At 65.2% G+C, this 57,345-nt stretch carries 49 protein-coding genes and 1 pseudogene (1 of these 50 only partly in view); 25 read left to right on the top strand and 25 right to left on the bottom strand.

Annotation, left to right across the window (positions count from 1 at the left end; genetic code table 11):
• The 3 genes from ppc to Q2M23_RS29090 form a co-directional block, all read right to left on the bottom strand.
• Positions 1-1,760 carry the 5' portion of a phosphoenolpyruvate carboxylase gene (gene ppc / locus Q2M23_RS29100; RefSeq protein WP_316397877.1) on the bottom strand. 1,048 nt of this gene lie to the left of the window's left edge, so 1,760 of the gene's 2,808 nt are visible here — the first part of the coding sequence; it begins with the start codon at positions 1,758-1,760; its stop codon lies beyond the left edge, outside the window.
• Positions 1,761-2,052: 292 nt separating this feature from the next.
• Positions 2,053-3,597 (bottom strand): acyl-CoA synthetase, encoded by a 1,545-nt coding sequence (locus Q2M23_RS29095; protein ID WP_316397854.1) that lies wholly within the window; start codon positions 3,595-3,597, stop codon positions 2,053-2,055.
• Positions 3,598-3,735: 138 nt separating this feature from the next.
• Positions 3,736-4,548 (bottom strand): crotonase/enoyl-CoA hydratase family protein, encoded by an 813-nt coding sequence (locus Q2M23_RS29090; protein WP_253640322.1) that lies wholly within the window; start codon positions 4,546-4,548, stop codon positions 3,736-3,738.
• Between the two features lie 100 nt (positions 4,549-4,648).
• Here Q2M23_RS29090 and Q2M23_RS29085 point away from each other — a divergent pair, with 100 nt between their 5' ends.
• Complete coding sequence (locus tag Q2M23_RS29085; protein ID WP_225641612.1) at positions 4,649-5,524, top strand: SDR family oxidoreductase; 876 nt, start codon at positions 4,649-4,651, stop codon at positions 5,522-5,524.
• Positions 5,525-5,765: 241 nt separating this feature from the next.
• A complete protein-coding gene (locus Q2M23_RS29080) occupies positions 5,766-7,346 on the top strand; it encodes a fatty acid--CoA ligase (RefSeq protein WP_316397852.1) in 1,581 nt (526 codons plus the stop codon).
• A 149-nt stretch (positions 7,347-7,495) separates the two neighbouring features.
• On the opposite strand, the gene Q2M23_RS29075 is transcribed toward Q2M23_RS29080, so the two are convergent.
• Positions 7,496-7,975 carry a GFA family protein gene (locus tag Q2M23_RS29075; RefSeq protein WP_316397851.1) on the bottom strand — a complete coding sequence of 160 codons (480 nt, stop codon included), beginning with the start codon at positions 7,973-7,975 and terminating at the stop codon, positions 7,496-7,498.
• 15 nt (positions 7,976-7,990) lie between these two features.
• Positions 7,991-9,265 (bottom strand): acyl-CoA dehydrogenase family protein, encoded by a 1,275-nt coding sequence (locus Q2M23_RS29070; RefSeq protein ID WP_316397850.1) that lies wholly within the window; start codon positions 9,263-9,265, stop codon positions 7,991-7,993.
• Between the two features lie 220 nt (positions 9,266-9,485).
• Here Q2M23_RS29070 and Q2M23_RS29065 point away from each other — a divergent pair, with 220 nt between their 5' ends.
• Positions 9,486-10,265: an enoyl-CoA hydratase-related protein gene (locus Q2M23_RS29065; protein ID WP_076827202.1), complete on the top strand. Its 780-nt coding sequence runs from the start codon at positions 9,486-9,488 to the stop codon at positions 10,263-10,265.
• 191 nt (positions 10,266-10,456) lie between these two features.
• Here Q2M23_RS29065 and Q2M23_RS29060 read toward each other — a convergent pair whose 3' ends face one another.
• The 3 genes from Q2M23_RS29060 to Q2M23_RS29050 are packed head-to-tail and all read right to left on the bottom strand — an operon-like array spanning position 10,457 to position 12,660.
• Entirely contained in the window at positions 10,457-10,828 is a 372-nt protein-coding gene (locus Q2M23_RS29060) for a DUF6285 domain-containing protein (protein ID WP_316397849.1), read from the bottom strand.
• 60 nt (positions 10,829-10,888) lie between these two features.
• Positions 10,889-11,872, bottom strand: a complete 984-nt coding sequence (locus tag Q2M23_RS29055; protein WP_057015739.1) for a phosphotransferase family protein — start codon at positions 11,870-11,872, stop codon at positions 10,889-10,891.
• Positions 11,869-12,660, bottom strand: a complete 792-nt coding sequence (locus Q2M23_RS29050) for an enoyl-CoA hydratase/isomerase (protein WP_018270541.1) — start codon at positions 12,658-12,660, stop codon at positions 11,869-11,871. The genes Q2M23_RS29055 and Q2M23_RS29050 overlap by 4 nt, the downstream gene beginning before the upstream one ends.
• 151 nt (positions 12,661-12,811) lie before the next feature.
• On the opposite strand from Q2M23_RS29050, the gene Q2M23_RS29045 reads away from it, so the two are divergent.
• From Q2M23_RS29045 to Q2M23_RS29025, 5 genes are all read left to right on the top strand, one after another.
• Entirely contained in the window at positions 12,812-13,594 is a 783-nt protein-coding gene (locus Q2M23_RS29045; RefSeq protein ID WP_316397847.1) for an SDR family oxidoreductase, read from the top strand.
• Between the two features lie 345 nt (positions 13,595-13,939).
• Positions 13,940-14,317, top strand: coding sequence for a VOC family protein (locus tag Q2M23_RS29040; protein ID WP_057015741.1), 378 nt, complete (start codon positions 13,940-13,942; stop codon positions 14,315-14,317).
• 175 nt (positions 14,318-14,492) lie between these two features.
• Positions 14,493-15,767 carry an acyl-CoA dehydrogenase family protein gene (locus tag Q2M23_RS29035; RefSeq protein WP_057015742.1) on the top strand — a complete coding sequence of 425 codons (1,275 nt, stop codon included), beginning with the start codon at positions 14,493-14,495 and terminating at the stop codon, positions 15,765-15,767.
• A gap of 292 nt (positions 15,768-16,059) precedes the next feature.
• Complete coding sequence (locus tag Q2M23_RS29030) at positions 16,060-16,674, top strand: flavin reductase family protein (RefSeq protein ID WP_316397845.1); 615 nt, start codon at positions 16,060-16,062, stop codon at positions 16,672-16,674.
• An 11-nt stretch (positions 16,675-16,685) separates the two neighbouring features.
• Positions 16,686-16,961 carry a GNAT family N-acetyltransferase gene (locus tag Q2M23_RS29025; protein WP_050386047.1) on the top strand — a complete coding sequence of 92 codons (276 nt, stop codon included), beginning with the start codon at positions 16,686-16,688 and terminating at the stop codon, positions 16,959-16,961.
• Positions 16,962-17,029: 68 nt separating this feature from the next.
• Here the strand turns inward: Q2M23_RS29025 and yghU are convergent, their stop codons facing one another.
• Positions 17,030-17,908, bottom strand: a complete 879-nt coding sequence (gene yghU / locus Q2M23_RS29020) for a glutathione-dependent disulfide-bond oxidoreductase (protein WP_076827192.1) — start codon at positions 17,906-17,908, stop codon at positions 17,030-17,032.
• 277 nt (positions 17,909-18,185) lie between these two features.
• On the opposite strand from yghU, the gene Q2M23_RS29015 reads away from it, so the two are divergent.
• Positions 18,186-19,319, top strand: a complete 1,134-nt coding sequence (locus tag Q2M23_RS29015) for a nitronate monooxygenase (RefSeq protein ID WP_057015745.1) — start codon at positions 18,186-18,188, stop codon at positions 19,317-19,319.
• Positions 19,320-19,463: 144 nt separating this feature from the next.
• Complete coding sequence (locus tag Q2M23_RS29010) at positions 19,464-20,975, top strand: acetyl-CoA acetyltransferase (protein ID WP_316397843.1); 1,512 nt, start codon at positions 19,464-19,466, stop codon at positions 20,973-20,975.
• Positions 20,976-21,098: 123 nt separating this feature from the next.
• Here Q2M23_RS29010 and Q2M23_RS29005 read toward each other — a convergent pair whose 3' ends face one another.
• The 6 genes from Q2M23_RS29005 to ltnD form a co-directional block, all read right to left on the bottom strand.
• Entirely contained in the window at positions 21,099-22,301 is a 1,203-nt protein-coding gene (locus Q2M23_RS29005) for an efflux RND transporter periplasmic adaptor subunit (RefSeq protein ID WP_057017653.1), read from the bottom strand.
• Positions 22,288-25,467, bottom strand: coding sequence for an efflux RND transporter permease subunit (locus Q2M23_RS29000; RefSeq protein ID WP_168857530.1), 3,180 nt, complete (start codon positions 25,465-25,467; stop codon positions 22,288-22,290). The genes Q2M23_RS29005 and Q2M23_RS29000 overlap by 14 nt, the downstream gene beginning before the upstream one ends.
• A gap of 381 nt (positions 25,468-25,848) precedes the next feature.
• Entirely contained in the window at positions 25,849-27,540 is a 1,692-nt protein-coding gene (locus Q2M23_RS28995) for a methyl-accepting chemotaxis protein (protein WP_057017651.1), read from the bottom strand.
• A 170-nt stretch (positions 27,541-27,710) separates the two neighbouring features.
• Positions 27,711-29,000: a 3-oxo-tetronate kinase gene (otnK, locus tag Q2M23_RS28990; RefSeq protein WP_316397840.1), complete on the bottom strand. Its 1,290-nt coding sequence runs from the start codon at positions 28,998-29,000 to the stop codon at positions 27,711-27,713.
• Complete coding sequence (otnI, locus tag Q2M23_RS28985; protein WP_316397839.1) at positions 28,997-29,779, bottom strand: 2-oxo-tetronate isomerase; 783 nt, start codon at positions 29,777-29,779, stop codon at positions 28,997-28,999. Before otnI ends, otnK begins: the two co-directional genes overlap by 4 nt.
• A 12-nt stretch (positions 29,780-29,791) precedes the next feature.
• The gene (ltnD, locus tag Q2M23_RS28980; protein WP_316397838.1) at positions 29,792-30,799 is read right to left on the bottom strand and encodes an L-threonate dehydrogenase; all 1,008 of its coding nucleotides are present in this window, start codon (positions 30,797-30,799) and stop codon (positions 29,792-29,794) included.
• A 100-nt stretch (positions 30,800-30,899) separates the two neighbouring features.
• Here ltnD and Q2M23_RS28975 point away from each other — a divergent pair, with 100 nt between their 5' ends.
• Positions 30,900-31,556, top strand: coding sequence for an aldolase (locus Q2M23_RS28975; protein ID WP_057017647.1), 657 nt, complete (start codon positions 30,900-30,902; stop codon positions 31,554-31,556).
• Positions 31,557-31,589: 33 nt separating this feature from the next.
• Entirely contained in the window at positions 31,590-31,865 is a 276-nt protein-coding gene (locus Q2M23_RS28970) for a hypothetical protein (RefSeq protein WP_057017646.1), read from the top strand.
• Positions 31,866-32,039: 174 nt separating this feature from the next.
• Here the strand turns inward: Q2M23_RS28970 and Q2M23_RS28965 are convergent, their stop codons facing one another.
• The 6 genes from Q2M23_RS28965 to Q2M23_RS28940 form a co-directional block, all read right to left on the bottom strand.
• Positions 32,040-32,744 carry an ABC transporter ATP-binding protein gene (locus Q2M23_RS28965; protein WP_018270525.1) on the bottom strand — a complete coding sequence of 235 codons (705 nt, stop codon included), beginning with the start codon at positions 32,742-32,744 and terminating at the stop codon, positions 32,040-32,042.
• Positions 32,728-33,459 (bottom strand): ABC transporter ATP-binding protein, encoded by a 732-nt coding sequence (locus tag Q2M23_RS28960; RefSeq protein ID WP_016842862.1) that lies wholly within the window; start codon positions 33,457-33,459, stop codon positions 32,728-32,730. The genes Q2M23_RS28965 and Q2M23_RS28960 overlap by 17 nt, the downstream gene beginning before the upstream one ends.
• The gene (locus Q2M23_RS28955) at positions 33,456-34,433 is read right to left on the bottom strand and encodes a branched-chain amino acid ABC transporter permease (RefSeq protein ID WP_253640333.1); all 978 of its coding nucleotides are present in this window, start codon (positions 34,431-34,433) and stop codon (positions 33,456-33,458) included. The genes Q2M23_RS28960 and Q2M23_RS28955 overlap by 4 nt, the downstream gene beginning before the upstream one ends.
• Positions 34,433-35,311, bottom strand: a complete 879-nt coding sequence (locus Q2M23_RS28950) for a branched-chain amino acid ABC transporter permease (RefSeq protein WP_026192487.1) — start codon at positions 35,309-35,311, stop codon at positions 34,433-34,435. Before Q2M23_RS28950 ends, Q2M23_RS28955 begins: the two co-directional genes overlap by 1 nt.
• Before the next feature lie 290 nt (positions 35,312-35,601).
• Entirely contained in the window at positions 35,602-36,849 is a 1,248-nt protein-coding gene (locus Q2M23_RS28945; RefSeq protein WP_316397836.1) for an ABC transporter substrate-binding protein, read from the bottom strand.
• A gap of 87 nt (positions 36,850-36,936) precedes the next feature.
• Positions 36,937-37,755, bottom strand: coding sequence for a putative hydro-lyase (locus Q2M23_RS28940; protein WP_057017644.1), 819 nt, complete (start codon positions 37,753-37,755; stop codon positions 36,937-36,939).
• 120 nt (positions 37,756-37,875) lie between these two features.
• Between Q2M23_RS28940 and Q2M23_RS28935 the strand changes: the two genes are divergently transcribed.
• The 3 genes from Q2M23_RS28935 to Q2M23_RS28925 all read left to right on the top strand — a co-directional run bounded on the left by Q2M23_RS28935 (position 37,876) and on the right by Q2M23_RS28925 (position 41,112).
• Positions 37,876-38,793 carry a LysR family transcriptional regulator gene (locus tag Q2M23_RS28935; RefSeq protein ID WP_057017643.1) on the top strand — a complete coding sequence of 306 codons (918 nt, stop codon included), beginning with the start codon at positions 37,876-37,878 and terminating at the stop codon, positions 38,791-38,793.
• A 124-nt stretch (positions 38,794-38,917) separates the two neighbouring features.
• Positions 38,918-40,168, top strand: a complete 1,251-nt coding sequence (locus Q2M23_RS28930; RefSeq protein WP_057017665.1) for a Zn-dependent hydrolase — start codon at positions 38,918-38,920, stop codon at positions 40,166-40,168.
• A 32-nt stretch (positions 40,169-40,200) separates the two neighbouring features.
• Positions 40,201-41,112 (top strand): NAD(P)-dependent oxidoreductase, encoded by a 912-nt coding sequence (locus tag Q2M23_RS28925; protein ID WP_316397834.1) that lies wholly within the window; start codon positions 40,201-40,203, stop codon positions 41,110-41,112.
• A 390-nt stretch (positions 41,113-41,502) separates the two neighbouring features.
• Here Q2M23_RS28925 and Q2M23_RS28920 read toward each other — a convergent pair whose 3' ends face one another.
• Positions 41,503-42,582, bottom strand: coding sequence for a tartrate dehydrogenase (locus Q2M23_RS28920; RefSeq protein ID WP_316397833.1), 1,080 nt, complete (start codon positions 42,580-42,582; stop codon positions 41,503-41,505).
• Between the two features lie 168 nt (positions 42,583-42,750).
• Here Q2M23_RS28920 and Q2M23_RS28915 point away from each other — a divergent pair, with 168 nt between their 5' ends.
• Positions 42,751-43,527 carry an SDR family oxidoreductase gene (locus Q2M23_RS28915; RefSeq protein WP_057017642.1) on the top strand — a complete coding sequence of 259 codons (777 nt, stop codon included), beginning with the start codon at positions 42,751-42,753 and terminating at the stop codon, positions 43,525-43,527.
• A 116-nt stretch (positions 43,528-43,643) separates the two neighbouring features.
• On the opposite strand, the gene Q2M23_RS28910 is transcribed toward Q2M23_RS28915, so the two are convergent.
• Positions 43,644-44,498, bottom strand: a complete 855-nt coding sequence (locus Q2M23_RS28910) for an alpha/beta hydrolase (protein ID WP_316397831.1) — start codon at positions 44,496-44,498, stop codon at positions 43,644-43,646.
• Positions 44,499-44,586: 88 nt separating this feature from the next.
• Between Q2M23_RS28910 and Q2M23_RS28905 the strand changes: the two genes are divergently transcribed.
• Positions 44,587-46,011 (top strand): amidase, encoded by a 1,425-nt coding sequence (locus Q2M23_RS28905; protein WP_316397830.1) that lies wholly within the window; start codon positions 44,587-44,589, stop codon positions 46,009-46,011.
• A 200-nt stretch (positions 46,012-46,211) separates the two neighbouring features.
• On the opposite strand, the gene Q2M23_RS28900 is transcribed toward Q2M23_RS28905, so the two are convergent.
• Complete coding sequence (locus Q2M23_RS28900; protein WP_076827173.1) at positions 46,212-46,844, bottom strand: TetR/AcrR family transcriptional regulator; 633 nt, start codon at positions 46,842-46,844, stop codon at positions 46,212-46,214.
• Between the two features lie 239 nt (positions 46,845-47,083).
• Between Q2M23_RS28900 and Q2M23_RS28895 the strand changes: the two genes are divergently transcribed.
• The 5 genes from Q2M23_RS28895 to Q2M23_RS28875 all read left to right on the top strand — a co-directional run bounded on the left by Q2M23_RS28895 (position 47,084) and on the right by Q2M23_RS28875 (position 51,919).
• Positions 47,084-47,290 carry a ferredoxin gene (locus tag Q2M23_RS28895; RefSeq protein WP_016842874.1) on the top strand — a complete coding sequence of 69 codons (207 nt, stop codon included), beginning with the start codon at positions 47,084-47,086 and terminating at the stop codon, positions 47,288-47,290.
• Positions 47,291-47,364: 74 nt separating this feature from the next.
• Entirely contained in the window at positions 47,365-48,591 is a 1,227-nt protein-coding gene (locus Q2M23_RS28890) for a cytochrome P450 (RefSeq protein ID WP_141340861.1), read from the top strand.
• Positions 48,592-48,672: 81 nt separating this feature from the next.
• Positions 48,673-49,995 (top strand): MFS transporter, encoded by a 1,323-nt coding sequence (locus Q2M23_RS28885; RefSeq protein ID WP_316397829.1) that lies wholly within the window; start codon positions 48,673-48,675, stop codon positions 49,993-49,995.
• A gap of 12 nt (positions 49,996-50,007) precedes the next feature.
• A complete protein-coding gene (locus Q2M23_RS28880) occupies positions 50,008-50,670 on the top strand; it encodes a sulfite oxidase-like oxidoreductase (RefSeq protein ID WP_253609641.1) in 663 nt (220 codons plus the stop codon).
• Positions 50,671-50,698: 28 nt separating this feature from the next.
• Positions 50,699-51,919, top strand: coding sequence for a bifunctional alpha/beta hydrolase/OsmC family protein (locus tag Q2M23_RS28875; RefSeq protein ID WP_316397827.1), 1,221 nt, complete (start codon positions 50,699-50,701; stop codon positions 51,917-51,919).
• A gap of 182 nt (positions 51,920-52,101) precedes the next feature.
• Here the strand turns inward: Q2M23_RS28875 and Q2M23_RS28870 are convergent, their stop codons facing one another.
• Positions 52,102-53,586 (bottom strand): PLP-dependent aminotransferase family protein, encoded by a 1,485-nt coding sequence (locus Q2M23_RS28870; RefSeq protein WP_316397826.1) that lies wholly within the window; start codon positions 53,584-53,586, stop codon positions 52,102-52,104.
• Between the two features lie 47 nt (positions 53,587-53,633).
• On the opposite strand from Q2M23_RS28870, the gene Q2M23_RS28865 reads away from it, so the two are divergent.
• The 3 genes and pseudogenes from Q2M23_RS28865 (at position 53,634) to Q2M23_RS28855 (ending at position 57,017) form a co-directional block, all read left to right on the top strand.
• The gene (locus Q2M23_RS28865) at positions 53,634-54,575 is read left to right on the top strand and encodes a DMT family transporter (protein ID WP_316397825.1); all 942 of its coding nucleotides are present in this window, start codon (positions 53,634-53,636) and stop codon (positions 54,573-54,575) included.
• A 213-nt stretch (positions 54,576-54,788) separates the two neighbouring features.
• A complete protein-coding gene (locus Q2M23_RS28860; RefSeq protein WP_253587431.1) occupies positions 54,789-55,664 on the top strand; it encodes a tyrosine-type recombinase/integrase in 876 nt (291 codons plus the stop codon).
• An 8-nt stretch (positions 55,665-55,672) separates the two neighbouring features.
• A pseudogene (locus Q2M23_RS28855) lies at positions 55,673-57,017 on the top strand (IS91 family transposase).
• The last annotated feature ends 328 nt before the right edge of the window (positions 57,018-57,345 follow it).

The raw sequence follows: 57,345 nt of genomic DNA, 5'->3' as shown, positions 1-57,345 counted from the left end.
TCCTGCACGCTACCGAGACTGTCGACCAGCTTGCGATAATCGTGCAGCACCAGCATGCGGTCCATGATGCCGCTGGAGGCCTGCAGATCCTCGATGGTTTCGAACAGCGGCACGATGTTGACGGCGCTGCGGCCGGACGGATTGACGAGCCCGACCTCCTTCAGCAGCACCGCGACCTCGAGCATGTCGGACATGCCCTGGCACATCGAGATGATGCATTGGGAGATCACCTCCGGCCCGAACCTGGCATGCGCCTCGGCCGCGGCTCGGAACACGGCGAGCTCGCTCTGGGTCTCCTCGGAATATTTCACGAAGGGCGAGGCCATCGGCCGTGCATTGCGCAGCTCGCCCAGCAGCAGGCTGACGCGGGCGTCCTCGCCGAGCGCCAGATAGGACATCCCCGGATTGGCGGTGTCGAACAGTTCGGCGATGGTGCGCTCGTGCACCGCCGAGTTCTGGCGGATGTCGAGTCGCGCCAGATGGAAGCCGAAGCAATCCACCGCCCGCCGCAACAGCCGCAGCCGGCCGCGCGCGATCACGCTGGAATTGTTCGCAATCAGCGAGCGGTTGAGCACGTCGAGATCGGCCTGGAATTCCCTGGCGCGCGCATAGGGCTCGGCCTTGCCGACCGGCGGCCGCGTGGTCTCGACCTCGAGCCGGGAGGCTGTCGCCGCAAGTCTCGCATAGATGCCCGATACGGCCAGACGATACGGCTCGCCGCTGCGATGCGGTGAGGTGTCGGGCGAACGCCCGGCGAGGCTCCGCAGCTCGTCCGAGACGTCGGCGAGATGCGCCGCCAGCGACAATTCGGCGCCAAGCGCATGCAGCTCCTCGAGGTAGAAGTTGAGCGCCTGGCTCGACTGCAGGCGCAGCGTGCCGCGCATCACCTCCGCGGTGACGAAGGGATTGCCGTCGCGATCGCCGCCGATCCAGCTTCCCATCCTGAGGAAGGAAGCGAGTTCGCCGGCCTCGCCACCCTCCTTGTTCAGGCGATCCTCCAGCGCGCAATGCAGCCGCGGCACCTCCTGCAGGAAGGTGTAGTCGTAGAACGACAGGCCGTTGGCGACCTCGTCGAGGACGGTCAATTTGGTCCGGCGCAGCAGATTGGTGTGCCACAGCGTCACCACGGCGCGGCGAAGCTGCTCGTCGCTGGCCTCGCTTTCGTCCGGCGTCATCTGCAGCCGCTCGCGGCGGTCGAGCAGATCCGCGATCTCCATCTCGCGATCCATCGTGCTCTTGCGGCGGACCTCGGTCGGATGCGCGGTTAATACCGGGCTGACGAGCGCGCTCCGGAAGAAGCTGCGCAAATCGGCCGGGCTGATGCCGGCCTGGCGGGCATGCACCAGCGTCTGTTCCAGCGTGCTCGGCCGCGGCGCCCCGCTCGGCCCGCGGCTGCGCATCTGGCGGATGTTGTTCTGGTCCTCGGCGATGTTGGCGAGATGGGAGAAATAGCTGAAGGCGCGGACGATCTGCAGCGTCTCGGCAATCGACATGCCGTCGAGGATGCTCTCCAGTTCCCGTCGCGCCAGCTTGTCCTCGTCGCGATGGAAGCGAACCGAGGTCTGGCGGATGCGCTCGACCAGGTCGAATACATCGGCCCCTTCCTGGTCGCGCACGGTGTCGCCGAGGACGCGCCCCAAAAGGCGGATGTCGTTCCGGAGCCGCGCATCCTCCTCCTGCGCAGTCGCTTCCAGAAGGCTGGCCTCTGCGGCACGCTTGGCGCGGATTTCGGTCTCGGACGGCATGGTCTGGGGAGGCATTACCTGGGGAGACATGGCTCGGCTACTCCGGAGGCTGCCCGGCTCCTCCCGAGTGTGCGCTTTTTTTGCCGCAGCGCAAGATGAACTTGGTGGCGGTGCACACTCACCAACGCCGTCCCGGCGAAAGCCGACCCATAACCACCGGCGGCTGCGGTCGAAGCAAGCTGGGGCTACTGCAGCGCGCAACACGGAGATTGGTGGTTATGGGTCCCGGGTCGCGCGGAGCCTGTCATCGGGCGGCGCTTCGCGCCGACCCGTTGGCTTGCCCGGGACGACGGCGAGTTTTGTGGCGCTAGATCCTCCGCCCCGCTCGCTCCCAATACGGATCGCGCAGCCGGCGCTTGAAGATTTTTCCGGAATCCTCGCGCGGCAGGCTGGTCTGGATCTCGATGTGCTTGGGCACCTTGTAATCGGCGAGCGTGGTCTTCAGCTGGGCGCGGACGGAGGCGATGTCGAGCGCGACGCCGGGCTGCGGCTCGACCACCGCCATCAGCGCCTCGCCGAACTCGGCATCGGGAATGCCGAACACCGCGCAGTCGTGCACGCCGGGGACGGCATGCAGCACCGCCTCGATCTCGGCCGGATAGATGTTGACGCCGCCCGAGATCACCATGTCGCGCTTGCGATCGCAGATGAAGACGTAGCCGTCGGCATCGATATAGCCGACGTCGCCCGAGGTGATGAATCCCTGCCGGTCGATCTCGGCGCGCTTCTCGGCCTTATTGTGATAGGTGAAATCGGGATTGCCCTTGATCCGCGAATAGATCTCGCCGATCTGGCCCTGCGGCACCTCCTTGCCGTCGTCGCCGATGAAGCGCAGCTCGGCACCGGGCGAGATCTTTCCGACCGTGCCGGGCTTCTTCAGCGCGTCCTCGGAATTGGCGAAGGTCACCGCGCCTGACTCGGTCGAGCCATAGAATTCATAGATCACCGGCCCCCACCATTCGATCATGGCGCGCTTGACGTCGGGCGGACAGGGCGCGGCGGCATGGATGATGTGACGCAGCGATGACATGTCGTACTTGCGGCGCACCTCCTCGGGCAGCTTCATCAGGCGGATGAACATCGTCGGCACCATGAAGATGGTGTCGATCCGCTCGCGCGCGATCAACTGCAGAAACTCCTCCGCGTCGAAGCGCGGCATGAGCACCAGCGCGCCGCCGAGCTTGCCCGAGCGCAAGCCGAAGGAATTCGGCGCGGAATGGTAGAGCGGTCCGGGCAGGATCGCGCGTGCACCGGGCTTCAGGCCGTAGATCATCGCGCGCATTGCTTCCGCATTGGCGGTCTGCTCCGGCGTCGGCGCGAAGCGGCGCACGCCCTTGGGATGGCCTGTGGTGCCCGAGGTGTAGATCATGTTCTGCGGCTGCGGCACCACCGGGCCGTCATAGCGCGGGAACTGCGCCAGCCAGGCTTCGAAATCGATCGCGAAATCCGGTGTCGCCAGATGATCGGGATTGATCTTGTAGTTGGCGAGGATTTCCGGTGGCGTCGGCACGCTGAGCACGATGACGCCGGGCGGGATCGCGCCGCGCAGCGGATGCAGCATGTCGGCATGACCGATCAGGACGCGCGTGCCGGAATCCGTCAGCACATAGTTGATCTCCTCCGGCTTGAAGTGCCAGTTGATCGGCACGCCATAGGCGCCGAGCCGCATCGCGGCATAGGCAGCCTCGATGAAGGCGATGTCGTTGCGCATCAGCATGCAGACGCTGTCGCCCGGCTTGACGCCGAGCCCGCTGAGGCCGCTGGCAATACGGTCGGCGCGCTCGGCCACTGCAGCGTGATCGCGCCGGCGACCGCCGCTGACGATGCCGAGGAAGGGCTGGGACGTTTCCATTGTCGTTGTCCGATCTTTCGTCGGGTTAAATGTCATTCCGGGGCGCGCAGAGCGCGAACGCGGAATCTCGAGATTCTCCGGTGCGCAATTGCGCACCATGGTTCGATGCTGCGCACCGCTGCGGAATGACTGCGGTCGTTACCCCGCATCCACAAACCTTGGCGCGCGCTTCTCCAGATTGGCGCGCACGGATTCGGTCTGGTTCGGGTTGCCGAGCAAGTTCTGCTGCTCGACCGATTCCGCGAGCAGCGCGGCCGCCGGGTCGACCGACAGATTGTTGAGCATGCGCTTGGCGGCACGGATCGCATCCGGGCTCTTGCCGGCGATCTCGCGCGCGACTTCGAGCGCCGCGGCGCGCGGGTCGTCGCAGACGCGGGTGGCAAGGCCGTAACTTTGGGCCTCCTGCGCCGAGAAGATGCGACCGGTATAGGTGAGCTCGCGCAGGATGTCGTCGCGCACGAGGCTCGCCAGAATCGGCGTGCCCGCCATGTCGGGCACAAGACCCCATTTGATTTCCATGATCGACATCCGTGCATCCTGCGAGAGGAAGCGCATGTCGGCGCCGAGCGCGAGCTGGAAGCCGCCGCCGAACGCGACACCGTGGACCGCTGCGATCACCGGCACCGGAAGCTGGCGCCAGCCCCAGACCGCCTGCTGCGGGAAATTGGCCTTGCCGTGGGTGCGGACGGTGAGATCGCGCTTCTCGCCGCCCGGTACTCCGTTACCGCCATCCTTCATGGCGGCGAAACGGCCCATGTCGAGCCCGGCGCAGAACGCCCGGCCCTCGCCGGACAGCACCACCACCCGAACGGCTTTTTCCCTGGAAAGCCGGTCGGTTGCGGCCACCAATGCCTCGAACATCGCGGCGTCGAGCGCGTTCATCTTGTCCGCCCGCACCAGGCGGACATCGGCGATACCGTCCGAAATCGATATCGAAACGCGATCTTCCATTGAAATCTCCTCCGCTGTTCCTTGTTGGCGCTTTACAGAAAGGCCGTTGTCCGCTTTTAGTCAATCGACCAATTAACTGACAACCCCCGTGGAGGAAACGATGTTCTCTGATCAGCTTCTTGCCGGGCGGCGCATACTGGTAACCGGTGGTGGCACCGGCCTCGGCAAGTCCATGGCCTCGCGGTTCCTGCAGCTCGGGGCAGAGGTGCATATCTGCGGCCGCCGCAAGAGCGTCTGCGACGAAACCGCGACCGAGCTGATGGCCGAGTATGGCGGGCGCGTGGTCAGCCACGGCGTCGATATCCGCAACGCCATGGCGGTCGACGAGATGATCGAGGCGATCTGGACCACCAGCGGCCCGCTGACCGATCTGATCAACAACGCCGCCGGCAATTTCATCTCGCGCTCGGAAGAATTGTCGCCGCGCGGCTTCGATGCGGTCGCCAACATCGTGATGCACGGCACCTTCTACGTGACGCACGCGGTGGGCCGGCGCTGGATCGCCGGAGGGCATCGCGGCAACGTGGTGTCGATCACCGTGACCTGGGTGCGCAACGGCTCGCCTTACGTGGTGCCATCGGCGATGAGCAAGTCGGCGATCCACGCCATGACCATGTCGCTCGCCATCGAGTGGGGTCGTCACGGCATCCGCCTGAACACCATCGCGCCCGGCGAGATCCCGACCGAGGGCATGAGCAAGCGCATCAAGCCCGGCGACGAGGCCGGTGCGCGCACCAAGGCGATGAACCCGATGGGCCGCGTCGGCACCATGGAGGAATTGCAGAACCTCGCGGTGTTCCTGATCTCCGGCGGCTGCGACTGGATCAACGGCGAGACCATCGCCATGGACGGCGCGCAGGCGCTCGCGATGGGCGGCAATTTCTATCAGCTCCGCGACTGGAGCGACGACGACTGGACCAAGGCGCGCGAGTCGATCAAGGCGCAGAACGAGAAGGATCGCGCGGCGCGGGGCTGAGGCCCGCGCTTGCTCCTCAATCACTACTGTCGTCCCTGCGAAAGCAGGGACCCAAACCACCGCTGCGCGTTGTTGAGCTCGTTGTGGCCCCAGCGTCGCGCCACATACAGATTCGTGGTTATGGGTCCCGGCCTTCGCCGGGACGACGATGTTGAAACAGCGCGGCCAATTCCTCCGTATTGTTTTTCCCGCGCGATGCCGCCACACTCCGTGCAACCAAAACAAGACGTCACGGGGGAACATGTCCGACGCGCAGAAACTAACCAATCTTGCCGACATGGTGCGCGAGCGCGCCAAGAGCCGCGGCGATGCGCTGGCCTATGAATTCGAGGGACGGCAAACCAGCTTCGCCGGGTTCGACATCAAGACCAACCGCGTCGCCAACGCGCTGATCGCGATGGGCGTCGAGAAGGGTGAGCGCATCGCCTATCTCGGCAAGAACAGTGACTTCTATTTCGAGCTGTTGATGGGCGCGATGAAGGCCGGTGTGGTGATGGCGCCGGTGAACTGGCGCCTTGCAGGCCCCGAAGTCGCCTTCATCGTCGACGACTGCAAGGCCCCCGTCCTGTTCGTCGGCCCCGAATTCATCACGCAGGCGCGCAACATCCGCGACAACCTGCCGAGCGTTCGCACCATCATCACGACCGAGGGCGGCGCGCCGGAATGGCCCGACTTCGTCGCCTGGCGCGATGCGCAGGGCGGCGACGACCCGCGCGTTGCGATCGAGCCGAAGGACATCGCGATCCAGCTCTACACCTCGGGCACGACGGGCAAGCCGAAAGGCGCGATGCTGTCACACGCCAATTTCCTCAACCTCGTGCAAAGCGGCAACGAGGCCGAGAAGCCGGAGTGGAACCGCTGGACCACCGACGACGTCTCGCTGGTCGCGATGCCGATCTTCCACATCGGCGGCTCCGGCTGGGGCGTGATGGGCCTCTATCACGGCGCCCGCGGTGTAATCGCGCGCGAGTTCGACCCGACCAAGGTGCTCGACTTCTTCGAGCAGTCCGGCATCACAAAGCTGTTCATGGTGCCGGCGGCGATGCAGTTCGTGGTGCGGCAGCCGCGCGCGCGGCAGGTCGACTTCTCCCGCCTGAAATACATGCTCTATGGCGCCTCACCGATTCCGGCGGCGCTGCTGAAGGAGTGCATCGAGGTCTTCAAATGCGGCTTCGTGCAGATGTACGGCATGACCGAGACCACCGGCACCATCGTCGCGCTGCCGCCGGAAGACCATATCGAAGGGCTCGACCGCATGCGCTCCGCCGGCAAGGCGCTGCCCGGCATCGAGCTTGCGATTCTCGATCCGGACGGCAAGCCGCTGCCGCCGGGCGAAGTCGGCGAAATCGCCACCCGCTCCGGCTCCAACATGGCCGGCTACTGGAATCTGCCCGAGGCCACCGCGCGCACCATCGACAGCGACGGCTGGCTGCGCACCGGCGACGCCGGCTACATGGACAAGGACGGCTATCTCTACATCCACGACCGCATCAAGGACATGATCATCTCCGGCGGCGAGAACATCTATCCGGCCGAGGTCGAGAGCGCGCTGTGCGACCATCCGGACGTGGCGGAAGCCGCCGTGATCGGCATCCCCGACGACAAATGGGGCGAGGCGGTGAAGGCGGTGGTGGTGATGAAGCCGGGAAAGACTGCGACCGCGGCCGACATCATCAACTTCACGCGCGAGCGGATCGCCGGCTACAAGACACCGAAATCGGTCGACTTCATCCCGGCGCTGCCGCGCAACCCGTCGGGCAAGATTTTGCGGCGGAGCCTGCGTGAACCGTATTGGGCGGGCAAGGACCGGCAGGTGAATTAGCCCTCGCTGTCGTCCCGCGAAGGCCGGGACCCATAACCATCGTTGTTCATTGTCTGTCGACGCTGGGGCCACATCTCGTTCAACCAATAGCCGACTGTGGTTATGGGTCCCTGCTTTCGCAGGGACGACGGTGGAGGGAGTGTCGCACTTCACTTCTTCCCCGTCCTCTCCCGCAAGACGCGCCACCGCTCCTGCGCCTCTTTCGGCCAGACCTCTTTCCGATCGTAATACTCGGCGAACACTTTCGCGCCCGGCGGGAACGTCACCCAGGGCTGCTTCGACGAGGTGAAGATGTGAGCATCCGGCGGGCACTGGCTCGGATCATCCAGCGTGCCGACGCGGACGAAGCGTACCGCCGGTCCCGCGCCCGGATAGTTGCTCCACACCGCGACCTTGCAGATGGAGCAACGCGCGATCTTCTGTCCCTTGCCGCTCGCCGAGGGCGTGTCGACGATCTCGGGCTCGGCCGCGATATGCTCGACCCGCTCGGCCTCGTACAACGCGTTGAGCGCGTGCACGGTGCCGGTCTCGCACTGGCACCAGGTGCAGTGGCAGGCGTGCACGATCAGCGGCCTGCCGGTCAGGCGGTAGCGGACGTTTCTGCAGGTGCATCCACCTTCCATGCTCATGCCGCCTCCTCTGCGTTAGTGCTTGCCGGCTCCCATGTAGCCGAACAGGAAGCCCGCCACCTTGCGCTTCTGGATCTCCTCGCTGCCTTCCGTGATGCGATAGCGGCGGTGATGGCGGTAGATGTGCTCGAACGGCTTGTGGCGCGAATAGCCCATGCCGCCATGCACCTGCATCGCGCGGTCGGCGGCTTCGCAGCACAGACGGTTTGCCCAGAAATTGCACATCGAGACCCGGTCGGACAGCGTGTGCTCGACCTGCGCCTGGGTCAGTTGATCCATCTCCCAGGCGGTCTTGCGGATCAACAGCCGCAGCATCTCGCCCTGGGTCGCGAGCTCGACCAGCGGCCACTGGATCGCCTGGTTCTCGGCCAGCGCCTTGCCGAACGGCTTGCGCTCGCGAGCATATTTCACGCTCTCATTGATGCAGTACACCGCGGCGCCGAGCGAGCTCGCCGCCTGGCGGATGCGGTTCTCGTGCACGAAGCATTGCGCCAGCGACAGGCCGCGGCCGACCTCGCCGAACTGCGCATCCTCCGGCACGAACACATCGGTGAAGCTGACCCGCGGATGGTCGGTCGGCATGTTGAAGGTCCACATATACTCTTCGACCTTCACCCCCGCCGATTTCGCCGGCACCAGGAAGCAGCTGATGCCGCGCGCGTCGCCGTCATTGCCCGAGGTGCGGGCAAACAGCGCACAGTGGGTGGCGACATGCATGCCTGTCGTCCACATCTTCTCGCCGTTGATGATCCAGCCCTTGACGTTGTCGCGCGTGGCCTGAACCGCTTTGGTTTCCATATGGGTGGCGTCCGAGCCGTGCTCGGGCTCGGTCAGACCGAACGTGATGCGGTACTTGCCGGTGATCGAGCCGTCGATCATCGCCTTCTGCTCGTCGGTTCCGTAGCGGTCGAGCATGGTCACGATCGGCAGATTGCCGACGATCGAGTGTTCGTTCTGCAGGTCGTTGTGCAAACCGAGACCCTTTGAGGCAAAATGTTCGCGGATCACGGCCATCCACAGGTTGGAGCCGTCCTTGCCGCCATAGCGCTTCGGGATCGCGAAGCGCAGATGGCCGGCGGCATCGGCCAGGTTCTTGGCCTTGCGCAGCAAGAGCTCCCATTCATGGCGCGGCAGGCCGCCCTTGTCGAAATCGGTGCGCGCCCATTCACGGCGATGGTCGAAGAAGCGGATGTTGTCGTCAGCCTCTTCCAGCGGCTTGATCTCGCGTTCGATGAAGCGATCGAGCTCAGCGAGATAGGCTGTCAGGTCAGCCGGCAAGTTGAAATCCAAGGCGGTCTCTCCCGGAAATATTGTTGATTCTGATTTTGCGTCTAGACGCTGTCGCGCATCCGCGTTCGGATCGATTAAGGTGAGAAGCCTGTCGCCAAGTCAAGCAGGCGAGCGAGGCTTGCACGCGCGGTCGCCTTGCGTAATTGGATGGCACGGAACGACGCGCAGGCGCTAGGATATCAGCAATATTCTTCGCCGCAGAAAATCGACGGGAGCAAACATGGATCTGAAATTCTCCAAGGTGACGCGCAGGGGTCCCATCACCATCGTGACGCTGTCGCGGCCCGAGGTCTACAACGCGCTGCATATCGACGCGCATTTCGAGCTCAACAAGGTGTTCGACGAGTTCTCCGCCGATCCCGAGCAGTGGGTCGCGATCGTCACCGGCGCCGGCGACAAGGCGTTCTGCGCCGGCAACGACCTGAAATGGCAGGCTGCCGGAGGCAAGCGCGGCTGGGACAAGGGCGGCTTCGCCGGCCTGACCACCCGCTTCGACTGCGACAAGCCGATCATCGCCGCAGTCAACGGCGTCGCGATGGGCGGCGGCTTCGAGATCGCATTGGCCTGCGATCTGATCATCGCTTCCGAGAATGCGACCTTCGCCCTGCCCGAGCCGCGCGTCGGCCTCGCTGCGCTGGCCGGCGGCCTGCACCGGCTGCCGCGCCAGATCGGGCTGAAACGCGCCATGGGCATGATCCTGACCGCCCGCCATGTCAGCGCCAAGGAAGGCCTCGAACTCGGCTTCGTCAACGAGGTGGTGCCGCAGGGCGAGGCGCTGGCAGCCGCCGAGCGCTGGGCCGAGACCATCACCAAGAACTCGCCGATGTCGATCCGCGCCTCCAAGCAGGCGATCCAGAAGGGTCTCGAAGTCTCGCTCGAGCAGGCACTGGCCGAGCAGCGCGACTATCCGGCGGTGAAGGCGATGGCCGCCTCGCAGGATTACATCGAGGGCCCGAAGGCGTTTTCGGAGAAGCGCCCGCCGAAGTGGCTGGGGCGGTAGCACGTCCCTTCTGTCATTCCGGGGCGATGCGAAGCATCGAACCCGGAATCTCGTCATTCCGGGTCTGGTGCTGACGCACCATCCCGGAATGACGGCAATCCTCTCATGACGACGTAGGATGGGTAGAGCGTAGCGAAACCCATCGAGGCTTGGCGCGTGGTCCTGATGGGTTTCGCTTCGCTCTACCCATCCTACTTTCCGAGCTCCCGCTTGTAGGACGCGTAGTTCGGCTGGTCGACGGCGAGCTTGTCCATCGTGGTCTGCCAGAGATGCTCCGATAGCCCCGGCGTTTTCAGATCGACCTCGCCACCTGCGATCTTCTCCGACAGCACGCGGTTCAGCTCCATCAGCGTCCCGTCGGTGCCCAGCAATTGCTTCAGCCGCGCGGCCTCGGTCGCATCGCCGGCCTCGGCGAGCGCGAGCTGCCGCGTCACCAGGTCGAGCGCGTTGATGCCGACGCGCAGCTTGAAGCCGTGGTGCCCCTTGATCGCGGGCGCGATCTCGCTGCGCAGGAAGTCGGCGACGGCCTTGATCAGTTCGGTGGGTGTCGGTTCGTCCTGCATGTCACTTGCTCTCTTTCTTGCGCATGATCGATTCCGAAGACCGGTCTCCACGTTCCGGGATCATGCGCGCGGCGCCAGCAACCGCAGCAGATCGATCTCGGTCTCCGACGCGCGCCGCCCGATCATCGCGCGCTCCATCGAGTGATCCGGGCCGCTTCGGAAGCGCTGCATCATGCCGCAACACATCACGCCCCAGCGCAGCGTGCCCATCACTTCCCAGAACATCACGCGCTCGGGGTCGGCCCTGCGGCCGGCTTCCTCATAGCCCGCGAACAAATCTTCGCGCGTGCCGAAACCGCCGACCGGCTTGTCGATCTCGCCGAAGCGCCATGAGTTGACGCAGATCCATCCGAGATCCTCCATCGGATCGCCGGTATGCGCGAGCTCCCAGTCGAGCACCGCGCGCACCCCGTCGGGACCGATGATCAGATTACCGTGGCGGAAATCGCCATGCACCAGCGTCGTCTCCGACGACGGACCGGGATCGTGATCGCGCAGCCAGCGCAGCGCCAATTCGAACACCGGCCGCGGCCAGTTGAAGCTGTGATACTCGCGGGAGAGATCCTCGATCTCCCTGGTCGCGGTCAGGCTGCGCAGCTTCGGCAGCTTGGCCTTCGGCAGGCCATGGATGCCGGCGATGACGCGGCCGAGCTGGCGGGCGAGAATCGGCCGCGCGCCGGCAAATCCCTCGTCGCGCAAAATTTTCCGCGCGATGGTCTCGCCTTCGACCCGCGCCATGATGAAGCCGCGGCCAAGGCCGTCCTCCGGCCTCAAGACATGCATCACCTTCGGCGACGGCAGGCCCGCGTCATGCGCGAGCTGCATCAGCGTCGCCTCGGCATCGAGGCCGGCGGCGCGGCCCGGCGCGGCACCGTAGCCCGGCGGCGCGCGGCGCAGGATCGCGCCGACAGTGCCGTTCGGGTGCACGATGTCGAACGACCAGGTCTCCTGGCTGGCGCCGCCGGAGAGTTTTGCGGCGCCGGTGACGCCGGTCGCGCCGGGATGAAACGAGGCGACGCAGCGGGTGAGTTCGGTCTCGATCATTTGCCCTTGAACTTCGCCGGCCGCTTCTCGAGGAATGCGGTGACACCTTCCTTGAAATCCTCGGCGCTGCCGGCAAGGCGCTGCGACTCGAATTCCAGATTGAGCTGATCCTCGAGGGTATTTTCCGGGCTGTCCCAATAGAGCTTGCGGATCAGCGACAACGCCACCGTCGGGCCGTTGGCGAGATCGTGCGCGAGCTTCATGGTTTCTTCCATCAGCGCGGCGTCGTCATAGACGCGGTTGACGAGACCCCACTCCAGCGCCTTCTCGGCCGGCAGCCGCTCGCCGAGCAGCGACAGCTCGACCGAGCGCGCCTTGCCGATCAGCCGCGGCAACAGCCAGGTCGAGCCGCAATCCGGCACCAGGCCGATGCGGCGGAATGCCTGCAGGAAATACGACGAACGCGCGCACAGGATGAGGTCGCCCATCAGGGCGAAGCTCATGCCGGCGCCGGCGGCCGGGCCGTTCACCGCCGTCACGATCGGACAGTGCAGCTTACGCAACCGACGCAGGAACGGATGGAACGCGGTTTCCAGCGCCGCGCCGGCATTGCTCTTGCCGGGCTTCTGCTGGTTGCGGCCCTGCAGGTTGGCGCCGGTGCAGAAAGCACGGCCCGCGCCCGTAATCACTAGGCAGCGCACCTCGTCGCGCTTGTCGTCGATCGCATCGAGTGCCTCGGCAAGCCCGCCCAGCATGTCGATCGAGACCGCGTTCATGACTTCCTGGTGGTCGAGCCTCAGGATCGCGACTGATCCGTCGAAGTCGAGCGTGACGTGCTTGAACTGCATGGTTTCCTCTTCACGTTGTTTCGGCGGTGGGTACCGCGGTAGGTCGATGCTTCGACCCATATTTGATTTTTGTGCCGGGCTTGTCCATGGTCGGCGGCAAGCCCATCCGTGAACGCGTGATTAGCGCGCACCAAACCAAATGGAAACCCCAATGAGTGGCATCTTCGATCTCACCGGCCGCGTCGCTGTCATCACCGGCGGCAATGGCGGCATCGGCCTCGGCATCGCGCAGGCGCTGAACGCTGCCGGCTGCAACGTCTCGATCTGGGGCCGCAACGCGGAAAAAAACGCCAACGCCGCGGCCTCGATGAAGGCCGGCCCCGGCAAGGTCGCGACGCAATTCTGCGACGTCAGCGATCCCGGCTCGGTCAGGACCGCGATGAAGGCGACGCTGGACACCTTCGGCCGCGTCGACGGCTGCTTCGCCAACGCCGGCATCGGCGGCGGCGGACGTAGAGCCTTCATCGACCGCACCCAGGAGGAATGGCGCAAGATGTTCGCGACCAATCTCGACGGCGTGTTTCACGTATTCCAGGCTGCGGCACGCCACATGACCGACCGCGCCGAGGCCGGCGACAAGTTCGGCCGGCTGGTCGCCACCTCGAGCCTCGCCTCGCTGTTCGGCACCGCGCGCAACGAGCACTATGCCGGCACCAAGGCGGCGCTGAACGCGCTGTGCCGCGCACTCGGCGTCGAGCTCGCGCGCCACGGCGTCACAGCGAACGCGATCCTGCCCGGCTGGATCAAGAGCGACATGACCGCCGGCATCATGGCCAACGACAAGTTCGTCGCCAATGTGATGCCGCGCATCCCCCTGCGCCGCTTCGGCGAGCCGAGCGATTTCGGCGGCATCGCCGTCTACATCATGAGCAAGGCGTCGTCCTATCATACGGCGGATTGTTTTGTGATCGACGGCGGGTACACGGCGTTCTAGCCCGGCTCTTGCCGCATCAACGCCGTCGTCACGGCGAAGGCCGGGACCCATACGCCGCGGCGGATGTTGTGAACGGGACTCGTCGTACCAGCATCGCACCACAAATGACATCGGTGGTTATGGGTCCCGGCCTTCAACGGGACGACGCTGAATATGTGGCGCGCGGTTGAGTCATACATCCGCACCCTCGCGGCGCAGTTGCGCGGCGTGGAATGACGGCCGGAGAGCGACGGATAGAACAACGCGCGACGCAGCGTCGCTTCCGTCGCGGCAAAACTGCTGCTAGCGTTTGAGCCGCAAGGGACGCAATGAGGCGGCTTTTAACAAGCAGGGAGGATATTTCAGATGTTTTCACACGTGATGGTTGGCACCAACGATCTCGACAAGGCCAAGGCATTTTATGATGCGCTGCTTGGCACGCTTGATGTCCGGCCGGCCCGGGTTGACGGTCACCGCATCATGTACCTCACCAAGGCCGGCATTTTCATGGTGTCCAAGCCGATCAACGGCGAACCGGCGACGCATGCCAATGGCGGCACGATCGGCTTTGCCTGCTCTTCGCCGGAGCAGGTCCATGCCTGGCACGCGGCCGGCGTCGCCAATGGCGGCAAGCCTTGCGAGGACCCGCCGGGCGTACGGGAAGGTTCTGGCGTGAAGCTCTATCTCGCCTATCTGCGCGACCTCGACGGCAACAAGATCTGCGCGATGCATCGGATGAGCTAACCGGCGTCCGCCGGACTCTTTTCACGCTGTACGCGGCGGCGTTCAAACAACGTTTGAAACGCCGTCGCGAAATTCCGCGATGCGGTAGCGGTGATCGGAAAATCGGTACTCGCGCTTCGCGTCGCACGCGTCTATTGTCCGCCGCGAAACGCGCCTTCGCGAGGGAGAAAAGACAGTGAAACATGCCTATGTGCCGCGCACCACGAACTACACGCTCAGTCCAGGCGACGAGCTCAATGACCTGCGCATGTCGGACAAGGTCCGCCCGCTCTACGACCATGTGAAGCAGTTCATCCGCGACACGGTCGACCCGATGTCGGTCGAGTTCTATCGCGCCGGCGAGAAGAAGACCAACCGCTGGAGCTTCACGGACGAGCAGCTCGCGATCCTGCAGAAGGCCAAGGACAAGGCCAAGGAAGTCGGCCTCTGGAACTTCTTCCTGCCCGATGCAGAAACCGGCGAAGGCCTCAACAACCTCGACTACGCCTACATCGCCGCCGAGCTCGGGAAGAGCCCGCTGGCCTCCGAGACCATGAACTGCTCGGCGCCCGACACCGGCAACATGGAGGTGCTGGAGCGCGTCGGCACCAAGGCGCAGAAGGAGAAGTGGCTGAAGCCGCTGCTCAATGGCGAGATCCGCTCGGCCTATGCGATGACCGAGCCGAACGTCGCCTCCTCCGACGCCAAGAACATCTCGACCACCGCAAAGCTCGTCGGCGACGAGTGGGTGATCAACGGCGAGAAGTATTACATCTCCGGCGCCGGCGATCCGCGCTGCAAGATCATGATCGTGATGGTGAAGACCAATCCCGACGCCGCGCCGAGCAAGCAACAGTCGCAGATCCTGGTGCCGATCGACACCCCCGGCGTCGAGATCCTCGGGCCCATGCACGTGTTCGGCCACGACCACGCGCCGCGCGGCCACATGCATCTGCGCTTCAACAATTGCAAGGTGCCGAAGGAAAACATGCTGCTCGGCGAAGGCCGCGGCTTCGAGATTTCGCAGGTCCGCCTCGGACCGGGCCGCATCCATCACTGCATGCGCACCATCGGCAAGGCCGAGAAGGCGCTCGACATGATGGTGCAGCGTGGCCTGACCCGCGAGGCCTTCGGCAAGAAGATCGCCCATCTCGGCGGCAACATGCAGATCATCGCCCAGGCGCGTTGCGAGATCGAAGCGATGCGGCTGATGGTGCTGAAGGCGGCCAAGGCGATGGACGTGCTCGGCAACAAGGAAGCCCGCGTCTGGGTCTCGATGGTCAAGGCCATGGTGCCCGAACGCGCCTGCAAGCTGATCGACCAGGCGATCCAGATGCACGGCGCCACCGGCATCTCGCAGTGGTCGCCGCTCGGCGAAATGTACCAGGACGTCCGCCATCTCCGCTTCGCCGACGGTCCGGACGAGGTGCACTGGATGGTGGTCGGCCGCCACGAACTGAGCATGCCGTAGTCGCTTCTTCTCCTTCTCCCCGCTCTTGCGGGGAGAAGGCCGGGATGAGGGGCTGCCTCCGCAAGCACGGTGAGAGATAGTCTCGCGGAGAATCCCCCTCACCCGGATCACATCTGACGATGCGATCCGACCTCTCCCCGCAGGCGGGGCGAGGTAAGGGAAGAGCGCTCCAAGGAACAAACAAGCAAGTCTGCAAGGCGGGTTCGCGCGAGCGTGTCCCGCCTTTTGCTTTGCGGTCCGCTCGCGGCGGGTTACCCTTCGCTAACCCGCCCTACGAACTTCCGGACATCCCATGGAATATTCCCCAAGCGACCTCACCCAGCGCGAACGCTACAAGGTGCTGACCTCCTTCGTGCTGCCGCGGCCGATCGCCTGGGTGACGAGCACGAGCGCGGACGGCGTGGTCAATGCGGCGCCGTTCTCGTTCTTCAATGTGTTCTGCGAGGATCCGCCGCTCTGCATGTTCGCGGTCAACCGCAGGCCCGACGGCCGCGAGAAGGACACGTTGGTCAACATCCAGCGTCTCGGCGAATTCGTGGTCAACCTGACCGACGAGCCCCTGGCGCAAGCGATGCATGAGACCTCCGGCGACTTCCCGCCCGAGATCGGCGAGCCCGATTATCTCGGCCTCAAGCTCGCGCCCTCAAGCAAGATCGCAGTCCCTCGCCTCGCCCAGGCGCCGTTCGCGATGGAGTGCAAGACCTGGAAGCTGATCGACGTCAATGGCGACCGCCAGCTGATCATGGGCGAAGGCATCCATTTCCACATCCGCGACGAATTGTGGGACCGCGAGGCGATGCGCGTCCACATGGAGCGCTACCACCCGATCGGCCGCATGTTCGCCGACCGCTACTGCCGCACCGACGACCGCGTGGTGTTTCCCGCGGCCGAGGGCACAAAGAAATAGAGGATCAGACAATGAGCGAAACATTCCGCGACAACGAAGCGCAGAGCCGGTTCGAGCTCGCCGTCGACGGCTCAACCGCTTTCGTGGTCTACCGAAAGACGCCGGACACGATCACGCTTGTGCACACCGAGGTGCCGCCGGAGCTTGGCGGCCGCGGGATCGGCTCCAAGCTCGCACGCGCCACGCTCGACGCCGTCCGCGCGCAGGGCATCAAGCTCGTCGTGAAATGCGAATTCATCCAGGGCTTCATGAAGAAGCATCCGGAGTATGACGATCTGTTGGGGTGATCGCAGGGCGGGTTGGCAAAGCTGTCATTTCGTCATGGCCGGGCTTGTCCCGGCCATGACGCGTTTCGTCACGACGCCACCGGCTCGCCGATCTTGTCCTGCGTCTTCGTTTCGAAATCGCTGGCGTCGTGGCGCTCATGGAGCTGGCTCGACGGCTCGCCCCAGGTGCGGTTGACCATGCGTCCGCGCTTCACCGCGGGCCGTGCCGCGATCGCATCGGTCCAGCGCTGCACGTTCTTGTAGTCCTGCACCGAGAGGAATTCGCCGCCGCCGTAAAGCAGACCCTTGGCGAGGCTGCCGTACCAGGGCCACACCGCCATGTCGGCGATGGTGTAGACATCGCCCGCGAGATACTCGTTGTCGGCGAGCCGGCGGTCGAGCACGTCGAGCTGGCGCTTCACCTCCATCGCGAAGCGGTCGATGGCGTATTCGATCTTGGTCGGCGCATAGGCGTAGAAATGGCCGAAGCCGCCGCCGAGATAGGGCGCGGCGCCCATCTGCCAGAACAGCCAGGAGAAGGTTTCGGCGCGGGTCTTGACGTCGGTCGGCAGGAACGCGCCGAACTTTTCCGCGAGGTACACCAGGATCGAGCCCGATTCGAACACCCTGATCGGCTCCTTTCCGCTGCGGTCCATCAGCGCCGGAATCTTCGAGTTCGGATTGACCGCGACGAAGCCGCTGCCGAACTGGTTGCCGTCGATCTTGATCAGCCAGGCGTCGTATTCCGCGCCCTTGTGACCCGCCGCCAGCAGCTCTTCCAGCATCACGGTGACCTTGACGCCGTTCGGCGTCGCCAGCGAGTAGAGTTGCAGCGGATGGCGGCCGACCGGCAGTTCCTTGTCGTGGGTGGGACCGGCGATCGGCCGGTTGATGCTGGCGAAGCGCCCACCGCTCTCCTTGTTCCAGGTCCAGACTTTCGGCGGCTCGTAGGCAGGAATGTCATTCACGTCGTTGGCTCCCGATTCATGTTCTTGCCAGGTGGCGCGGCGGCGCCGTGCCCATCCCCATGTCCGCACTAGATGGTGCGCGGGCTGCGCTTTGCCCACCCCGCGGATCGCATTTTCTATCCAGCGGAATGCGCTGCGAGGGATGCAGCCGGAGCAGCGCCTGCACGCAAGATCGCCGTGGCCGAAACCCGCTTGGCTTCGCGGACCGTGATGCGATAGCGTTGCAGCGGCTGACGCCAACAAGCACAAGAAGCAGCCGCCGGGAGAGAACCAGTCCATGAAATCACCGATCTGCGATATGCTGGGGATAGACTTCCCCCTGCTCGCTTTCAGCCATTGCCGCGACGTGGTGGCGGCGGTCAGCCGCGCCGGCGGCTTCGGCGTGCTCGGCGCGACCGCGCATTCGCCGGAGACGCTGGAGCAGGAGTTGAAGTGGATCGACGCGCATGTCGACGGCAAGCCTTATGGCATCGACGTGCTGATCCCGGAAAACATCTCGACCGCCGGCGAGAAGAACGTCACCTGGAAAAGCCTCGAGGCGCGGGTCTCGCAGGAGCATCGCGACTTCACCCGCAATCTCTTGAAGAAATACGACATCGAGCTGACCGGCCGCAACGTCGCCGACAACCAGCCGCAGCCGTTCGACGCCGAGACCGCGCTGCAACTGCTCGAAGTCTCGTTCCGGCATCCGATCCGGCTGATCGCGAATGCGCTCGGCGTGCCGCCGAAGGCGATGATCGAGATGGGGCGCAAGCACGGCGTGCCGGTGGCGGCGTTGGTCGGCTCCAAGGAGCACGCGCTGCGCCAGGTCGCGGCCGGTGTCGATATCCTGGTCGCGCAGGGCACCGAAGCCGGCGGCCATTGCGGCGAGGTCTCGACCATGGTGCTGGTGCCGGAGGTGATCAAGGCGGTCAAAAAGATCCGCGACGTGCCGGTGCTCGCCGCCGGCGGCATCATGACCGGCAGCCAGATGGCGGCCTGCATGGCGATGGGCGCGGCCGGCGCCTGGACCGGCTCGGTGTGGCTGGCCACGGTGGAATCGGAGACGTCGGAGATCTTCCGCGAGAAGATGATCGCGGCCTCCTCGCGCGACGCGGTGCGCTCCAAGGGCCGCACCGGCAAGCCGGCGCGGCAGCTCCGCTCGGTCTGGACCGATGCCTGGGACCGCTCGCCGGAAAGCCCCGGCGCGCTGCCGATGCCGCTGCAAAGCATCATCAGCCGCGACGCCTTCAACGCGATCGACCGCGCCGCAGCTGGTGGTAACGAGAAGGCCCGCGACCTCGTCAGCTATTTCGTCGGCCAAGGCGTCGGCCTGATCGACAGCGTCAAATCCGCCGGCGCCGTGGTGCAGGAGTTCAAGGAAGAGTTCGTCGAAGCTGTCGAGCACATGAACGCGCTGGTGGCGGAGTGACGATCCCTCCCCGCCGTCATTGCGAGGAGCGAAGCGACGAAGCAATCCACCTTTCCCCGTGTCGGAACATGGATTGCTTCGCTTCGCTCGCAATGACGCCCATAACAACCATCGAGCCCAAGACCGCAGAGTGAACCAACAAGAATGTCGAACAGCATCCCCGAAGACCGCATTCCCGTCATCGTCGGCGTCGGCGAAATTGTCGATCGTCCGAAGGACATCGCCGCCGGCCTCGAGCCGCTCACGCTGCTTGAGGAGGCGCTGAAGCGCGCCGAGGCGGACAGCGGCGCCAGGCTGCTGTCCGACGTGCAGTCGCTCGACGTCGTCAACTTCCTGAGCTGGCGCTACCGCGATCCCGAGAAGCAGCTCGCCGCACGGCTCGGCATTCAGCCTTCGCATCTCTATTACGGCCCGGTCGGCGGCGAGAGTCCGATCCGCTATCTGCACGAGGCTGCGCAACGCATTGCGCGCGGCGAATGCAGCGTCGCCGCGGTCTGTGGCGCGGAGGCGCAGTCGACGGCGACCAAGGCGCAGCGTGCCGGCGTGGAGCTGCCGTGGACGCCGTTCGCGCACGACGTGGAGGAGCCGAAGCGCGGCGCCGCGTTCCAGAAGCCGATGGCCGTGAGCCTCGGCGTGTTCAGGCCGATCACGGTCTATCCGCTCTATGAATCCGCAACATCGGCGCATTGGGGCCAGACGCCGCGCGACGCGCTGAAGGAATCGGGCGAGCTATGGTCGACCTATGCGCGCGTCGCGGCCGACAATCCGAACTCGTGGCTGAAGAAGACGTTCACCGGCGACGAGATCACCACGGCCACGCCCGACAACCGGATGATCGCCTGGCCGTATACAAAGCTGATGGTGGCGAACCCGACGGTGAACATGGGCGGCGCGCTGATCCTGACCAGCCTCGCGAAGGCGCGCGCGGCCGGCGTGCCGGAGGACAAGCTGATCTATCCGCTCGGCGGCGCCTCGGCGGAAGAGCCGCGCGACTATCTGATCCGCGATCAGTTCGTCGAAAGCCACGCGCAGACCGCGGTGCTGAAGGCGGTGATGGATCTCGTCGGCGGCGACGGCAAGAAGTTCGACGCGATCGAGCTCTATAGCTGCTTCCCCTGCGTACCCAAGATGGCGCGCCGGACGCTCGGCCTCGGTGCCGACGTGCAGCCGACCGTGACGGGTGGTCTGACGTTCTTCGGCGCGCCGCTCAACACCTACATGACGCACTCGGCCTGCGCGATGGTGCGCAAGCTCCGAAGCGGCGGCACGCTCGGCCTGCTCTATGGCCAGGGCGGCTTCGTCACCAAGCATCATGGCCTCGTGCTGTCGCGCGCGGCGCCGAACGTCGCGCTCAAGCAGGACACGTCCGTGCAGGCGGAGGCCGACCGCAACAGGCGCAACGTGCCCGACTTCACCGCCGAGGCTGCGGGAAAGGGCAAGATCGAGGCCTTCACCGTGATCTATCGCGCCAATGGCGAAGTCGAGCATGGCGTCACCATGCTGCGCACCGAGGACGGCCGGCGCACGCTCGGCCGCATCCCGGCGAGCGACACGGCGACGCTGGCCTATCTGCAGGACATGGACCGCACGCCGGTCGGTACCACCGGCGACATCGTCACCGCCGGCGATGGCATGCTGGAATGGCGGGTGGGCTGACCTACCGACGCTGTCATGGCCGGGCTTGTCGCGGCCATCCACGTCTTTGCCTCGTGAAAGAAAGTAATACGTGGATGCCCGGGCCAAGCCCGGGCATGACGAAGTAAAGGGGCGGCTTCTCCCCTAACCCTTCACGTCCTGCTTTTCGGATGCCGTGGTCGGCTTGCCCTTGGCGCCGGCACCGGTGACGCGGACATGGTCGCCGTCGGCGAGTCCGTCCGGCGGGGCGGTGATGATGCGGTCGTCGGGCGCGAGGCCGGTCGCGATCTCGATCTCCTTGCCGAGGTCGCGGCCGATCTTCACGGTCTTGAACAGCACCTTGTCGTCAGGACCGACGGTTGCGACCCGCAGGCCGCTGCTGTTGAAGATCAGCGCGCTGGCGGGAATGCTGAGCGGCGTGGATTCGCGCTGCAAATTGAGCTTCACGCTGGCATAGCTGCCCGGCATCAATTCGCCGGAGGAGTTGTCGAGCCCGAGCTGCATTCGCGTCGTGCCGGAGGCGACATCGACCGCCTGCGAGGAGGCTTCCACCGTCGCCTGGAAGGTGCGGTTCGGGTAGTCCGGCAGTGCCAGCGTCGCCTTGGCGCCGATCTTGATCGCCGGGACGTAGTTCTGCGGCACGTTGACATAGACGCGCAGCTTGGTGATGTCCGAGATCGTGAACATCGCCGGGCCCGAGTTGCCGCCGGCGTTGATCAGCGCGCCGACGTCGGTGTCGCGCGAGGTCACCACGCCGTCGAACGGCGCCGTGATCTTCTTGTATCCGGCGAGCGCTTCCAGCCGCTCGACATTGGCCTGGCCGGCCTTGACCGCGCCGTTTTTGTTGGAAAGGTCGGCGGTACGCTCGTCGATCTCCTGGGCGGAGACGAAGTTCGAGGCCACCAGCGTCTTGCGCCGGTTCAGCGTGGCCTCGGAGAGCTTGGCCGAGGCCTGGGCGCTGGCGAGATCGGCGCGCGCCTGCAGCAATTGCTGGTCGAGGTCGGGCGCCTCGATCTCGGCGATCACCTGGCCGGCCTTGACGCGGGCGCCGATGTCGGCGTCCCAGTTCTTGAGATAGCCGGATACCCGGGCATAGATCGGCGCGCGGGAATAGGCCTCGAGCCGGCCCGGCAGGTCGATCGTGGGGCTCAGCGCCTTGGCATTGGGCAGCGCCACCGCGACGGTCGGAATGGCCTGGTCGTCGGTCCATTCCTTCAGCCGCGTGTCCTGTTCCTCGCGGGCGCGGATCCCGGTGCCGACGATCAGGCCCGCCCCTACCAGGGCCACCACGCCGAAGATGCCCAGCTTCCGGCGTGAGACCGGGGGGCGCTTTTCAGTGGGCGGCATGCGGAATCTCCGATGAGGCGGCGGCTTTGGCGCCTTGCTTCTTGTGTACCATACTGAATACCACGGGAACAAACATCAGCGTCGCGAAGGTGGCGAAGATCAGGCCGCCGATCACGGCCCGGCCCAACGGCGCGTTCTGCTCGCCGCCCTCGCCCAGCCCCAGCGCCATCGGCGCCATGCCGATGATCATGGCAAGCGCGGTCATCAGCACCGGGCGGAACCGGACGAAGCCGGCTTCCAGGGCCGCCGCGACGGGATCGCCGAGTTCCTCATAGCGCTCGCGGGCGAAGCTGATCACGAGCACGCTGTTGGCCGTCGCCACACCCATGCACATGATGGCGCCGGTGAGCGCCGGAACCGACAGCGTGGTCTCCGTCGTGAACAGCATCCAGACAATGCCGGCGAGCGCAGCGGGCAGCGCCGTGATGATCACGAACGGGTCCGACCAGGACTGGAAGTTCACGACGATCAGGAAGTAGATCAGCACGACGGCGCCGAGCAGGCCGAACAAGAGGCCGGTGAAGGCCGAGTTCATGGTCTGCACCTGGCCGAGCAGCACCACGGACGAGCCCTTCGGCACCTCCTTGGCAGTGTCGGCGATCAGCTTGCGCACGTCGGTCGCGACGCCGCCGAGATCCCGGCCTTGCGTCGTGGCGTAGATCTGCACCAGCGACTGGATGTCATATTGCGACACCACCGCACTCGAGGTCGCGCGCTTGATGTCGGCGATGCCGCCGAGGATCGGTGCCTGGGTGTTGCCGGTCGCGGTGATCGGCAGGGTCTGCAGCGCGCTCAGCGAGTCGATCTGGTATTGCGGCGTCTGCATCACGATCGAATACGACACGCCGTTATCGGGATTGAGATAATAGGTCGGCGCCACCTGCGAGGAGCCGGCGAGGTTGACCACCAGCGAGTTGGTGACGTCGCGCTCGGTCAGGCCGACATATTGCGCGCGGGTGCGGTCGACATCGATGTTGAAGGTCGGGTTGTTCGGCGACTGCTGGATCCGCGCATCGGCGATGCCGGGGATGCGCTTGATCCCGGCCAGCAGCTTGTTGGCATAGGCGAAGTTGGCCTCGAGATTGGCGCCGCGGATCTGCAGGTCGATCGGCGCCGGCGCGCCGAAGTTCAGGATCTGGCTGACGATGTCGGCCGGCAGGAACGCGAAGCTGGTGCCCGGGAACAGCCGCGGCAATTGCTCACGCAGTGCGCGGACATGCTGTTCGGTCGGCTTGTGGCCTTCCTTGAGGCGGATCTGGATGTCGCCGTCCTGCGGACCGATCACGCCGGTGTTGTTGTAGGTCATGTTGATGCCGGAGATCGGCATGCCGATGTTGTCGGTCATGGTCTCGATCTCGCCGGGCACCAGCTTGCGGATCGCCTTCTGGATGTCGGCGAGCTGGTTGGCGGTCTCCTCGACGCGGGTGCCGACCTGGGTGCGGACATGCATCAGGATGTTGCCGGCGTCGACCGACGGGAAGAAGTTGCGCCCGAGGAACGGCACCAAGAGGAACGACGCGGCGACGACTGCGAGAAAGCAGCTCACGAACACCGTGCGATGACCGAGCGCCATCGCGAGCAGGCCACGATAGCCGCTTCGGATGCGCTCGAACCGCGCCTCGAAGCCGCGCTGGAACCAGACCAAAGGATTGCGCGACTTCGGCGGCGCGCCCTCATGATGCACATGCGCCTGCAGCAGATAGTTCGCCATGGTCGGCACCAGGGTGCGCGACAGGATGAACGACCAGATCATCGCGAACATCACCGCTTCGGCCATCGGCACGAACAGGAAGCGCGCCACGCCGGTGAGGAAGAACATCGGCACGAACACGATGCAGATACAGAGCAAGGAGACGAAGGCCGGCGTCACGATCTGGTTGGCGCCATCGAGGATCGACTGCTCGACGGGTTTGCCCTGCTCGAGGTGATAATTGATGTTCTCGATCGTCACCGTGGCGTCGTCGACCAGGATGCCGACCGCGAGCGCGAGGCCGCCGAGCGTCATGATGTTCAGCGTCTCGCCGATCAGGGACAGCATGATGATGGCGCCGAGCACTGACAGCGGGATCGACACCGCGATGATGACGGTCGAGCGCCAGCTGCCGAGGAACAAGAGGATCATGATGCTGGTGAGCAGCGCGGCGATCACGCCCTCGAACGCGACGCCGGTGATCGCGCCGCGGACGAACACCGACTGGTCGCCGATGAAGCCGATCTTCAGCGCGTCCGGCATCTGGTCCTTGACCTCGATCACCTTCTGCTTGATGCCGGAGATGATATCGAGCGTCGAGGTGGCGCCGGCCTTCAGCACCATCATCAAGACCGAGCGGTTGCCGTCGACATGGACGATGTTGGTTTGCGGCGGATTACCGTCGCGGACCGACGCGACGTCACGCACATAGACCATCGCGCCGTTGACCTGCTTGATCGGCAGGTCGCCGAGCTCCTCGAGCCGCAGCGGCGAGTTGTTGAGGTTGATGGTGTATTCGAAATTGCCGATCTTCTGCGTGCCGACCGGCGTGATCAGGTTCTGCGCGGCGAGCGCATTGGCGACGTCCTGACCCGACAGGCCGCGCGCCTGCAACGCGGTCGAATTGAGATCGATCTGGACCTGGCGCTGCTTGCCGCCGAACGGATACGGGATCGCCGCACCAGGCACCGTGACCAGCGGCGTGCGCAGCTGGTTGATGCCGATATCGGCGAGGTTCTGCTCGGTCAGTCCCTCGCCCGACAGCGCGACCTGGATGATCGGAACCGTCGAGGCGCTGTAGTTCAGGATCAGCGGCGGCGTCGCGCCCGGCGGCATCTGCTTGAGCAGGGTTTGCGAGATCGCGGTGACCTGCGCATTGGCGGTGCGGATGTCGACGTTGGGCTGGAAGAAGATCTTGATGATGCCGACGCCGTTATAGGAATTGGCGACGATGTGCTCGATGTCGTTGACGGTCGTGGTCAGCGCGCGCTGGAACGGCGTGGTGATGCGGCCGGACATCTGGTCCGGCGGCAGGCCGGTGTACTGCCAGACCACGCCGATCACGGGGATGCGGATGTCTGGGAAGATGTCGGTCGGCGTGCGCAACGCCGCCAGCGGTCCGATAATCAACAGCAGGATCGCGAGCACGACGAAAGTATATGGCCGGCTCAGCGCGATACGGACCAGTGCGATCATAAAACAAGCGTTCCCGAAATGAAGCCCGCCCAGGCAGAGGAATCGACATTGCAAAAGCCGTTCCGTACCGGCCGATTTACCCGATGCCGGGCAAAACGCCAACCCGCGGAGCCGCGGCGGCTTTCACTTCCTCGGCATAGTGCGTGAGGCTGCGCGCTCCGAGCGACCATGCCGGGCGCAGTGCCGCCGATCGCGTGCGGATCATCGTCAAAAAGAGACGGCTCTGCTGCGAATGCGAGCCGGCCGAGGATGCTATTTCGGCCGACGCGAGGTTAACGCATCGCTGCTCTGCGAAAATGTAAAACGTGATGGGCCGGGTCAGCCCACCACGTCGGCATCGGTTAGGCGAAGGATGGCGGCCGCCCGAGCGGCGCCGCCGGATCAGGCGGCGCGGACGGCGTCGAGGAACTTGCTGACCTCGAGCTTGAGGCGGCTGCTGTCGCCCGAGAGCGATTGGGCCGCCGACAGCACCTGGCTCGACGCCGAGCCGGTCTCGTTGGCGCCATGCTGGACGTCGGTGATGTTGGCCGAGACCTGCTGGGTGCCCTGCGCCGCCTGCTGCACGTTGCGGGAGATTTCCTGCGTCGCCGCGCCCTGCTCTTCGACCGCGGCCGCAATGGTGGACGAGATTTCCGACAGCCGTTCGATGGTCGAGGAGATTTCCTTGATCGCGCCGACCGACTCCTGGGTCGCGGTCTGGATGCCGGCGATCTGCTGGCCGATCTCGCCGGTCGCCTTGGCGGTCTGCTCGGCCAGCGCCTTCACCTCGGACGCCACCACGGCGAAGCCGCGGCCGGCGTCGCCGGCGCGTGCCGCCTCGATGGTGGCGTTCAGCGCCAGCAAATTGGTTTGGCCGGCAATGGTGTTGATCAGCTCGACGACGTCGCCGATCCGCGCGGCGGCCTTCGACAGCTCGCTGACGCGATCGTTGGTGGTGCGCGCCTGGCCGACGGCATCGCCGGCCATCCGTGCCGACTCCTGCACCTGGCGGCTGATCTCGGTCACCGACGACGACAGCTCCTCGGTCGCCGACGCCACCGACTGGACATTGGTCGAGGCCTCCTCGGACGCCGCGGCAACCGAGGTGGTCAGCTCCTGCGAACGCCGGGCGGTCGACGACAGCGTGCCGGCGGAGGCTTCGAGCTGGGTCGAGGCCGACGACACGGTCTGCACGATCTCGCCGATCATCTGTTCGAAATTGCGGGTGATGGTGTCGACCCGGCGGCCGCGCTCGATCTTGGCTTCGGCGTCGGCAGCCGCGGCTTCATCGGCCGCCTTCTTGGCGACCAGGGCTTCCTTGAACACCTGCAGCGTATCGGCCATCGCGCCGATCTCGGTCTTCTCGCCCTGATGCGGGACGTTTGCGGTCAGGTCACCGCGGCCCAGCGCCTGCATCGGGCTCACGATCGAGGCGATGCCGGCCGAGACGTCGCGGATCATCAGGAAGCTGACGCCGACGCCGACGATGATGGCGGCGCCAAGGATCATCGCAAGCAGCATGACGGCCGACGCGTAGCTGTTTGCCGCCTCCTGCGCCGCCTTGTCGGCGCCGGCATTGTTGAGCTCGATGTCCTTGCGCAGGATCTCGTCGGCCTCGAGGCCGATCTTGTTGACGGTCTTGGCGTTCAGCTCATGCGCATCGTGCGGGGCCTTGCCGACATCCCTGCGCGACAGCGCCATCACCTCCTCGGTTCCCTTCTTGTAACGGGTCCAGGCATCGACCCATTGATCGTAGAGCGCGCGCTCCGCGGGGGTCGCGATCAGCGGCTCGTAGATCGCGCGGACCTTGAGGTTGGCGTCGACCACCGAGGTCAGGGTCTTCTCCTGCGCGAGCTTGTCCTCCAGCGTCTCGGACAGCATGTGCTCGCGGATCACGTTGCGATAGGTGATGACGCCGGCGCGCAGATCGCCGAGCGCACGCACGCTCGGCAGCCAGCTCGTCGTGATGTCGACAGTGTTGGCGTTGATCGACCGTAAATTCACGACCGCGAGCAGGCCCATGCCCGTCATCGCGACAAGCAGGAACGCAACCACGGCAATAATCTTGGCGCGGATCGAGAATTTGGCGAACATCGTGGGGGTCTCTTGATATCGGGCTCGCGAAGCCCGATCGAATGGCTGGGGGCGTGGCGGGACGCCGCAGACATCAAAGCCAGCCCCCCTCCTTAAGTAGGGTTAATTTGGTTCCCCGTTGAACTACGGAGGCGCTCTTCGACACCGTGGCATGATGCGCGCCAGCCGCATCAAGGCATCAACACGAGCGCATCCGAGAAAAACTCCGGCCCGCCGAAATTGCCTGATTTCAGGGCAAGCACCATCTCGCCTCTCCCGGCGCCGACCGCTCGCAGAACCGGCACGCCGGCGGCGATTTCCGAACCGACCAGGAATCCAGGAATGCGCAGGCGATCGACCACGGCGCCCGAAGTTTCACCACCGGCGACCACCAGCCTGTGCACGCCCGACTGCACCAGACCATCCGCGATGTCGGCCATCGCCTGCTCGATGGCATGCCCGGCTGCATCGCGACCATGACGGGATTGCACAGCTGCCACCTGATCCGGGGTCGAGCTGCTCGCAATCAGGATTGGCCCCGCCCCGAGCCGGTCTCTGGCCCAGGCGAGCGCACGCTGCGTTTCGTCCTTGCCGGCGACCACCTGCTCGGGATCGAGGTGCAGGACCGGCATCACTTTCTCGGCGTTTGCGATCTGGCGCAGGGTCGCCTGCGAGCAACTGCCGGCAAGGCACGCCGCCGGGCCGCCGACCGGCGTCGCCAGCATCGCATTCGCGCTGTCCGGTTTGGCCTTGCTCGCGGCGACCAGCGCCCGCGCCAGGCCAAGCCCGATCCCGGAAGCGCCGACTGAAAGACGGTGATCCAGCGCGACCTGCCCGATGGTCTCGAGGTCGCGGTCGAACACCGCATCGACGATGGTGGCGCCGATGCCGCTTTGCGTGAGCTCGGCGAGCTTTGCCCGGACGGCGTCCGCGCCACGGCTCAGCGTCGCCAGATCGACCAGGCCGACCTTGGTCGTGCTTTGCCGCGCCAGCACGCGAACCAGATTGGAATCATGCATCGGGTTGAGCGGGTGGTCCTTCAGCGGACTCTCGTTCAGCGGCACCGAGCCGACGAACAGATTGCCCTGGTAGACGGTGCGGCCGGTCTCCGGGAATGCCGGAGTCACCAGCACGATGGCATCCCTGGAATCGGCGCGCAGCGCGTCCATCACGGGGCCGATGTTCCCGGCATCGGTTGAATCGAAGGTCGAGCAGATCTTGAACAGGATATGTTTGGCACCGCGGCCGCGCAGCCAGGCCTCCGCTGCGCGCGAACGCGTCACGGCGAGGCCGGCCTCGATCGAACGGCTCTTCAGCGACACCACGACGGCGTCGACCTCGGGCAGCGCGAGATCGTCCGCAGGCACGCCGATGGTCTGCACCGTGCGCAGGCCGGCGCGGGTCAGCGTGTTGGCGAGGTCGGAGGCGCCGGTATAGTCGTCGGCGATGCAACCGAGAGACAGTTTTCCGGCTCGCGTCACGGCTTCACTCCGGCATAGGGCTTGAACCAGGCGAGACCGTCGGTGGTCTTGCCGCGCGGATTGTACTCGCAGCCGACGAAGCCGCCGTAGCAGAGCCGGTCGAGCTCGCCGAACAGGAACGGATAGTTCAGCTCCTCGCCGTCGGGCTCGTTGCGCGAGGGGATCGACGCGATCTGGACGTGGCCGATGATCGGCATCATTTCACGCAGCCGCATGGTGACGTCGCCATGGATGATCTGGCAGTGGTAGATGTCGAACTGCAGCTTCAGGTTCGCGATACCAAGCTCGTTGATCAGATCGCGCGCGAAGATGAAGTCGTTGAGGAAGTAGCCGGGCACGTTGCGCGGATTGATCGGCTCGATCACGACGTCGAGGCCGTGCGGCGCGAAGAACTCTGCGGCATGGGCGACCGATTTGCGAAACGCGGCGACCGCCCTGGCATCGCTGCGGTCGGCTATTCCCGCCATCAGATGCACCCGCTTGACGCCGGTCGCCTGCACATAGGGCAGTGCGGTCTTCAGGCTTTGCTGGAGGTCGGCGAAACGGTCCGGCAGCGCGGCAAACCCCTTCTCGCCGGCGTTCCAGTCGCCCGGCGGCAGGTTGAACAGCGCCTGCGTCAGCCCATTGCCATTCAGCCGCTTGCCGACCTCCTCGGCCGGATGGTCGTAAGGAAACAGGAACTCGACCGCGGTGAAGCCCGCCTTCGCGGCCGCCTCGAAGCGGTCGAGGAACGGGACCTCGTTGAACATCATGGTGAGGTTGGCGGCAAAACGGGGCATTGCAGGATCCTCTTATTTCTCGCCTGGAAGCTTGGTGCCGGTAACCTGCGCATACATCCGCGCCACCGACGCATCGTCGTCGCGGCCCATGCCGGCGGCCGCGGTCATCAGGAACATCTGCAAGGCCGCGGCCGAGACCGGCACCGGGAAGCGTGCATTGCGCGCCATGTCCTGGATGATGCCGAGGTCCTTCACAAAAATTTCGACGGCGCTGCGCGGCGCATAGTCGCCGTCGAGCACATGCGGCATGCGGTTCTCGAACATCCAGGAATTGCCGGCGGAGGCGGTGATCACCTCATAGACCTTGCGGATGTCGAGCCCCTGCTTGGCGGCGAATGCGATCGCCTCGGAGGCGGCCGCGATATGCACGCCGGCCAGCAGCTGGTTGATCATCTTGAACGCGGCGCCCTGCCCCGCGGCATCGCCGAGCTCGTAGAGCTTTGCCGCCATCGCATCCAGCGCCGGCCGCGCCTTCGCAAATGCCGCGGCGCTGCCGGAGGCGAGAATCGTCAATTCGCCCTGCGCCGCGCGCTGCGCGCCGCCGGAGATCGGGGCATCGAGATAGTGCCGGCCGGTCGCCTCGAGCTGCTTTGCGAGGCGCCGCGCGATATCAGGGTCCATGGTCGCCGAGGAGATGAAGACCGCGTCCTTGGCCAAGGTCTCGGCGACGCCGTCCTTGCCGAACAGGATCCCTTCAGTCTGCGCCGCGTTGACGACGACGCTGACGACAATGTCGGCATCCCGGGCCGCCTCGGCCGGCGACTTGGCGCCCTTGCCGCCGTCGGCGACGAAGCGCGCCACCGCATCGGCCGCGACGTCGCAGCCGGTCACCTCGAAACCGGCCCGCCTGAGTGAGGTCGCCATGCCGTATCCCATCGAGCCCAGCCCGATGACGGCGACACGTGATGTTGCGGAACTGGACATTTGGCGATCCCTGAACATTTTTAGTTGTTTGAGCATGACCTTTTCGGAAAACCGGCTGCCACTTTGCGCCAGCGCGGCCTTCCGGGCCCGGTTCATGCTCGTTGCTGCTTGCCTATCACGGCTTGGCCGCGCTGCCAAAGCATGAGACAAAGCGGAAAACGGATAGCGCCAAAGATGGCGCGGCGAGCGAAACCGGATGAGCGAAACAAAGCTTCGTGAGGACATCTGCCGCTTCGGCCGCTCGCTGTTCGAGCGCGGCCTGACGCCGGGCTCCTCGGGCAATATCAGCGTCCGGCTCGCGGACGGCGGCTGGCTGGTGACGCCGACCAACGCCTCGCTCGGCTTCCTCGATCCGGCGAAAATGTCACGGCTCGACGGCAACGGCCGGCTCGTCTCCGGCGACGCCCCGACCAAGGAAGTGCCGCTGCACACCGCGCTCTACCAGACGCGCGCCTCCGCCGGCGCCGTGGTGCACCTGCACTCGACCCATTCGGTCGCGCTCTCGATGCTGCCCGAGATCGACCCGCGCGCCGCGCTGCCGGCGATGACCGCCTATTACGTCATGAAGTGCGGCCAGACCGCGCTGGTGCCCTATTATCGCCCCGGCGATCCGGCCGTTGCCGACGCGATCCGGGGACTGGCCGGGAAATATTCATCGGTGCTGCTCGCCAATCATGGGCCCGTCGTGTCGGGCGATACGCTGGAAACGGCGGTGTTCGCGACCGAGGAGCTGGAGGAAACCGCAAAGCTCTATCTGCTGCTGCGCGGCCTGAACCCGCGCTATTTGTCGCCCGACCAGGTGGCGGATTTGACCAGGACGTTCGGGCTCGTGCTGCCGGATCACCCTCACTAGATCAAGCGGAGGATCGATATGCGGAAGACAGTCATGATGAGGTTCACAGGCTTGGCGTTAGCGATTCCGTTCGCCGTCGGCCTTGCGGCGTCGGACGGACGGACCGAAGAGACCTTGCAAGGCATGCTGGCAACCCAGCTGCGCGCGCAAGGCTATGCCTGCGACAAGCCGCTCAAGGCCGAGCGGGACGACAAGCTCTCGAAGCCCGACAACGAGGCCTGGACGCTGACCTGCAGCAACGCGACCTATCGCGTCAGCCGCGTGCCGGACCTCGCCGCCAAGGTCGAGAAGATCGACGAGAGCAAGTAGGCTGCGTCGGCTGGATCAGTAGCCCGCATGAGCGCAGCGATATGCGGGACGCCCCGGATGTCGCTGCGCTCATCCGGGCTACGGGCTGGATTGCGCGCACCGCATGCACTGGCGTCATCCCCGCGCAAAGGCAAAGCCTTTGTCGCTGGAGGTACGAGCGTGGAGATTCCGTCGCTACAGCCCCAGATACGCCTTGCGCACGTCGGGATTGCCGCTGATCTCGGCGGCGGTGCCCTGCATCAGCACGCGGCCGGTCTGCAGGATGTAGGCGCGGTCGGCGATCTCGAGGCACTCGGCCATGCGCTGCTCGACGATCAGGACCGTCATGCCGGCGTCGCGGATGCGCTTCACGGCCTGGAATATCTCGTCGACCAGTTTCGGCATGATGCCCTGCGACGGTTCGTCGAGCATCAGAAGCCGCGGCCGCGTCATCAGCGCGCGGCCGATCGCAAGCATCTGCTGCTCGCCGCCGGACAGCGTCTCGGCGCGCTGGTCGAGCCGTTCGCCAAGCCGCGGGAACAGCTTGAACACCAGATCGAGCGGCGCGTCGCGGTCAGACTGACTGCGGTAGAGATAGCTGCCGAGGCGCAAATTGTCGCGCACCGAGAGCCGCGGAAACAGCCGGCGGTTCTCCGGCACGTAAGCAATGCCGCTTGACGTGATGACGTGCTGCGGCTGGCCGTCGATGCGCTTGCCGTCGAAGGTGACGGTGCCTGCGCGCGGCCGCTCGGCGCCGGCGATCGATTTCAACAGCGTCGACTTGCCCGCGCCGTTGGCGCCGGCGACGCAGACGATCTCGCCCTTGGTGACGTCGATCGACACCGAGGAGATCGCGACCAGGCCCTGATAGGCGGTGGTGACTTCACGCACCGACAGCATGACGATCCCCGAGATAGGCAGAAATGACTTCCGGATTGCGGACGACCTCAGTCGGCTTGCCCTCGACCAGCACCTTGCCGAGATTCAGCACGATGGCGCGATCGACCAGCGGCATCACGATCTCCATCACATGCTCGACCATCAGCACGGTGATGCCGGCGGCGCGGACCTTCCGCACCAGCTCGACGCCGGTCTGCGCCTCGACCGGCGTCAGCCCGGTGAGGACTTCGTCGAGCAGCAGCAGCTTCGGCTCGGTCGCGAGCGCGCGGGCCACCTCGAGCCGGCGCTTCTCCGACGGCACGAGGTCGGCGGCGAGCTTGTCGGCGCGCGCCGCAAGGCCGCAGAACTCCAGCACCTCGTAGGCCTTCTGCCGCGCGATGCGCATCTTGGTGTTGCGGATCAGCGCGCCGACGATGACGTTGTCGATCACGGTCATGGTCTCAAAACTCTTGACGACCTGGAAGGTACGCCCGACGCCGCGCTGGCAGCGTTCCGCCGCCGGCAGCTTGGTCACGTCCTCGCCGTCGAAGATGATCGAGCCCTGGGTCGGCGGCAGCACGCCCGCGATCAGGTTGAACAGCGTCGACTTGCCGGCGCCGTTGGGGCCGATCAGGCCGACGATCTCGCCGCGCCCGACCGAGATCGAGACATCGCTGTTGGCGACGAGGCCGCCGAAGCGCTGCCATACTCCGCGCGTTTCCAGCAGCGCCGTCATCGTGCAGCTCCCTTGCGCAGGGAGAACACGCTGACCAGGCCGCGCGGCAGCGCCAGCGAGATCACGATGATCAGCGTGCCGTAGACGATGAGGTCGACGCCGCGCCCGGAGCCGCCGATGAACGAGCGCGTCAGCTCGGTGAGCGGAATCAGGATGACCGCGCCCAGCACCGGGCCCCACAAGGTGCCGATGCCGCCAAGCACCGCAGGCAGCGCCATCAGCAGCGAGAACTGGAAGCCCATCACGCTTTCAGGATCGATGTAGGAGACGAACTGGGCGTAGAAGCTGCCGCCGACCGCAACGAGGAAGGCCGAGACCGCCGCCGCGCCCATCTTGGAATTGAACACGACCACGCCGAGGCTTTCGGCGGCATCGGGATTGTCCTTCACGGCGCGCCACCAATAGCCCCATTTGGAATCCTCCAGCCACCAGGTGACGAACCAGGCGATGCAGGCCAGCGCCAGCGCAAAGTAGAAGTAAGGCAGCTTCGAGCGCGTGAACTGGAATTTCAGCCAGCTGTCGCCGCGCACCGGGATGTCGATGCCGAGCGCGGCGCCGGCCCAATCCCAGTTCTGGATCAACAGCAGCGCGATCTCGGCGATCACGATGGTCGCGATCACGAAATAATGCCCGCGCAGGCGGAAGCAGGGGTAGCCGAGCGCCATCGCGATCAATGCGGAGATCGCCCCGCCCGCCAGCATGCCGAACCACGGCAGCACGCCGAACTTGGTGAACAAGAGCGCGGTGGTATAGGCGCCGAGCCCGAAATACAGCGCATGGCCGAGCGAGATCTGTCCGCAATAGCCGGACAGGATGTTCCAGCTCTGCGACAGCGCCGCATACATCAGCGTCAGCACCATGATGTTCTGGACGTAGACGTCCTTGACAAACAGCGGCACCAGCGCGGCGATCACCGCGAGGCAGGCCGCCACGATCAGGTCACGCCTGCGGCGTTGGGCGAACTGGGTGTCCATCACATCGATCCGAACAGGCCACGCGGGCGGATGAAGACGACCAGCAGGTAAACGGCATAGATGCCGACCGATTTCAGCGACGGCGGCAGGATCAGCGCGGTGGTCGCTTCCACCAGGCCGACGATGATGCCGCCGGCAAAGGCGCCGAATACGCTGCCGAAGCCGCCGAGCGCCACGGTGACGTAGGCGATCAGGGCGAACGACGCGCCCACGTCGGGGTAGACGTAGAAGAAGATCGCCATGATGGCGCCGGCGAGGCCGACCAGCGCCGCACCGAGGCCCCAGCCGAGCGCGAACACGCGGTTCTTGTCGATGCCGACCAGCGCCACCGCGCCGGCGTCTTCGCGCGTCGCCTCGAGCGCGCGGCCGAAATCGGTGCGATTGATGAAGAAGTAGAGCGCGACGAAGGCCGCGATCGACAGCATCGCGCCGATCAGCTGCGGCTCCGGCAGATAGATGCCGGCGATCGACACGGTCTTGCCGCCGACCCAGGAGTTGGTCACGCTGCGGTAGTCGGGCGTGAAGAAGAACTGGGCGAGGCCCCGCATCACGATCGCCAGCCCGAAGGTCGAGAAGATCTGCACCATGCCAGCATTGGCCTTGGCGCGCATCGCGAAGCGGACGATCAACAGATAGACCACCGCGCCGAACACGAACAGCGCCGCGGCGACCAGCGGCGCCGAGAGCAAGGGATCGATCGCGAAGAACGCGAACAGGAAGAAGGTCGCGTACATCGCGATCATCAGGAACTCGCCGTGCGCGAAATTCACGACGTCCATCAATCCGAAGATCAATGCGAGGCCTGCGGCGATCAGTCCGTAGAGCAGCCCCATCAACAGGCCGCTCGCCAAACTCTGGATAATGGTCTCGGCTGTCACCGTCGACGCTCCATGTTCCGACCATTGTCTTTAGCCCCCGTCATTGCGAGGAGCGAAGCGACGAAGCAATCCATGCTTCCTTTTCGCGGAGACGTGGATTGCTTCGCTTCGCTCGCAATGACGGAACATGCGAGACTCTGAATGATGTCTTCGGCTGTCACCGCCGCTTGCCCCCTCAATAGCGTTTTCGAGCGAAGTGGATACCGGTTCGCGCTAGGAAAACGCGTCGCAACAAGAATCCAGAGCTCCGTTCCGATACGATCGGAACGGACGCTCTGGCGCCCGACCGATTAGCTGTTCATCGGCCAGATCGCCTCGGAGACGGCGGCCTGTTCCGGGAAGATCGTCACGAAGTTCTTCGCGGAGTACTGCAACAGCACCGGATCGGCGAAGTTGTTCTGCCCCATCTCGTCGAACTTGACGCGCCGCCACGGCATGATGGTCTGATCGCCCGGCATGTCGGTGGCGACCAGCGCCTCGCGGATCTTGTCGCCGTCGGTCGACTTGGCGCGGTTGATGGCGTCCGCCATCACGATCAGGCCCATGAACTGGCGCGATGAATAGTCGTTGAAGTCCTTGCCCGACTTGGCGCGGTACATCTCGTTGATCAGACCGACCATCGGCCGCTTCTGCGCCAGGTCGAGCGAGAAGCTGCCGCGCGAGATCACTCCCTCGAGCTTGTCGCCGACCGCGTCGTAGGTCGCCTTTTCCGAGAAGCCGGCGTCCTGCGCCATGATGTTCTTCGGCTTGTAGCCGAGCTCGGCCATGGTCTTGACCAGGAGGATCGCGTCGGTGGTGTAGCTCGACGGCATCAGCACGTCGGCATTCGCCGCCTTTAGCTGCTGCACCTCGGCGGTCAGCGACGGCGAGTTGGCGCGGTACTTGATGTCGGCCACGATCTTGTAGCCGCGCTCGGCGGCGAGCTTGGTCTGCGCGTTCGCCGAATCGGTACCGAAGATGGTGTCCTCGTGGAACAGCGCCAGCGTCTCGATCTTCTGGCCCTTCTTCTTCATCGCATCGAAGAAGTCGAACATCGCGGTCGAGAACATCTCGTCATGCGGCGAGGCGCGGAAATAGTATTTCAAGCCGCGCCGATGCAGGCTCGGCGAGGAATTGTCGGCCGAGAGGAACGGAACGCCGTAACGCTCGCAGATCTGGCTGACGGTGACAGCGACCGCGCTCTGATAGGTGCCGATCACGGCGCAGACCTTCTCCTGCGTGATCAGGCGCTCGGCTTCGGCGCGGCCCTTTTGCGGATCGGCCTGGTGGTCGGCGAACACGAGCTTGACCTTGGCGCCGCCGAGGCCGGACAGGCCCTCGCCCTTGGCGAGCGGCAATGCGAAGTCATAGTTCTTGTTGATGATGTCTGCCGCGGTCTCGAACGCGCGCTGCGCATCGACGCCGATCTGGGCGCTGGCGCCCGAGAGCGGATAGATCACGCCGATTGCCACTTCACTGGTCTGCGCGCGCGCGGCCATCGGACCGAGCGCAGCAGCGGCAGTGGCACCCAGCAACACGTTACGGCGAGAGATCGTCATCGAAATTTCCCCTTGGTCAGCTTGTTATAATCGATGTGACGCTTGTAGCGCGCAGTAAAGCCTCAATGAATTGCACGAATTGCCTATTCAGAGCACAGCGAGCTGCTTGTTCCTGAGATCGGTCACCAGCATCAGGCCCGGCGAATGCGTGATCGCGAACGGCAGCTTCGCACTTGCGATCACCGATTGCGGCGTGACGCCACAGGCCCAGAACACCGGGATCTCGTCATCGGCGACCGGTACCGCATCGCCGTAATCGGGCTTGGCGATATCCTTGATGCCGATCGCATGCGGATGGCCGAGATGGACCGGCGCGCCATGCACCGACGGGAAGCGCGAGGTGATCTGCACCGCGCGGATCGCATCCGCCGGCTTGAACGGGCGCATCGACACCACCATGGGTCCCGCGAACGGTCCCGACGGGCTGCAGGCGATATTGGTGCGGTACATTGGCACACGCAGATTGCGTTCAATGTGACGGATCGGCAGGCCCTCATCCAGCAGCGCCTCCTCGAACGAGTAGGAGCAGCCGAGCACGAAGGTGACGAGATCGTCGCGCCAGTATTTGGTGATGTCGGTCGGCTCGTCCGCCACCTCGCCGTCGCGCCAGACCCGGTAGCGCGGCACGTCGGTGCGGATGTCGAGGTCGAGACCAAGGGCCGGAATGCGGGGATCGCCGACGTCAGACATGCCGATGATCGGGCACGGCTTCGGATTGAGCTGGCAGAAGCGGTGGAAGGCGCCGGCGAGCTTTTCCGGCAGGATCGCGAGATTGCCCTGGACGAAACCGTTGGCGAGGCCGGCTGTGGTGGCCGAGGCCACGCCGTCACGGCAGGCGCGGCGCGCTTCGACGCTCGCCGGCACTGGCTCCCCCTGAGATCGCTGCACTGCCGCAAAAACAGTCATGGGATTCTCCTGCCCATAATCTCGACAAGGACAAACCAACACCAAGCGTGATATAATGTCTAATCGTCCTTTCTAATCAAAATCGATAAAGCAGATTTATCGATCGGGAAAATGCTTCCAATGACGGACTTCCGCTCGATCGAGACATTTCTCTGGGTCGTCAAGCTCGGCAGCTTCCGCGGCGCCGCCCAGCGGCTCAACACCACCCAGCCGGCGATCTCCCAGCGCATTGCCCAGCTCGAGCGCGAGATGGGCGTCAAGCTGCTCAACCGCGACCACCGGGTGGCCTCGCCCACCCCGAGCGGGCGGCTGATGATGATCTATGCCGAGAAGCTGATCGGCCTGCGTTCGGAGATGATGGCCGAGGTCGGCGACCGTTCGGCGATGCGCGGCGCGCTGCGGCTCGGTGTCGCGGAGACCATCGTGCACACCTGGCTGCCGCGCCTCGTCAAAAGCGTCAACGAGGTCTACCCGAACCTGTCGCTGGAGATCGAGGTCGACATCACGCCCAATCTGACGCAGCGGCTGCTGGCGCAGGAGATCGAGCTCGCCTTCGTGCTTGGACCGGTCTCGGCGTCCGGCGCGCACAACCACGTGCTGTGCGATTACCCGATCGGTTTCCTGGCGAGCCCGGCGCTCGGCCTCGGCGACGGCCCGGTGGCGCGGCAGGACCTGGCGCGGTTTCCGATCATCACCTTTCCGCGCAAGACCCAGCCCTACGAGACCGTACGCGCGCTGTTCAACGCCCCCGATCTGCCGCCGATCCGGCTGCACGCCTCGACCTCGCTCGCGACCGTGATCCACATGGCCAATGAAGGGCTTGGCATCGCGGTGATCCCCGCGGCGATCGTCGAGAACGAGCTTGCCGACGGGCGCTTGCTGCTGCTCGACACAGACCTCAAGCTGCCGCCCCTCACCTTCACCGCGAGCTGGCTCGCCTCGCCCGATGCGGTCGCCATCGAGCGCGTCGCCAATCTCGCCAGGCAGATCGCGCAGACGAGCGTGGCGGTTGACGGCGCGAGAGTGGCGCGTCATTGAACGATTGCCGGATAATCGAACGTCATTCCGGGATGGTCCGAAGGACCAGACCCGGAATCTCGAGATTCCGGGTTCGATGCTGACGCATCGCCCGGAATGACGAAAATAAAAATGGACTGACGACATGAGCCGAGCCGCCACCAACCTGCAGATCGATTCCGCCCGCCTCTGGGGCACCATCCACGAAACCGCGCAGTTCGGTGCAACGCCCAAGGGCGGTGTGCGGCGGCTGACCTTGAGCGCCGAAGACAAGCAGGTGCGCGACTGGTTCCGCAAGGCATGCGCGGACGCCGGCCTCGAGGTGCAGGTCGACGCACTCGGCTCGATGTTCGGGTTGAGGAAAGGACGGGACATGTCGAAGCCGCCGATCGGCGTCGGCTCACATCTCGACACCCAGCCGACCGGCGGCAAATATGACGGCGTGCTCGGCACGCTGGCGGCGCTCGAAATGGTGCGCACGCTGAACGATGCCGGGATCGAGACCGAGCTGCCGATCTGCATCTGCAACTGGACCAATGAGGAAGGCTCGCGCTTTGCGCCGGCGATGATGGCCTCGGCCGCCTATGTCGGCGATTTCACCACCGACGACATCCTGTCGCGCAAGGACGCCGAGGGCGTCACGGTGGCGCAGGCGCTGGACACGATCGGTTATCGCGGCGACGCCCCGGTCGGCCGCCAGAAGTTCACCAGCTTCGTCGAGCTGCATATCGAGCAGGGTCCGATCCTGGAGGCCGAGAACAAGACCATCGGCGTGGTCGATTCCGGCCAGGGCGTGTTGTGGTACGACGGCAAGATCACCGGCTTCGAGAGCCACGCCGGCTCGACCCCGATGCCGCTGCGCCGCGATGCGCTGGCGACGCTGTCCGAGATCGTTCTGGCGATGGAGAGCATCGCGAAGAAGCACGGCCCGAAGGCGGTCGGCACCATCGGCGAGGCCGTGATCGCCGCGCCCTCGCGCAACGTCATCCCCGGCGAGATCACCTTCACGGTGGATTGCCGCAGCGCCGACGCTGGGATCATGGATGCGCTGGATCGCGACCTGCGTGCCGCTGTGAGCGAGATCGCAGCAAAGCGCAAGGTCGAGGTGCAGCTTGATCTCGTCTGGCGCAAGGCGCCGACGCACTTCGATCCGAAGCTGGTCGACGCGGTCGAGAACGCCGCCAAGCAGCTTGGCTATTCGCACCGCCGCATCACCTCGGGCGCCGGCCACGACGCCTGCAACCTCAACACGGTGATGCCGGCAGCAATGGTGTTCGTGCCCTGCAAGGACGGCATCAGCCATAATGAGCTGGAAGATGCCAAGCAGACAGATTGCGCCGCCGGCGCCAACGTCCTGATGCATACGGTGCTGGCGCTCGCCGGCGTCGCGTCCTGATCATCATTTCTCCTCATCGGATGGAGGCTTTCGTGCGCGCAGTGTTTGTCGACGCCAATGAATCGCTTGCTGTCATCACGGAACGACTGGAAAAGCCCGGCGATCCCAGGATGCGGATCAACCGCAACCCGGACATCAAGTCCGAGGACTATCCGGCGGTGCTCGACGGCGCCGAGATTGCGGTGGTCGACCACACCGCGCTGCCGACCGATGTTGCGAAGAAGTGCGCCGGCCTGAAGCACGTCGTATTCCTCGGCACCGGCGCGCGCAGCTACATGAACCCGGAAGAGCTTGCCGAGCTCGGTATCTCCGTGCACCTGATCAAGGGCTATGGCGACACTGCGGTCGCGGAGTCAGCGATCGCGCTGATGTGGTCGTCGGCGCGCGTGATCGCGCAGATGGACCGCGAGATGCGCGCCGGCAACTGGCTGCGAGAGGACGGCATGCAGCTCACCGGCAAGACACTCGGCCTGGTCGGCTTCGGCGGCATCGCCGCCGAGGTCGCCCGCATCGCACTCGGCAGCGGCATGAAGGTGATCGCCTGGAACCGGTCGGCCAAGAGCCATCCGGGTGTCGAATTCGTCGATCTCGACACCGTGCTGGCGAGCAGCGACGTGGTTTCGATCCACCTGCTGCTGAATGACGAGACCCGCGGCCTGATCACGCGCGACAAGATCGCGAAGATGAAAAAGGGTGTGGTGCTGATCAACACCGCGCGCGGCGCGATCGTCGACGAGCAGGCGATGATCGATGCGCTCAATTCGGGCCACATCCGCCACGCCGGCCTCGACGTCTACAACATCGAGCCGCTGCCGAAGGATCACCCGCTGACCAGGATCCCGAACGTGACGCTGTCGGCGCACTCCGCCTTCCGCACGCCCGAGGCGAGCGAGAATTTGATCCACGCGGCGTGGGAGCACTGCCGAAGGATCGTGAAGGGGTAATTTCACCGTCGTCCCGGCCAAGCCAACGGGTCGGCGCAAAGCGCCGCCCGATGACAGGCTCCGCGCGAGCCGGGACCCATAACCATCACTGCCCATTGTCACGAAGGCTGGGGGCACAGCGAGCCCCAACAACGAGACCCTGTGGTTATGGGTCCCTGCTTTCGCATGGACGACAGTGGCCGTAGGGTGGCTAACCCGCCCTACGCAGATTGCGAAGCAATCAATAACGACGTCGTCCTGGACAAGCGAGCGTAGCGAGCGCGATCCAGGACCCATTACCACCGGCCTGCGTCATCGCGCAGGGCGGTGGTCAGACCCAGCAACACAACAAGCACTCGGGGTAATGGGTCCTGGCTTTCGCCAGGACGACCCCGTGCTTGACGGCGCAGCCTAATCCAACATCTCCGCGACGGCCTTGCCGCACGTCGTGGTGTCGGCATTGCCGCCGAGATCGCGCGTGCGCAGCGTGCGTTCGCCGAGCGTGCGCTCGATCGCGCCGACGATCGCAGCCGCCGCCTGCTTCTCGCCGAGATGCTCCAGCATCATCGCGCCCGACCAGATCATGCCGATCGGGTTGGCAATGCCCTGCCCGGCGATGTCAGGCGCCGAGCCATGGACCGGCTCGAACACCGAGGGGAAGTCGCCTTCCGGATTGATGTTGCCCGACGGCGCGATGCCGATCGTGCCGGTGCAGGCCGGGCCGAGATCGGAGAGGATGTCCCCGAACAGGTTGGAGCCGACCACGACGTCGAACCAGTCCGGATGCAGCACGAAGTTCGCGGTCAGGATGTCGATGTGGTATTTGTCCCACTTCACGCCGGGATATTTCTTTGCCATCGCCTCCACGCGCTCGTCCCAGTAGGGCATGGTGATGGAGATGCCGTTCGACTTGGTCGCCGAGGTCAGATGCTTCTTCGGCCGCGACTGCGCCAGATCGAACGCAAATTTCAGGATGCGGTCGACGCCGGTGCGGGTCATCACGGTTTGCTGGGTGACGAATTCGCGGTCGGTGTCCGGGAACATGCGGCCGCCGACGGACGAGTATTCGCCCTCGGTGTTCTCGCGCACCACCCAGAAATCGATGTCGCCGGGCTTGCGGTTCGCCAGCGGCGACGGCACGCCGGGCATCAGCCGCACCGGGCGCAAATTGACGTACTGGTCGAACTCGCGGCGGAATTTTATGAGCGATCCCCACAACGAGATATGGTCGGGTATTTTCGCCGGCCAGCCGACCGCGCCGAAATAGATCGCATCATGCTTGCCGATCTGGTTCTTCCAGTCGGCCGGCATCATCTCGCCGTGCTTCTCGTAATAGTCGTAGGAAGCGAAGTCGAAATGGTCGAACTTCACGTCGACGCCGTGCTTCTTGGCCGCCGCCTCGATGACGCGCAGGCCCTCCGGCATCACTTCCTTGCCGATGCCGTCGCCGGGAATGACCGCAATCCGATACTGCTTCTTTGCGCTGCTCATCGAGAACACCCTTGTGATTTGCCCGGCCGGCAATGCCGCCTATTCTGATGGTCCTGCAATGGACCAAACTTTGCGCGAGCGCAACGCTGCAGTGCAGTGTTGACCGCGGCGCGACCCTGCCCCACCAAATTCGCCGACACCCACTCCTCATACCAAGCGAGACATCCCATGGATCTGCATCTGCGCGGCAAGCGTGTCCTGATCACCGGCGCCTCCAAGGGCATTGGCGCGGCCGCCGCCGAAGCCTTTGCCGAGGAAGGCGCCAACCTCCTGCTCGCCGCCCGCAACGGCGACCAGCTCAAGGCGCTCGCCGAGCGGCTGCGCTCCGCGCACCAGATATCTGCCGCGACCAGCGTGGTGGATCTGCGCAAGTCCGAGGATCTCGCGCGCCTCGCCGGGGAGGCCGCCGACATCGATATCCTTGTCAACAATGCTGGCGATATCCCCGGCGGCTCGATCGACAAGATCGACGAGGCGACCTGGCGGCATGCGTGGGAGCTCAAGGTGTTCGGTTACGTCAATCTGACGCGCGCGATCTACGCCCAGATGAAGGCGCGCGGCGGAGGCGTGATCGTCAATGACATCGGCGCGGCCGGCGAGAAGTTCGACGCCAATTACATCTGCGGCAGCGCCGGCAATGCCGCGCTGATGGCGTTCACCCGCGCGCTCGGCGGCAAGAGCCTCGCCGACAATATCCGCGTCGTCGGCATCAATCCCGGCCCGGTCGGGACCGACCGCCACGTCACGCTGCTCAAGACCCGCGCCAAGAACCAGTTCGGCGACGAGAACCGCTACAAGGAATTCCAGAAGGGCCTGCCGCTCGGCCGGCCCGCACATGCACGCGAGATCGGCGACCTGATGGCGTTCCTCGCCTCCGACCGCGCGGGTTATACGTCGGGCGTGATCTACACGGTGGATGGCGGGCTGACGTCGGGATGGGGTTAGAAATCGCCCCTCCGCTTGTACCGCCGTCATCCTGAGGAGCCGCGCGTAGCGCGGCGTCTCGAAGGATGGGCCACGGGCTGCGCCATCCTTCGAGGCTCGCCGAAGAGGCTCGCACCTCAGGACGACGCCGTCCGCTCGAACAGCTGCCGGATCAGCGTCGTGATGCGGCCCTGCGGCGCCAGCATCTGGTTCATGATAGAGAAATGATCGACGCCGGCGATCTCCTCATAGGTCACCGGCAAGCCGTAGCGGGCGCGATGGCCGGCGAAATCGGCGGTCTGCTTGCGCAGCAGCGGCAATTCGGCGCTGCCGACTACCAGCGACAGCGGCTTTGCCGTGCCGCCCTCCGCCATCATCGGCGAGTTGCGCCGCGACGCCGCTTCGTCGAGCCTCAGCTTTTCGTTGAGGTAGGAATGCCTGATCGGCTCGAGGTCGTAGATTCCCGAGATCGCCATGCCGGCCCGGACATGGCCGTTCGACAGCGCCATCGATGTCAGATGTCCGCCGGCCGACCAGCCCGACACCACGATGCCCTCGGCAGCGGCCCCGAGCGCGGGCAACTGCCCGGCCAGAAAGTTGATGCCGGCATGGATTTCGGCGACGATGTCGTCGAGCGTCGCATCCGGCGCCAGCGTATAGCCGATCAGCGCGACATTGATGCCGTGGACCATCGGCCCCTCGGCGAAGGTCGTGAACACTTCCTTGGCATGGGTCTGCCAATAGCCGCCGTGGATGAACAGCAGCGTCGGCGCGCCGTCGCGAACTTTCAGGAAGTCGATCCGGTTGCGCTCGCGCGAGCCGTATCTGAGGTCGAGACGGCCGGCGTGCTTTTGCCGCAGTGCCGCCGAGCGTTGCTCCCAGCCGGCGGCGATCTCGGCGCTGCCCTTGACGGCAACGCCGTTGTTCAAGCCGAGGTCACGCTCCTGCTGGCTCATCGCGCGCCAGTCCAGCGCGGAAAACAACGCTGCCATCCCTGTCCCTTCGGTTCTCGTCGCATTGCCACGACGGCAGGAAATGTTCTACAGCACAAGCAAACAGAAGGCATAGGAGCAACGGCGCATGGCTGATCAGGGCTTGGTGAAGGAAACGGCGTGTGCCGTCGTCGAGAAGCTGAAGGCCGGTGACGTTACGCCGCTCGATCTGCTCGACGTGCTGGAGACGCGCATCGCCGAGGTGGACGGCAAGGTCAACGCACTGCCGACGCTGTGCTTCGACCGCGCCCGCACCCACGCCAAGGCCCTGATGCAGAAACCGGTCAGCGAGCGCGGCCTGCTCGCGGGCCTTCCGGTTCCGATCAAGGACCTCACCGCCGTCTCCGGCGTGCTGACCACGCTGGGCTCGCCGATCTTCAAGGACAACGTCCCGGCGAAATCCGACATCCTGGTCGAGCGTCTCGAAGAGAATGGCGGCGTGATCTACGCCAAGTCGAACACGCCGGAATTCGGCGCCGGCGCCAACACCTTCAACGAGGTGTTCGGCCCGACCCGCAATCCCTGGGACACATCGCGCTCGGCCGCCGGCTCCTCCGGCGGCGCCGCGGTGGCACTTGCGAGCGGCACCGCGTGGCTGGCGCACGGCTCCGACATGGGCGGCAGCCTGCGCAACCCGGCGAGCTTCTGCGGCATCGTCGGCCTCCGGCCGTCGATCGGCCGCGTCGCGCAGACGCCGAAATTCGGCGTCGACCGCACGCTCGGCCAGCAGGGACCGATGGCGCGCAATGTCGAGGACCTCGCGCTGCTGCTCGACGCGATGAGCGGCGAGCATGCCGCCGATCCGCTGTCGCTGCCCGCACTGCCGACGTCGTTCCTGTCGGCGGCGCGGTCAGGCAGCAGGCCGAAGCGCATCGCCTATTCGCCCGATCTCGGCATCACGCCGGTCGATCCCGAGGTCAAGGCGGTGACCCGCAAGGCGGCGGAGCGGTTCGCGGCAGCCGGTGCGATCGTCGAGGAGGCGCATCCCGATTTCAGCGAAGCCCATGAATGCTTCCACGTGCTGCGCGCGTTCGATTTCGCAATCAGCAAGGCCGAACTGCTGCGCACCAAACGCGATCTGCTGAAGCCCGAGGTGATCTGGAACATCGAGGAAGGGTTGAAGCTCACGGTCGAGAAGCTCGAACGCGCCGAGGCGCAGCGCGTCGCGATGACGGCGCGTACGCTCGAATTCTTCGACAAGTACGACCTGCTGCTGGCGCCCGCGACCATCGTGGCGCCGTTCCCGGTCGAGAACCGCTATGTCGCCGAGTGCGACGGCAAGAAGTTCGACAACTACGTCGAATGGCTCGGCATCGTCTACGCGATCACGCTGGCCTGCTGCCCGGCGCTGTCGCTGCCCTGCGGCTTCACCGCCTCGGGCCTGCCGGTCGGCCTGCAGATGGTCGCAAAGCCGCGCGCCGAGGCGCAGCTGCTGGCCGGCGCGAAAGTGCTGGAGGACATTCTGGGCGTGCGCGGCACCACCCCGATCGATCCGCGGCCGCCGCGATCCTGACCCTTATGGTGGAGAGGCGGGCGATACCCTCCACTTCGTCATTGCGAGCGAAGCGAAGCAATCTGTCACCGAGCGCGCAGAACGATGGATTGCTTCGTCGTTTCAGCGCAAAATTGCTCTGCAATTTTGTCGCGAGCTCCTCGCAATCCAGGGGCTATCTATCTCTATGGGACGAAGGGATAGGCTGCAGACGATCTGCCCTACGCCTTATCCTCCGTCGCCTGCAGCGCCACGGTGAGTGCCGCCTTGGTCTGCTCGACGATTTCGTCCAGCAACTCCTCGCGGCTGATCTGCGCGGACTCGCCGGTCAGCAGTCCCTGCTCGGCGAGCATCACGATGCCGTGCAGCCCGGCCCAGATCTTCAGCGCCTGCCGCTCGCGCAGCAGGCCGACCGCGGGCGCCTCGAACGACTCGATCAGCAGTGCCAGCGTTTCCATCGCCGCGGTGTGCAGTTCGCTGCCCTTGGGCGCGCAGGCCATGGTGCGCGACGCGAACATCAGCCGGTAGATGCCGTGGCGCTCGAGCCCGAAGGCGAGCGCGGCCTGGGCAAAGCGCGACAGCTTCGAGCCCTTGCTCGACTGCTCGATCGCCTCGCGCATGATCACGTTGAACTGCCGGAATGCTTCCGCGGTCACCGCCTCCAGCAGCGCCTCGCGGTCGGCGAAATGCCGGTACGGCGCCGGCTGCGAGACGCCGAGCTGCTTGGCCAGCGCCTTGATGCTGATCGCCTCGGGACCACCGAGCTCGACCTCGCGTAACGCGGCCTGGATCAGGGCTTCGCGGAGGTCGCCATGGTGGTAGGTTTTGAACGGCTTACGAACGATTTGTCCCATTGCGGCAATGATCGCTGAATTTTCGCTTGACGCGCAAGCGCGACGATAATGTAATATACTATAACTTGGTGATCCGGTTAAGAGGCCGGCCGCCCAAGCAAGCCAAGAGCTTGCCTAAACAAGAACTTGCCTAAACAAGAACTTGCCTAAACAAGAACTTGCCTAAACAAGGCTTGCATAAACCGGAATGAGGAACCCGGCGCAACCCACAATGCGCCAGAGCCGAGGGAGGTGCTTGCATGTCCAAGCTCAGAATCCGCGTCGACCAGGACAAGTGCCAGGGTCACGCCCGCTGCAAATCACTCGCCCCCGAACTGTTCGAGCTCGACGAATACGGCAACGCCCATGAGGTCGGCGACGGGACGGTCCCGGCCGGGCTCGAGGACAAGGCCTGGCTCGCGCAGACCAATTGCCCGGAAATCGCGATCGAAGTCACCGAGGAATGACGGCCAGCCGGGGACGGCCGTGCGCCGCCCGTTGAGCCAACCAGCGTTTGATCGAACGAGAAGGAAACGAGCTGATGTCCGATTCCCCGTCCGCAAGCTATCTGCCCGAACATCCCCCGGTCTCCGACTGGGTCCATGATTTCGACCATACCGATCCGGTCTGGACCGACGACCCGTTCCCGATCTGGGAGACGCTGCGCGCGGCTTCGCCCGTCGTGCATACCGAGCGCTTCCTCGGCTGCTACATGCCGACCACCTATCAGGCGGTGAAGGAGATCGCCTACGACACCGAGCACTTCTCCTCGCGCCGCGTCATCGTGCGCGACATCCGCCCCGAGATCACCGCTCGCGCGCCGCCGATCACCTCCGATCCGCCGGAGCACAAGCCCGCCAAGCAGGTGCTGCTGCCGCCGTTCACGCCGGACGCGATGAAGCGGCTGGAGCCGCGGGTGCGCGCGATCTGCAACGAGCTGATCGACGAATTCATCGCCGATGGCCATTGCGACGCCGCCGCGCGCTACACCAAGCACATCCCGGTGCGCGCCATCGCCCATATGCTGGGAATTCCCGAGAAGGACGGCGACCTGTTCATCAAATGGATCCACCAGATCCTCGAGCTCGGCATCAAGAACGAAGACGAGCTGATGAACGGCGTGCGCGAGATGACCGGCTACTTCGTGGCCCATCTCGAGCAGCGCAAGCTCGAGCCGGGCGACGATCTGATCTCGCAGCTGCTGCGGGCCAAGGGCCCCGGCGGCCAGCCGCTCACCGACGAGCATGTGCTCGGCTCGCTGCGGCTGCTCTTGATCGCCGGCATCGACACCACCTGGAGCGCGATCGGCTCCTCGCTCTGGCACCTCGCCAAGACGCCGGCCGATCGCGAGCGCCTGATTGCGGAGCCGGCGCTGATCCCGACCGCGATCGAGGAATTCCTGCGCGCCTATTCGCCGGTGACGATGGCGCGCGAGGTGATGAAGGAGACCACGATCTCCGGCTGCCCTGTGAAGGCAGGCAACATGGTGCTGCTGTCCTTCCCCGCCGCCAATCGCGATCCCGCCATGTTCCCCGATGCCGACAAGGTGGTGATCGACCGCAAGGAGAACCGCCACGCCGCCTTCGGCCTCGGCATCCACCGCTGCGTCGGTTCCAACCTGGCGCGGATGGAGATGCAGGTCGCGATCGAGGAATGGCTGAAGCGAATCCCTGATTTCCGGCTCGATCCGGCCGGCAAGGTCACCTGGTCGGAAGGCACGGTCCGCGGCCCGCGTCAACTGCCCGTTCTGTTCGGCAACAACGCCTGAGGAACCCGACAGCGGTTACATCGCGTCACCCAATGAGGTAGCTTGCCCCGGAATCGAACCGACGAGTCCGGGAGCAATGCAATGACCGAACAAACCGCTCAGCCCGCGAGCGATCATCTCGACATCCACGATGTCGAGCGGCGGGTGAAGGCGATCTTCATCGGCTCGGTCGGCAATCTCGTCGAGTGGTACGATTTTTACGCCTACACGGCGTTTGCGCTGTATTTCGCGCCGGCGTTCTTCCCGCACAGCGACCCGGTGGTGCAGCAGCTCAATGCGGCCGTGCTGTTTGCCGCGACCTTCCTCATGCGCCCGCTCGGCGGCTGGCTGTTCGGCTTCATCGCCGACCGCTATGGCCGGCGGCTGTCATTAACGCTCTCGGTGGTCTGCATGTGCTTCGGCTCGCTGATCATCGCGGTGACGCCGACCTATGCCTCGATCGGCATCGCGGCCCCGGCGATCCTGGCGCTGGCCCGCGTGATCGAGGGCCTGAGCCTCGGCGGCGAATATGGCGCCAGCGCCACCTATCTCAGCGAGGTCGCCGATCCCAAGCACCGCGGCTTCTATTCCAGTTTCCAGTACGTCACGCTGATCGGCGGCCAGCTCACCGCGATCATCGTGCTGCTGTTGCTGCAAAAGGTGTTCCTGACGCCCGACGAGCTGAAGGCCTGGGGCTGGCGGATTCCGTTCGTGATCGGCGCCATGCTCGCGATCGTCGCGGCGGTGATGCGCCGCAGCCTGCATGAGACCGAGGCCTTCGAGGAGGCCAAGAAGGTTTCCAAACCGACCGGCTCGATCGTCGGCTTGTTGAACTATCCGCGCGAATTGCTGCTGGTGGTCGGCCTCACCGCCGGCGGCACCGCGGCGTTCTATACCTTCACCACCTACATGCAGACCTTCGTGAAGCTGTCGGTCGGCCTCACCGAGGACCAGACCACCTTCGTGATCTTCGGCTCGCTGATCTTCGCGACCATCCTGCAACCGATCTATGGCGGGCTCTCCGATAAGATCGGCCGCAAGCCGCTGCTGATCTTCTTCGGCATCGCCGGCACGCTCGGCACGATCCCGATCCTGACCGCGCTGAAGGACACCAAGTCGCCGTTCGTGGCCTTCCTTCTGATCTGCGGCGCCTGGATCTTCGTCGCCGGCTACACCTCTATCAACGCGATCGTGAAGGCCGAGCTGTTTCCGACCAATGTCCGCGCGCTCGGCGTCGGCCTGCCCTACGCCATCACGGTGTCGATCTTCGGCGGCACCGCGCCGGCGGTCGCGCTCTATTTCAAGAGCATCGGGCATGAGGACTGGTTCTACTACTATCTCAGCGGCATGATTTTCCTGTCGCTGCTGATCTACTCGACGATGCGCGATACCAAGCGCGACTCCGCGATGCATCGCCACGAATGATGGCCTGACGCGATGACCGACGATAACGAACCGCCCGAGAGCAAGCTGACGCGCAGCAAGCAGCGTTGGGCGCGCGAAGGCAAATTCCTCACCGGCAAGGTCACCCGCCCGGAGGAGCAGCGCCTGCCGCCGGGCCAGCATCTGACGGCGGATTGGCCGGTGCTCGATCTCGGGCTGATGCCGAACATCTCCCAGGAGCGCTGGCGGCTCGACGTCTACGGCGCGGTCGAGCAGACCATCTACTGGACCTGGCAGCAGTTCATGGCGCAGCCGCAAACGCAATTCGTCTCCGACATTCACTGCGTCACGACCTGGTCGCGCTACGACAACCAGTGGGAAGGGCTCGCCACAAGCGACCTGCTCGCCGCCTGCCAGCCGCGCGAGGACGCGCGCTTCGTCGCGCTGCATTCCTATGACGGCTATACGACCAACCTGCCGCTCGAAGACTTTGCCGCCGAGGACGCGCTGCTCGCCCATAGCTGGTCGGGCAAGCCGCTGGAGCAGGAGCATGGCGGCCCGGTGCGGCTCGTGGTGCCCCACCTCTATTTCTGGAAGAGCGCGAAGTGGCTGCAGCGCATCGAATTCCTCACCGAGGACGCGCCCGGCTTCTGGGAGGTGCGCGGTTATCACAATCGCGGTGATCCCTGGGCCGAACAGCGCTATTCTGGCGACTGACACACCAACAAGATGATGGAGCCTGCCCGTGCCGCACGAACGCTTTCAATTCACCGGTGTTGGCGGCCATCAGCTTGCTGCCGCGCTTGATACGCCCGACGGGCCGATCAAGGCCTATGCGCTGTTCGCGCACTGCTTCACCTGCGGCAAGGACGTGCTGGCCGCAAAGCGCATCGCGGTCGCGCTCGCGGCCAAGGGGATCGCCACGCTGCGCTTCGACTTCACCGGCCTCGGCTCCAGCGAGGGCGAGTTCGCCAACTCGACCTTCTCGTCGAACGTCGCCGATCTCGTCCGCGCCGCCGACCATCTGCGCGAGATGCGCACAGCGCCCGCGATCCTGATCGGCCACAGCCTGGGCGGCGCCGCGATCCTCGCCGCCGCGGGTCAAATCCCCGAGGCCAAGGCGGTCGCGACCATCGCCGCGCCGTCAGATCCCGTCCATGTCACGCATTTCTTCAGAGACCGGATCGAGGACATTCGCACGCAGGGCGAAGGCGAAGTCTCGCTCGCGGGCCGCCCGTTCCGCATCAAGCGCGAATTCCTCGACGACGTCGCCGAGCAGAAGTTGATGGCGCAGGTGAAGCAGCTGCACAAGGCGCTGCTGATCATGCATTCGCCGACCGACGACACCGTCGGCATCGACAACGCCACGCATATCTTCAGCGCCGCCAGGCACCCCAAGAGCTTCGTCTCGCTGGCCGAGGCCGACCATCTCTTGAGCGGCAAACAGGATGCCGCCTACGTCGCCGACGTGATCGGCGCCTGGGCCGAACGCTATATCGATATCGCGCCGCAACCGGCGGCAGATACCGGCAGTGCGCCGCGCAATGTCGTGGTGCAGGAGACCCGCGCCGGCAAGTTTCAGCAGATTGTCACGGCAGGCCCGCATCGCATGCTGGCCGACGAGCCGGTCGCGGTCGGCGGCCAGGATTCCGGCCCCGGGCCGTACGACTTCGTGCTGGCCGGGCTAGGCGCCTGCACCTCGATGACGATGCGGATGTATGCCGACCGCAAGTCGCTGCCGCTCGGTCGCGTCACCGTAACGCTGACGCACAGCAAGATCTACGCGAAGGATTGCGAGGAGTGCGAGACGCGCGAAGGCATGCTCGACCAGATCGACCGCGTCATCAGGATCGAGGGCGACCTCGACGCCGACCAGCGCAAGCGGCTGATGGAGATCGCCGACAAGTGCCCGGTGCACAAGACGCTGACGTCGGAGGTGCGGATCGTCACCAAGGCCGCGGAGTAAGCCTGCGACACAGCGAGACGGGTCGTGCCGTAGCAGCATCTGGGCGGCGTCCCTCTCCCGCACGAGGGCCGTCGCAGGGGCGTGCTAAAAAATATCGAAAACAACCCCATGCAAAGGTGCCGGCGGCCGCCGGCGCTCGACAAGGCAACTTGACACGTCGGGCAACTCAGGGATATCTTCCATTATTCCGAAATCGTGCGAGCGTCCCTTTGCCCGCGCGCCGTGCGCTTGCCGGTCAGGCAGTTCGCCATGATCCGCACCGCGGCGCCGATCTCGTTCTCGCGCCAGGCGGCGAAGCCGAGCAACAGGCCGTGGTCGCGCGGCCGCTCCAGCGCGAGGCTCGACAGTGCGCGCACCTCGACGCCGGCGACCACCAGGCGCGTCACAGCATCCCGGTCCGCACGGCCATCCTTGAAACGGGCAATCAGCTGCATGCCGCCCGGCGGCACCTCGGCGGTGAGCACCTCGCCGAGCTGCCGCGCCAGCGCCGCCGCGAGGTGATCGCGGCGCGCGCGATAGATCCGCCGCATCCGCCTGACATGCGCCAGGAAATACCCGTCGGCCATGAAGCCGGCCAGCGCCTCCTGGACATGCACGGAGGCGATCAGCCCGAGATGGCGCTGCGCGATCTCCATCGTCCGCGCCAGTGATGGCGGCACCACCAGATAGCCGATGCGGATATCGGCGGTCATCGCCTTGGCGAAGGTGCCAAGATAGAGCACGCGTCCCTCGCGATCGAGCCCCTGCAGCGCCGGCATCGGGCGACTGTCATAGTGAAACTCGCCGTCGTAATCGTCCTCGACGATCCAGGTCTTGCCGGGCTCGGCAGAAGCCAACAGCTCGGTGCGGCGCGCGACCGGCATCACGCGCCCTGTGGGGTGCTGATGCGAGGGCGTGGTGAAGATCAGCTTCGGCGCGCGCGTCGCGCGCGTCCGCATCATGCCCCATTGATCGAGGCTGACACCGACGACGTTTGCACCGGCGGCACGAAACGCCGCCGCCGCACCGGGATAGCCGGGATCCTCGGTCCACACCGCATCGCCGGCGACGATGGTGGTCGCGGCGATCAGCGTCAGCGCCGCCTGCGCCGTCGGCAGCACCAGGATCTGATCGGCCTCGGCGCGCACGCCGCGGCTGACTTCGAGATAATCGCGCAAGGCTTCGCGCAGGCTCGGCCGGTTGACCACGGTCTGGTCATTGAAGCGGCGGCGCAATGCGCTGCGACGCAGGCAGCGCGCCCAGATCTCGTGCGGAAACTCCCGTGCATCCGCAAGCCCGGGACGCAGCGGCCGGAAATCGGCCTGGTAGGACAGCGGCCAATCCGTATCGGAGAGCTGCAACGCCCAAGGCGACAGCAGCGGCTTGCGGGCGGCATCACGGCGTGGCGCGGGCAGAGCCTTGGCGAAGCGCGCCTCGATATCGTCGGTCACAACCGGCCGCCGCCGCGCCGCGACCCGCAGATACCCTTCGGCGACGAGCTGCTCATAGGCATGCGTCACGGTGTTGCGCGCCACGTCGAGCTCGGCCGCAAGGCTGCGGCTCGATGGCAGCATGGCGCCGCTCCTGATCCGGCCGCTCGCCATCAGCGCGCGCAGCTGCTGGGTCAACTGCGCGGCCAGCCCGGCATCGTCCGATCGCTTCAGCGCGAGCAATTCGGCGAGGATCAATCTGGCTCCACTATTCTACCAAATCTGGCTCTTTCGAGAGAGCCAGCATGATCCTATTCACAAGCGGTATTGCCTGCAAGGATCCTGCCGCGAACCAGTCACTCTCCCCCGCCAAGGCCGCCGCCCTGTTCATCGTCGTGGTGCTGGCCTGGGGCATCAACTGGTCGGTCACGAAATCGCTGGTCGAGGCGGTGCCGCCGCTGTGGACCGCATCGATCCGCAGCTGGGTCGCCCTGATCGCGCTGCTGGTGATCCTGCGCGCCAGCGGCAATTTGATCATTCCGCGGATCGCCGATGTCCCGGTCGTGCTCAGCGTGGCGCTGCTGCACATGACGTTTTTCTCGACGCTGGTCGCCGCCGGCCTGCGCTATCTCCCGGCCAGCAAGGGCGTCGTGCTCGGCTACACCACGCCGCTCTGGGTCGCGCTTGCCGCGGCCGCCGCGCGCACCGAACGGCTCGGGACGCTCAAGCCTGTCGGCGTCGCGCTGGGACTCGCCGGGCTCGGCGTGATCCTCAACCCGGCGTCGCTGGACTGGAGCAATCTGCATGTCCTCGCCGGCGCCGGCATGATCATCATCGCCGCGATCTGCTGGGCCGCGAACATCATCTATATCCGCTCGCACCGCTGGATCGCGACGCCGCTGCAATTGCTGCTGTGGCAGGTGCTGGTCGCGACGCTGGTGCTGACGATGTCGGCGCTCGTCACCGAAGGCGTGCCCGAGGTGAAATGGTCGCCACACCTCCTGCTGCTGTTCCTCTATTCCGGCTTCATCGGTACGGCGTTGGCCTATTGGGCGATGTCCATGGTCAACAAGAGCCTGCCGGCACTGACCACCTCGCTCGGCACCACGGCGACGCCGATCGTCGGTATCGTGACCGCAGCCCTCTTGCTCGGCGAGCCGATCGATCTCTCGCTGGCGATTGCCGCGGCCCTTATCGTCGGTGGGATCGCGCTGAGCTCGCTCGCGGATGCGCCGTCGCGTGCGTAATTAGGACCTGTGCTCATAGATTCGTCACGTCCGCTTCGGTCTCGGAAGCTGACGTCGAAACCGACGCGCTGCATGTCGGCCTTGGGCCAAAGGACTAAACCGCTCGCGCGGTAGGGCACGACGGCTGGCAGCACGGCTGAGAGGATAGCGCAACGAGGCGTCCTGTCTTGAGATGAGGGGTTCGCAACCTTCACTCAAAACAGGAGCATCCCCATGACCGACGAGGCAGTGAGCCCGCTGCGCCGGCGCATGATCGAAGACATGACGATCCGGAAGTTCGCGCCGAAGACCCAACATGACTATGTGCAACGGGTCAAGAACTTCGCGGCGTTTCTCGGACGATCACCTGATACGGCGAGTTTTGAGGACGTGCGGCGCTACCAGCTGCATCTGGCATCGAGCGGCGTTGGCGTGCCGACCATCAACCAGACCGTCTCGACGCTGCGGTTCTTCTTCAGGGTCACGCTCAAGCGCCACGAGATCGTCGAGCACACCCACGTCATTCACGAGCCGCGCAAGCTGCCGGTGGTGCTGAGCCCAGAGGAAGTGGCGCGGCTGCTCGATGCGGCACCGGGGCTGAAGTACAAGGCGGCGCTGAGCGTGGCCTACGGCGCCGGCCTGCGCGCCGCCGAGGTGGTCTCGCTCAAGGTCGCCGACATCGACAGCAAGCGGATGATTATCCGCGTCGAGCAGGGCAAGGGCGGCAAGGACCGCAACGTCATGCTGTCGCCGCACCTGCTTGATCTGCTGCGGACCTGGTGGAAGGCGGCGCGGCCGCAGGGCTGGCTGTTCCCCGGCCGCGATCCGGCGCAGCCGATGACCACGCGCCAGCTCAATCGTGCCTGTCATGCCGCCGTGCAGATGGCGGAGATCAACAAGCGCGTGTCGCTGCATACCCTGAGGCACAGCTTCGCCACCCATCTCTTGGAGCAGAACATCGACGTGCGCGTGATCCAGGTGCTGCTCGGTCACGCCAAGCTCGACACCACGGCGCTCTATACCCGGGTCGCCACCAAGACGATCAGCGAAGTGATGAGTCCGCTGGAACACATCGCGATCAAGATGAAGGAGGCTCGGCCACCCGGCTGACGGCGCCCGTGTCCCGCCCGGTTCTGGAGGTTGCGGATATCCTCCGCAGCCATGGTCCGGCGTGGCGCAAGGCCCATGCCGGCCACGTCAGCCTCGACCAGTTGAAGGTGATGTCGGCGATCGAGCGCTGCCGCACGGCAGCCCTCGGCGGCCATGTCGCGCGCTGTGAGGACTGCGCCCACACGTCGATCGCCTACAACTCATGCCGCAATCGGCACTGCCCGAAGTGCCAGGGCGCTGCGGCGAAGCAGTGGCTCGCCGATCGCGAAGCCGAGCTGCTGCCGGTGCCGTATTATCACGTCGTGTTCACGCTGCCGGCTCGGATCGCCGACATCGCCTATCACAACAGGGCTGCCATCTACGACCTGCTGTTCAAGGTCTCGGCCGAGACCATGCTGACGATCGCCGCCGACCCGAAGCATTTAGGGGCCAGGATCGGCATCACGTCGGTGCTGCACACCTGGGGCTCGGCCATGACCCACCACCCCCATGTGCACATGATCGTGCCGGGCGGCGGTATCTCCCTCGATGGTCAGAGCTGGGTACTCTGCCGGCCGGGCTTCTTCCTGCCGGTGCGCGTGCTCTCACGACTGTTCCGGCGCCTGTTCCTGGGTCGCCTTGCTGCCCTCCACCAGGCCGGGCGCCTCAGCTTCTTCGGTAACGACGCTCATCTCGCCGGAGCACAATCATTCGCCGCATTGCTTGCAGCGTCGCGCAAGACGGAATGGGTCGTTTATGCCAAGCGTCCGTTCGGCGGGCCACAGGCCGTGCTGGCCTATCTGTCGCGCTATACACACCGCGTCGCCATCGCCAACAGCCGCCTGATCGCCCTCGACCAGCAAGGCGTCACCTTCAGATGGAAGGATTATCGGGTCGATGGCCGCAATCGTCACAAGCGGATGACGCTCGCCACCTTCGAGTTCATCCGCCGCTTCCTCATCCACGTGTTGCCAAAGGGCTTGCACCGCATCCGCCACTACGGCCTGCTGGCGCGGGGCCCCTGCGCCGACAATATCGCACGCGCGCGCGACGTGCTGGCGCTGCACGAGCATCCCGACCAGTTCAGGAAGCTGAAGGAGAATCCCGCACTGATGCTGCGCCGGGATTGGCCCGCGGCCGTCGCCGGCCTGTTGCGGGTGCAGCTTCCAAAGCGCATTAAAGCGATTTAATATCAGAGAACTGCTCGCCGTCAGCGATCGTGAGAATGAGCCCACCGAGACCATCGCCGCCGGCAAGCCGCCGTGCCCATGCTGCGGCGGTCGCATGATCGTCATCGAGGTCTTTGAGCGAGGCGCAACGCCCAGCCATCAACAGACCGCGCCAACCCGCGCCATCAGGATCGATACGTCATGAGCGCGCAACCGTCATTCTGCAAAGCTGCTCGCCATGCCCGCCGCTCATCGACCGGCCACGGCGGAGCGCACCTGAACGCTCATCGGTCGTCGCCCATCCGTCCATCATTGATCGCGTTCGACGCCGCCCACCGCCCATTCAATGATAGCGACAGCGTCGTGCCGACCGCTGCACCGGTTCGAACTCCATCGGCCAGGTCGCCTGCAGAGCTCAAATCCCCATAGAGCCCGCCGCACTTTCCTGCCCACCATGCGCGGTTTCCTTGTATGGGCTTTGTCAAGGGAGGCGTTTAAATAGGCGATAGGTCGGCGCATCTTTTCCTTCGTCA

Source organism: Bradyrhizobium sp. 33ap4 (assembly GCF_032654765.1).
GTDB classification, from domain to species: Bacteria; Pseudomonadota; Alphaproteobacteria; order Rhizobiales; family Xanthobacteraceae; genus Bradyrhizobium; species Bradyrhizobium australafricanum.
The sequence above is the reverse complement of the archived record's forward strand: the minus strand, read 5'-3'. Positions and strand labels throughout refer to the sequence as shown.

What these genes read in the sequence shown, in the direction of transcription:
- Q2M23_RS28860 (WP_253587431.1), top strand. Translation starts at nt 54,789, where the DNA reads ATGACCGACGAGGCAGTGAGCCCGCTGCGCCGGCGCATGATCGAAGAC.
- Q2M23_RS28865 (WP_316397825.1), top strand. Translation starts at nt 53,634, where the DNA reads ATGATCCTATTCACAAGCGGTATTGCCTGCAAGGATCCTGCCGCGAAC.
- Q2M23_RS28910 (WP_316397831.1), bottom strand. Translation starts at nt 44,498, where the DNA reads ATGGCAGCGTTGTTTTCCGCGCTGGACTGGCGCGCGATGAGCCAGCAG.
- Q2M23_RS29060 (WP_316397849.1), bottom strand. Translation starts at nt 10,828, where the DNA reads ATGCAGGACGAACCGACACCCACCGAACTGATCAAGGCCGTCGCCGAC.
- Q2M23_RS29090 (WP_253640322.1), bottom strand. Translation starts at nt 4,548, where the DNA reads ATGGAAGATCGCGTTTCGATATCGATTTCGGACGGTATCGCCGATGTC.
- Q2M23_RS29085 (WP_225641612.1), top strand. Translation starts at nt 4,649, where the DNA reads ATGTTCTCTGATCAGCTTCTTGCCGGGCGGCGCATACTGGTAACCGGT.
- Q2M23_RS28940 (WP_057017644.1), bottom strand. Translation starts at nt 37,755, where the DNA reads ATGACTGTTTTTGCGGCAGTGCAGCGATCTCAGGGGGAGCCAGTGCCG.
- Q2M23_RS29095 (WP_316397854.1), bottom strand. Translation starts at nt 3,597, where the DNA reads ATGGAAACGTCCCAGCCCTTCCTCGGCATCGTCAGCGGCGGTCGCCGG.
- otnI (WP_316397839.1), bottom strand. Translation starts at nt 29,779, where the DNA reads ATGCCCCGTTTTGCCGCCAACCTCACCATGATGTTCAACGAGGTCCCG.
- ltnD (WP_316397838.1), bottom strand. Translation starts at nt 30,799, where the DNA reads ATGAACCGGGCCCGGAAGGCCGCGCTGGCGCAAAGTGGCAGCCGGTTT.
- Q2M23_RS28945 (WP_316397836.1), bottom strand. Translation starts at nt 36,849, where the DNA reads ATGACGATCTCTCGCCGTAACGTGTTGCTGGGTGCCACTGCCGCTGCT.
- Q2M23_RS28955 (WP_253640333.1), bottom strand. Translation starts at nt 34,433, where the DNA reads ATGGACACCCAGTTCGCCCAACGCCGCAGGCGTGACCTGATCGTGGCG.
- Q2M23_RS29045 (WP_316397847.1), top strand. Translation starts at nt 12,812, where the DNA reads ATGAGTGGCATCTTCGATCTCACCGGCCGCGTCGCTGTCATCACCGGC.
- Q2M23_RS28995 (WP_057017651.1), bottom strand. Translation starts at nt 27,540, where the DNA reads ATGTTCGCCAAATTCTCGATCCGCGCCAAGATTATTGCCGTGGTTGCG.
- Q2M23_RS28970 (WP_057017646.1), top strand. Translation starts at nt 31,590, where the DNA reads ATGATGAGGTTCACAGGCTTGGCGTTAGCGATTCCGTTCGCCGTCGGC.
- Q2M23_RS29030 (WP_316397845.1), top strand. Translation starts at nt 16,060, where the DNA reads ATGGAATATTCCCCAAGCGACCTCACCCAGCGCGAACGCTACAAGGTG.
- Q2M23_RS29065 (WP_076827202.1), top strand. Translation starts at nt 9,486, where the DNA reads ATGGATCTGAAATTCTCCAAGGTGACGCGCAGGGGTCCCATCACCATC.
- Q2M23_RS29080 (WP_316397852.1), top strand. Translation starts at nt 5,766, where the DNA reads ATGTCCGACGCGCAGAAACTAACCAATCTTGCCGACATGGTGCGCGAG.
- Q2M23_RS28890 (WP_141340861.1), top strand. Translation starts at nt 47,365, where the DNA reads ATGTCCGATTCCCCGTCCGCAAGCTATCTGCCCGAACATCCCCCGGTC.
- Q2M23_RS28965 (WP_018270525.1), bottom strand. Translation starts at nt 32,744, where the DNA reads ATGCTGTCGGTGCGTGAAGTCACCACCGCCTATCAGGGCCTGGTCGCG.
- Q2M23_RS29025 (WP_050386047.1), top strand. Translation starts at nt 16,686, where the DNA reads ATGAGCGAAACATTCCGCGACAACGAAGCGCAGAGCCGGTTCGAGCTC.
- Q2M23_RS28975 (WP_057017647.1), top strand. Translation starts at nt 30,900, where the DNA reads ATGAGCGAAACAAAGCTTCGTGAGGACATCTGCCGCTTCGGCCGCTCG.
- Q2M23_RS29000 (WP_168857530.1), bottom strand. Translation starts at nt 25,467, where the DNA reads ATGATCGCACTGGTCCGTATCGCGCTGAGCCGGCCATATACTTTCGTC.
- Q2M23_RS28960 (WP_016842862.1), bottom strand. Translation starts at nt 33,459, where the DNA reads ATGACGGCGCTGCTGGAAACGCGCGGAGTATGGCAGCGCTTCGGCGGC.
- Q2M23_RS29050 (WP_018270541.1), bottom strand. Translation starts at nt 12,660, where the DNA reads ATGCAGTTCAAGCACGTCACGCTCGACTTCGACGGATCAGTCGCGATC.
- Q2M23_RS28915 (WP_057017642.1), top strand. Translation starts at nt 42,751, where the DNA reads ATGGATCTGCATCTGCGCGGCAAGCGTGTCCTGATCACCGGCGCCTCC.
- Q2M23_RS28935 (WP_057017643.1), top strand. Translation starts at nt 37,876, where the DNA reads ATGACGGACTTCCGCTCGATCGAGACATTTCTCTGGGTCGTCAAGCTC.
- Q2M23_RS28900 (WP_076827173.1), bottom strand. Translation starts at nt 46,844, where the DNA reads ATGGGACAAATCGTTCGTAAGCCGTTCAAAACCTACCACCATGGCGAC.
- Q2M23_RS29010 (WP_316397843.1), top strand. Translation starts at nt 19,464, where the DNA reads ATGTCGAACAGCATCCCCGAAGACCGCATTCCCGTCATCGTCGGCGTC.
- Q2M23_RS28880 (WP_253609641.1), top strand. Translation starts at nt 50,008, where the DNA reads ATGACCGACGATAACGAACCGCCCGAGAGCAAGCTGACGCGCAGCAAG.
- Q2M23_RS29075 (WP_316397851.1), bottom strand. Translation starts at nt 7,975, where the DNA reads ATGAGCATGGAAGGTGGATGCACCTGCAGAAACGTCCGCTACCGCCTG.
- Q2M23_RS28930 (WP_057017665.1), top strand. Translation starts at nt 38,918, where the DNA reads ATGAGCCGAGCCGCCACCAACCTGCAGATCGATTCCGCCCGCCTCTGG.
- Q2M23_RS28920 (WP_316397833.1), bottom strand. Translation starts at nt 42,582, where the DNA reads ATGAGCAGCGCAAAGAAGCAGTATCGGATTGCGGTCATTCCCGGCGAC.
- Q2M23_RS29055 (WP_057015739.1), bottom strand. Translation starts at nt 11,872, where the DNA reads ATGATCGAGACCGAACTCACCCGCTGCGTCGCCTCGTTTCATCCCGGC.
- Q2M23_RS29015 (WP_057015745.1), top strand. Translation starts at nt 18,186, where the DNA reads ATGAAATCACCGATCTGCGATATGCTGGGGATAGACTTCCCCCTGCTC.
- Q2M23_RS29040 (WP_057015741.1), top strand. Translation starts at nt 13,940, where the DNA reads ATGTTTTCACACGTGATGGTTGGCACCAACGATCTCGACAAGGCCAAG.
- Q2M23_RS29005 (WP_057017653.1), bottom strand. Translation starts at nt 22,301, where the DNA reads ATGCCGCCCACTGAAAAGCGCCCCCCGGTCTCACGCCGGAAGCTGGGC.
- Q2M23_RS28885 (WP_316397829.1), top strand. Translation starts at nt 48,673, where the DNA reads ATGACCGAACAAACCGCTCAGCCCGCGAGCGATCATCTCGACATCCAC.
- Q2M23_RS28895 (WP_016842874.1), top strand. Translation starts at nt 47,084, where the DNA reads ATGTCCAAGCTCAGAATCCGCGTCGACCAGGACAAGTGCCAGGGTCAC.
- Q2M23_RS28905 (WP_316397830.1), top strand. Translation starts at nt 44,587, where the DNA reads ATGGCTGATCAGGGCTTGGTGAAGGAAACGGCGTGTGCCGTCGTCGAG.